The organism is Pseudomonas sp. REST10 (assembly GCF_029542605.1).
Taxonomy (GTDB): Bacteria; Pseudomonadota; Gammaproteobacteria; order Pseudomonadales; family Pseudomonadaceae; genus Aquipseudomonas; species Aquipseudomonas khazarica.
The window spans coordinates 3,985,627-4,038,750 of sequence record NZ_CP035677.1 but is presented as its reverse complement, the minus strand read 5'-3'; the positions used below and the strand labels follow the sequence as shown (position 1 = coordinate 4,038,750).

61 protein-coding genes, 1 tRNA gene and 1 pseudogene are annotated in these 53,124 nt (G+C 65.5%); 37 read left to right on the top strand and 26 right to left on the bottom strand.

All coding sequences use genetic code 11. The annotated features are described in order from the left end of the window. The first annotated feature begins 538 nt into the window (after positions 1-538). Positions 539-1,105, top strand: a complete 567-nt coding sequence (locus tag EWH21_RS19070; protein WP_152489280.1) for an isochorismatase family protein — start codon at positions 539-541, stop codon at positions 1,103-1,105. A 42-nt stretch (positions 1,106-1,147) separates the two neighbouring features. Here EWH21_RS19070 and EWH21_RS19065 read toward each other — a convergent pair whose 3' ends face one another. Both EWH21_RS19065 and EWH21_RS19060 read right to left on the bottom strand, forming a co-directional pair. Further along, positions 1,148-1,339 (bottom strand): DUF1289 domain-containing protein, encoded by a 192-nt coding sequence (locus tag EWH21_RS19065; RefSeq protein WP_277699072.1) that lies wholly within the window; start codon positions 1,337-1,339, stop codon positions 1,148-1,150. Continuing rightward, positions 1,323-1,628, bottom strand: coding sequence for a hypothetical protein (locus EWH21_RS19060; RefSeq protein WP_277699071.1), 306 nt, complete (start codon positions 1,626-1,628; stop codon positions 1,323-1,325). Before EWH21_RS19060 ends, EWH21_RS19065 begins: the two co-directional genes overlap by 17 nt. Positions 1,629-1,843: 215 nt before the next feature. Here EWH21_RS19060 and EWH21_RS19055 point away from each other — a divergent pair, with 215 nt between their 5' ends. Further along, positions 1,844-2,323: an Ig domain-containing protein gene (locus EWH21_RS19055; RefSeq protein ID WP_277699070.1), complete on the top strand. Its 480-nt coding sequence runs from the start codon at positions 1,844-1,846 to the stop codon at positions 2,321-2,323. Positions 2,324-2,566: 243 nt separating this feature from the next. Here EWH21_RS19055 and EWH21_RS19050 read toward each other — a convergent pair whose 3' ends face one another. Beyond that, positions 2,567-2,893 (bottom strand): XRE family transcriptional regulator, encoded by a 327-nt coding sequence (locus EWH21_RS19050; protein ID WP_175254225.1) that lies wholly within the window; start codon positions 2,891-2,893, stop codon positions 2,567-2,569. Beyond that, on the bottom strand, positions 2,886-3,251 hold the full coding sequence (locus tag EWH21_RS19045; RefSeq protein ID WP_037057341.1) for a type II toxin-antitoxin system RelE/ParE family toxin: 366 nt from the start codon (positions 3,249-3,251) through the stop codon (positions 2,886-2,888). The genes EWH21_RS19050 and EWH21_RS19045 overlap by 8 nt, the downstream gene beginning before the upstream one ends. A gap of 348 nt (positions 3,252-3,599) precedes the next feature. Here EWH21_RS19045 and EWH21_RS19040 point away from each other — a divergent pair, with 348 nt between their 5' ends. Beyond that, a complete protein-coding gene (locus EWH21_RS19040) occupies positions 3,600-4,151 on the top strand; it encodes a hypothetical protein (protein ID WP_277699069.1) in 552 nt (183 codons plus the stop codon). A 106-nt stretch (positions 4,152-4,257) separates the two neighbouring features. Further along, on the top strand, positions 4,258-4,953 hold the full coding sequence (locus EWH21_RS19035; RefSeq protein WP_277699068.1) for a GNAT family N-acetyltransferase: 696 nt from the start codon (positions 4,258-4,260) through the stop codon (positions 4,951-4,953). Between the two features lie 61 nt (positions 4,954-5,014). On the opposite strand, the gene EWH21_RS19030 is transcribed toward EWH21_RS19035, so the two are convergent. Then, positions 5,015-5,386 carry a VOC family protein gene (locus EWH21_RS19030; RefSeq protein ID WP_047586862.1) on the bottom strand — a complete coding sequence of 124 codons (372 nt, stop codon included), beginning with the start codon at positions 5,384-5,386 and terminating at the stop codon, positions 5,015-5,017. Between the two features lie 69 nt (positions 5,387-5,455). Between EWH21_RS19030 and EWH21_RS19025 the strand changes: the two genes are divergently transcribed. Further along, the gene (locus tag EWH21_RS19025; RefSeq protein WP_277699067.1) at positions 5,456-6,163 is read left to right on the top strand and encodes a YafY family protein; all 708 of its coding nucleotides are present in this window, start codon (positions 5,456-5,458) and stop codon (positions 6,161-6,163) included. A gap of 194 nt (positions 6,164-6,357) precedes the next feature. Continuing rightward, on the top strand, positions 6,358-7,215 hold the full coding sequence (locus EWH21_RS19020) for a DMT family transporter (protein WP_277699066.1): 858 nt from the start codon (positions 6,358-6,360) through the stop codon (positions 7,213-7,215). Between the two features lie 10 nt (positions 7,216-7,225). On the opposite strand, the gene EWH21_RS19015 is transcribed toward EWH21_RS19020, so the two are convergent. Further along, positions 7,226-8,125: a LysR substrate-binding domain-containing protein gene (locus tag EWH21_RS19015; protein ID WP_037057331.1), complete on the bottom strand. Its 900-nt coding sequence runs from the start codon at positions 8,123-8,125 to the stop codon at positions 7,226-7,228. A 119-nt stretch (positions 8,126-8,244) separates the two neighbouring features. Here EWH21_RS19015 and EWH21_RS19010 point away from each other — a divergent pair, with 119 nt between their 5' ends. The 3 genes from EWH21_RS19010 (at position 8,245) to EWH21_RS19000 (ending at position 9,762) form a co-directional block, all read left to right on the top strand. After that, positions 8,245-8,946, top strand: coding sequence for an NAD(P)H-dependent oxidoreductase (locus EWH21_RS19010; RefSeq protein WP_150605941.1), 702 nt, complete (start codon positions 8,245-8,247; stop codon positions 8,944-8,946). A 158-nt stretch (positions 8,947-9,104) separates the two neighbouring features. Further along, positions 9,105-9,353, top strand: a complete 249-nt coding sequence (locus EWH21_RS19005) for a hypothetical protein (RefSeq protein WP_037057327.1) — start codon at positions 9,105-9,107, stop codon at positions 9,351-9,353. A gap of 58 nt (positions 9,354-9,411) precedes the next feature. Then, complete coding sequence (locus EWH21_RS19000) at positions 9,412-9,762, top strand: hypothetical protein (RefSeq protein WP_150605943.1); 351 nt, start codon at positions 9,412-9,414, stop codon at positions 9,760-9,762. 9 nt (positions 9,763-9,771) lie between these two features. Here EWH21_RS19000 and EWH21_RS18995 read toward each other — a convergent pair whose 3' ends face one another. Continuing rightward, complete coding sequence (locus tag EWH21_RS18995) at positions 9,772-10,515, bottom strand: class I SAM-dependent methyltransferase (protein ID WP_277699065.1); 744 nt, start codon at positions 10,513-10,515, stop codon at positions 9,772-9,774. 251 nt (positions 10,516-10,766) lie between these two features. On the opposite strand from EWH21_RS18995, the gene EWH21_RS18990 reads away from it, so the two are divergent. The 4 genes from EWH21_RS18990 (at position 10,767) to EWH21_RS18975 (ending at position 14,720) form a co-directional block, all read left to right on the top strand. After that, positions 10,767-12,077 carry a methyl-accepting chemotaxis protein gene (locus tag EWH21_RS18990; protein WP_277699064.1) on the top strand — a complete coding sequence of 437 codons (1,311 nt, stop codon included), beginning with the start codon at positions 10,767-10,769 and terminating at the stop codon, positions 12,075-12,077. Between the two features lie 224 nt (positions 12,078-12,301). After that, positions 12,302-13,393, top strand: coding sequence for an SMP-30/gluconolactonase/LRE family protein (locus EWH21_RS18985; protein WP_047586879.1), 1,092 nt, complete (start codon positions 12,302-12,304; stop codon positions 13,391-13,393). A 211-nt stretch (positions 13,394-13,604) separates the two neighbouring features. After that, complete coding sequence (locus tag EWH21_RS18980; protein ID WP_277699063.1) at positions 13,605-14,162, top strand: phage infection protein; 558 nt, start codon at positions 13,605-13,607, stop codon at positions 14,160-14,162. 210 nt (positions 14,163-14,372) lie between these two features. Then, complete coding sequence (locus tag EWH21_RS18975) at positions 14,373-14,720, top strand: cupin domain-containing protein (RefSeq protein ID WP_037056186.1); 348 nt, start codon at positions 14,373-14,375, stop codon at positions 14,718-14,720. Positions 14,721-14,775: 55 nt separating this feature from the next. On the opposite strand, the gene EWH21_RS18970 is transcribed toward EWH21_RS18975, so the two are convergent. Beyond that, on the bottom strand, positions 14,776-15,045 hold the full coding sequence (locus EWH21_RS18970; protein WP_047584742.1) for a DUF2798 domain-containing protein: 270 nt from the start codon (positions 15,043-15,045) through the stop codon (positions 14,776-14,778). Positions 15,046-15,160: 115 nt separating this feature from the next. Between EWH21_RS18970 and EWH21_RS18965 the strand changes: the two genes are divergently transcribed. The 3 genes from EWH21_RS18965 to EWH21_RS18955 all read left to right on the top strand — a co-directional run bounded on the left by EWH21_RS18965 (position 15,161) and on the right by EWH21_RS18955 (position 17,726). Then, positions 15,161-16,114 (top strand): LysR family transcriptional regulator, encoded by a 954-nt coding sequence (locus tag EWH21_RS18965; RefSeq protein ID WP_277699062.1) that lies wholly within the window; start codon positions 15,161-15,163, stop codon positions 16,112-16,114. A 127-nt stretch (positions 16,115-16,241) separates the two neighbouring features. After that, positions 16,242-16,718: a serine protease inhibitor ecotin gene (gene eco / locus EWH21_RS18960; protein ID WP_277699061.1), complete on the top strand. Its 477-nt coding sequence runs from the start codon at positions 16,242-16,244 to the stop codon at positions 16,716-16,718. Positions 16,719-16,904: 186 nt separating this feature from the next. Further along, positions 16,905-17,726 carry an HDOD domain-containing protein gene (locus EWH21_RS18955; RefSeq protein ID WP_150605955.1) on the top strand — a complete coding sequence of 274 codons (822 nt, stop codon included), beginning with the start codon at positions 16,905-16,907 and terminating at the stop codon, positions 17,724-17,726. Positions 17,727-17,778: 52 nt separating this feature from the next. Here EWH21_RS18955 and leuA read toward each other — a convergent pair whose 3' ends face one another. Then, a complete protein-coding gene (leuA, locus tag EWH21_RS18950; RefSeq protein WP_277699060.1) occupies positions 17,779-19,464 on the bottom strand; it encodes a 2-isopropylmalate synthase in 1,686 nt (561 codons plus the stop codon). Positions 19,465-19,770: 306 nt separating this feature from the next. On the opposite strand from leuA, the gene EWH21_RS18945 reads away from it, so the two are divergent. Next, entirely contained in the window at positions 19,771-20,535 is a 765-nt protein-coding gene (locus EWH21_RS18945; protein WP_037056175.1) for a helix-turn-helix transcriptional regulator, read from the top strand. Between the two features lie 13 nt (positions 20,536-20,548). Here EWH21_RS18945 and EWH21_RS18940 read toward each other — a convergent pair whose 3' ends face one another. Continuing rightward, positions 20,549-20,959, bottom strand: coding sequence for a transcriptional regulator (locus EWH21_RS18940; protein ID WP_037056173.1), 411 nt, complete (start codon positions 20,957-20,959; stop codon positions 20,549-20,551). 117 nt (positions 20,960-21,076) lie between these two features. On the opposite strand from EWH21_RS18940, the gene EWH21_RS18935 reads away from it, so the two are divergent. The 3 genes from EWH21_RS18935 to EWH21_RS18925 all read left to right on the top strand — a co-directional run bounded on the left by EWH21_RS18935 (position 21,077) and on the right by EWH21_RS18925 (position 24,923). Then, complete coding sequence (locus EWH21_RS18935) at positions 21,077-21,535, top strand: Bro-N domain-containing protein (protein ID WP_152489292.1); 459 nt, start codon at positions 21,077-21,079, stop codon at positions 21,533-21,535. Positions 21,536-21,616: 81 nt separating this feature from the next. Then, positions 21,617-23,626, top strand: a complete 2,010-nt coding sequence (locus tag EWH21_RS18930) for a U32 family peptidase (protein WP_277699059.1) — start codon at positions 21,617-21,619, stop codon at positions 23,624-23,626. Positions 23,627-23,714: 88 nt separating this feature from the next. Then, positions 23,715-24,923 (top strand): hypothetical protein, encoded by a 1,209-nt coding sequence (locus EWH21_RS18925; RefSeq protein ID WP_277699058.1) that lies wholly within the window; start codon positions 23,715-23,717, stop codon positions 24,921-24,923. A gap of 8 nt (positions 24,924-24,931) precedes the next feature. Here EWH21_RS18925 and EWH21_RS18920 read toward each other — a convergent pair whose 3' ends face one another. Then, positions 24,932-25,411, bottom strand: a complete 480-nt coding sequence (locus EWH21_RS18920) for a DUF2938 domain-containing protein (protein WP_277699057.1) — start codon at positions 25,409-25,411, stop codon at positions 24,932-24,934. A gap of 73 nt (positions 25,412-25,484) precedes the next feature. On the opposite strand from EWH21_RS18920, the gene EWH21_RS18915 reads away from it, so the two are divergent. Then, complete coding sequence (locus tag EWH21_RS18915; protein WP_037056167.1) at positions 25,485-25,904, top strand: helix-turn-helix domain-containing protein; 420 nt, start codon at positions 25,485-25,487, stop codon at positions 25,902-25,904. Here the strand turns inward: EWH21_RS18915 and EWH21_RS18910 are convergent. Then, positions 25,891-26,199, bottom strand: a complete 309-nt coding sequence (locus EWH21_RS18910; RefSeq protein WP_037056165.1) for a putative quinol monooxygenase — start codon at positions 26,197-26,199, stop codon at positions 25,891-25,893. The two genes, EWH21_RS18915 and EWH21_RS18910, sit on opposite strands and share 14 nt — an antisense overlap. 151 nt (positions 26,200-26,350) lie before the next feature. On the opposite strand from EWH21_RS18910, the gene EWH21_RS18905 reads away from it, so the two are divergent. Beyond that, a complete protein-coding gene (locus EWH21_RS18905; protein ID WP_047585125.1) occupies positions 26,351-26,938 on the top strand; it encodes an NAD(P)H-dependent oxidoreductase in 588 nt (195 codons plus the stop codon). Between the two features lie 9 nt (positions 26,939-26,947). Here EWH21_RS18905 and EWH21_RS18900 read toward each other — a convergent pair whose 3' ends face one another. Further along, positions 26,948-27,754 carry a CAP domain-containing protein gene (locus EWH21_RS18900; RefSeq protein WP_277700632.1) on the bottom strand — a complete coding sequence of 269 codons (807 nt, stop codon included), beginning with the start codon at positions 27,752-27,754 and terminating at the stop codon, positions 26,948-26,950. A 241-nt stretch (positions 27,755-27,995) separates the two neighbouring features. On the opposite strand from EWH21_RS18900, the gene EWH21_RS18895 reads away from it, so the two are divergent. Next, the gene (locus EWH21_RS18895) at positions 27,996-29,048 is read left to right on the top strand and encodes a GGDEF domain-containing protein (protein ID WP_179554697.1); all 1,053 of its coding nucleotides are present in this window, start codon (positions 27,996-27,998) and stop codon (positions 29,046-29,048) included. Between the two features lie 10 nt (positions 29,049-29,058). Here the strand turns inward: EWH21_RS18895 and EWH21_RS18890 are convergent, their stop codons facing one another. Further along, positions 29,059-29,508: a hypothetical protein gene (locus tag EWH21_RS18890; protein ID WP_047585119.1), complete on the bottom strand. Its 450-nt coding sequence runs from the start codon at positions 29,506-29,508 to the stop codon at positions 29,059-29,061. A gap of 289 nt (positions 29,509-29,797) precedes the next feature. On the opposite strand from EWH21_RS18890, the gene EWH21_RS18885 reads away from it, so the two are divergent. The 4 genes from EWH21_RS18885 (at position 29,798) to EWH21_RS18870 (ending at position 32,017) form a co-directional block, all read left to right on the top strand. Then, complete coding sequence (locus EWH21_RS18885) at positions 29,798-30,400, top strand: hypothetical protein (RefSeq protein WP_150605969.1); 603 nt, start codon at positions 29,798-29,800, stop codon at positions 30,398-30,400. A gap of 13 nt (positions 30,401-30,413) precedes the next feature. Next, the gene (locus EWH21_RS18880; RefSeq protein ID WP_037056153.1) at positions 30,414-30,992 is read left to right on the top strand and encodes a hypothetical protein; all 579 of its coding nucleotides are present in this window, start codon (positions 30,414-30,416) and stop codon (positions 30,990-30,992) included. A 90-nt stretch (positions 30,993-31,082) separates the two neighbouring features. Next, positions 31,083-31,364: a peptidylprolyl isomerase gene (locus EWH21_RS18875; RefSeq protein ID WP_037056152.1), complete on the top strand. Its 282-nt coding sequence runs from the start codon at positions 31,083-31,085 to the stop codon at positions 31,362-31,364. Between the two features lie 119 nt (positions 31,365-31,483). Next, the gene (locus tag EWH21_RS18870; RefSeq protein ID WP_037056149.1) at positions 31,484-32,017 is read left to right on the top strand and encodes a DUF1003 domain-containing protein; all 534 of its coding nucleotides are present in this window, start codon (positions 31,484-31,486) and stop codon (positions 32,015-32,017) included. Positions 32,018-32,036: 19 nt separating this feature from the next. Here the strand turns inward: EWH21_RS18870 and EWH21_RS18865 are convergent, their stop codons facing one another. After that, complete coding sequence (locus tag EWH21_RS18865; protein ID WP_150605972.1) at positions 32,037-32,930, bottom strand: EamA family transporter; 894 nt, start codon at positions 32,928-32,930, stop codon at positions 32,037-32,039. A 185-nt stretch (positions 32,931-33,115) separates the two neighbouring features. Here EWH21_RS18865 and EWH21_RS18860 point away from each other — a divergent pair, with 185 nt between their 5' ends. Then, positions 33,116-33,850 (top strand): sulfite exporter TauE/SafE family protein, encoded by a 735-nt coding sequence (locus EWH21_RS18860; protein ID WP_037056145.1) that lies wholly within the window; start codon positions 33,116-33,118, stop codon positions 33,848-33,850. On the opposite strand, the gene EWH21_RS18855 is transcribed toward EWH21_RS18860, so the two are convergent. Next, entirely contained in the window at positions 33,847-34,887 is a 1,041-nt protein-coding gene (locus EWH21_RS18855; RefSeq protein ID WP_277699056.1) for a DUF1176 domain-containing protein, read from the bottom strand. The genes EWH21_RS18860 and EWH21_RS18855 overlap by 4 nt on opposite strands. Positions 34,888-35,104: 217 nt before the next feature. Here EWH21_RS18855 and EWH21_RS18850 point away from each other — a divergent pair, with 217 nt between their 5' ends. The 3 genes from EWH21_RS18850 to EWH21_RS18840 all read left to right on the top strand — a co-directional run bounded on the left by EWH21_RS18850 (position 35,105) and on the right by EWH21_RS18840 (position 36,721). Next, positions 35,105-35,806 carry a YebC/PmpR family DNA-binding transcriptional regulator gene (locus tag EWH21_RS18850; protein WP_175252833.1) on the top strand — a complete coding sequence of 234 codons (702 nt, stop codon included), beginning with the start codon at positions 35,105-35,107 and terminating at the stop codon, positions 35,804-35,806. 38 nt (positions 35,807-35,844) lie between these two features. Further along, positions 35,845-36,264, top strand: a complete 420-nt coding sequence (locus tag EWH21_RS18845; protein ID WP_037056140.1) for an NUDIX domain-containing protein — start codon at positions 35,845-35,847, stop codon at positions 36,262-36,264. Between the two features lie 127 nt (positions 36,265-36,391). Then, positions 36,392-36,721 (top strand): DUF2025 family protein, encoded by a 330-nt coding sequence (locus EWH21_RS18840; protein WP_152489303.1) that lies wholly within the window; start codon positions 36,392-36,394, stop codon positions 36,719-36,721. Positions 36,722-36,739: 18 nt separating this feature from the next. Here the strand turns inward: EWH21_RS18840 and EWH21_RS18835 are convergent, their stop codons facing one another. The 3 genes from EWH21_RS18835 to EWH21_RS18825 are packed head-to-tail and all read right to left on the bottom strand — an operon-like array spanning position 36,740 to position 39,929. Next, positions 36,740-37,627 (bottom strand): FHA domain-containing protein, encoded by an 888-nt coding sequence (locus tag EWH21_RS18835; protein WP_277699055.1) that lies wholly within the window; start codon positions 37,625-37,627, stop codon positions 36,740-36,742. A gap of 15 nt (positions 37,628-37,642) precedes the next feature. Continuing rightward, entirely contained in the window at positions 37,643-39,124 is a 1,482-nt protein-coding gene (locus tag EWH21_RS18830; RefSeq protein WP_277699054.1) for a serine/threonine-protein kinase, read from the bottom strand. Between the two features lie 16 nt (positions 39,125-39,140). Further along, positions 39,141-39,929, bottom strand: coding sequence for a protein phosphatase 2C domain-containing protein (locus EWH21_RS18825; protein ID WP_277699053.1), 789 nt, complete (start codon positions 39,927-39,929; stop codon positions 39,141-39,143). Positions 39,930-40,072: 143 nt separating this feature from the next. On the opposite strand from EWH21_RS18825, the gene EWH21_RS18820 reads away from it, so the two are divergent. Both EWH21_RS18820 and EWH21_RS18815 read left to right on the top strand, forming a co-directional pair. Continuing rightward, positions 40,073-40,483, top strand: coding sequence for a GNAT family N-acetyltransferase (locus EWH21_RS18820; RefSeq protein ID WP_277699052.1), 411 nt, complete (start codon positions 40,073-40,075; stop codon positions 40,481-40,483). 108 nt (positions 40,484-40,591) lie between these two features. Next, a complete protein-coding gene (locus tag EWH21_RS18815) occupies positions 40,592-41,638 on the top strand; it encodes a GGDEF domain-containing protein (protein ID WP_037056129.1) in 1,047 nt (348 codons plus the stop codon). A 4-nt stretch (positions 41,639-41,642) separates the two neighbouring features. Here the strand turns inward: EWH21_RS18815 and EWH21_RS18810 are convergent, their stop codons facing one another. The 3 genes from EWH21_RS18810 to EWH21_RS18800 all read right to left on the bottom strand — a co-directional run bounded on the left by EWH21_RS18810 (position 41,643) and on the right by EWH21_RS18800 (position 43,082). Further along, the gene (locus EWH21_RS18810; RefSeq protein ID WP_134677146.1) at positions 41,643-41,969 is read right to left on the bottom strand and encodes a hypothetical protein; all 327 of its coding nucleotides are present in this window, start codon (positions 41,967-41,969) and stop codon (positions 41,643-41,645) included. A 139-nt stretch (positions 41,970-42,108) separates the two neighbouring features. Further along, positions 42,109-42,184, bottom strand: a tRNA-Thr gene (locus tag EWH21_RS18805). Positions 42,185-42,239: 55 nt separating this feature from the next. Further along, positions 42,240-43,082 (bottom strand): S1-like domain-containing RNA-binding protein, encoded by an 843-nt coding sequence (locus tag EWH21_RS18800; RefSeq protein WP_037056125.1) that lies wholly within the window; start codon positions 43,080-43,082, stop codon positions 42,240-42,242. 241 nt (positions 43,083-43,323) lie between these two features. Between EWH21_RS18800 and EWH21_RS18795 the strand changes: the two genes are divergently transcribed. Next, positions 43,324-43,515 carry a hypothetical protein gene (locus tag EWH21_RS18795; protein ID WP_013716575.1) on the top strand — a complete coding sequence of 64 codons (192 nt, stop codon included), beginning with the start codon at positions 43,324-43,326 and terminating at the stop codon, positions 43,513-43,515. A gap of 44 nt (positions 43,516-43,559) precedes the next feature. Here EWH21_RS18795 and EWH21_RS18790 read toward each other — a convergent pair whose 3' ends face one another. After that, positions 43,560-44,702, bottom strand: a complete 1,143-nt coding sequence (locus tag EWH21_RS18790; RefSeq protein ID WP_277699051.1) for a PQQ-dependent sugar dehydrogenase — start codon at positions 44,700-44,702, stop codon at positions 43,560-43,562. A gap of 87 nt (positions 44,703-44,789) precedes the next feature. Next, the gene (locus EWH21_RS18785; RefSeq protein ID WP_152489335.1) at positions 44,790-45,515 is read right to left on the bottom strand and encodes a transporter substrate-binding domain-containing protein; all 726 of its coding nucleotides are present in this window, start codon (positions 45,513-45,515) and stop codon (positions 44,790-44,792) included. 147 nt (positions 45,516-45,662) lie between these two features. Between EWH21_RS18785 and EWH21_RS18780 the strand changes: the two genes are divergently transcribed. Next, the gene (locus EWH21_RS18780) at positions 45,663-46,640 is read left to right on the top strand and encodes a zinc-dependent alcohol dehydrogenase family protein (RefSeq protein ID WP_047586196.1); all 978 of its coding nucleotides are present in this window, start codon (positions 45,663-45,665) and stop codon (positions 46,638-46,640) included. Between the two features lie 75 nt (positions 46,641-46,715). Here EWH21_RS18780 and EWH21_RS18775 read toward each other — a convergent pair whose 3' ends face one another. Continuing rightward, the gene (locus EWH21_RS18775) at positions 46,716-48,044 is read right to left on the bottom strand and encodes an MFS transporter (protein ID WP_277699050.1); all 1,329 of its coding nucleotides are present in this window, start codon (positions 48,042-48,044) and stop codon (positions 46,716-46,718) included. A gap of 276 nt (positions 48,045-48,320) precedes the next feature. On the opposite strand from EWH21_RS18775, the gene EWH21_RS18770 reads away from it, so the two are divergent. Further along, positions 48,321-50,492, top strand: a complete 2,172-nt coding sequence (locus EWH21_RS18770) for a hypothetical protein (RefSeq protein WP_134677130.1) — start codon at positions 48,321-48,323, stop codon at positions 50,490-50,492. A 65-nt stretch (positions 50,493-50,557) separates the two neighbouring features. Further along, positions 50,558-52,738, top strand: a complete 2,181-nt coding sequence (locus tag EWH21_RS18765) for an EAL domain-containing protein (protein ID WP_277699049.1) — start codon at positions 50,558-50,560, stop codon at positions 52,736-52,738. A 247-nt stretch (positions 52,739-52,985) separates the two neighbouring features. Here the strand turns inward: EWH21_RS18765 and EWH21_RS18760 are convergent. Then, positions 52,986-53,124 (bottom strand): annotated as a pseudogene (locus EWH21_RS18760) (hydroxypyruvate isomerase); the annotation flags it as partial.

The window sequence follows — 53,124 nt, the reverse complement described above, 5'->3', positions numbered from 1 at the left end:
CGTGTGGAATCGTTGTGAAACGAAGCGCAGCGGAGTAACAGCCGCAGGCTGGCCCGAAGGGCGAGCGAAGCGAGTCAAGGGGTTGAGCGGCATGGATGCCGCGAGAGCCGCGATGGGCCAGGGATGGCCCTTCGTCGGTGGGCCGCATCCGGTCGTGCCCCTGGAGCAATGATGGAACGAGGAAACGTAGCGAAGCGCAGTAACAGCCGAAGGCTGGCCCGCAGGGTGAGCGAAGCGAATCAACCCGACGAAGTCGGGCCGGATGGTAGGGGCAAGACCTCTTGGTTACTTTTGGCGGGGCCGGCCATCCGGGCGTTTGCCAGAAGAGACCCGCCGTAAGGGCGGAACCGGTATTCAAGTCACCACATCTGCGGCGAGTTCACTCAGTAGCGAGTAGCCGGACAATCGCTGGTGGTGGATGAAAAAAGCGTCATCCACCCTACGCCAGCCGGCAACGCTAAAGCTATCGAGCTGCCATGGTTGTTGATAGAAAAACACTGCAGCACACTGCGCTTTCATCGTAAGGAGACGACACCAAATGCCGGACATGCCCAGCCCAATCCCCTTGATCATTCTCGACGTTCAGGACGCCATCGATCAGCCCGTCTGGAATGACAAAAGTCATCCCGGTTACCTGGCCGTCATCCAACGTCTCCTGCAATTCTGGCGATCAAACGGCTGGCCCGTCCTTCACATAAAACACGATGAAAAGACACCCACTTCCAGCTATTACCTTCACGGCCCCTGGAATGGCATCAAACAGGAAGTCGCGCCGATAGAGGGCGAAGCCGTCATCATCAAGAACGAAAACTGCGCGTTCATAGGCACCCAACTGGATGCCGCACTGAAGGGAATGAATGCAAATCGCCTCGTGCTGACGGGCGTTGTGATTCACAACAGCATGGATGCCACCATCCGCGCAGGCAAAGCGCTCGGGTACAGCATCATCCTCCCTTCTGATGCCACGACTGCCGTGCCTGTAACAGGGCCAGGTGGAACCCGCTGGGAAGCCTCGACCGTATACGAGCTGACCCTGGCCATACTGGGCGCCGAATATGCTGAGGTCATGTCATCAGAAGATGTGATTGCACGGTTTAGTAAGTAGCCCGGACAACCGCTGATGGTGGATGAAAAAGCGTCATCCACCCTACTGACCTTTACCTTTCTTCTTGGCAATCACCTTCATCCGCGCCGCGGCCTTCTGCACGGTGGCCATCTTCTCGGGGCGTTTCATGCCCCGCCACTTGCGGATTTCTTCGCGCGTGCGCCCACAGCTGACGCACAATTCGCCGTTGAGCTGGCACAGCGACACGCAGGGGTTTTCAATGTCCTTGGCCACGTTTGCCCCTTGCCGTTCGCTCGACCGAGAACGCGACGTGATCGTCAATGCGGGATACGCTGATGCCCACCTCGTCGAAAGCCGCCAGCGTCAGCGCCTGCATTCTCGCCCTGTCCGCACTGGCCAGCGCCCGTGCCCGGCTCGCCTCGCTATCGAACACCCAGGTCACCACAAGGCTCTGCGGAAACTGCGCGTAGTCCACATCATGGGTCAGCCACTGGAAGCCGAGGATCTCGCTTTTCGCCGTTTCGCAGGCGTCGGTCAGGGTGCGGATCAGCTCGCGCTCCACAGCTGAGTATTTTCGTTTCGGCGATGGCATAAGGCTCTTCTGCAGACGGGGTCGGTGCGCCGCGATTTTACCCGAGCGGCCTGCCCGCAAAGGGAACGGATTCATGTTCACCCAGGCGCTTTCGACTTATGCTCGCGCCTCGGCGGCTCGATGTCGTAGCGGCAGGCAGCCACACCCCAGGCGAATTGCAGGGTGCGCCGACGATGCAGGTGAGAATGAACAGCCCCCCTTCGGCAGTGTTGCCGTCCATCTGCTCGAGCCGCAGTAGCGACTCGCCGAATCTGGCTGAAAGGACTCCCATGCTGCGAAAGTCATTGCTGATTGCATCCATCCCGCTGCTGCTCACAGGCTGCGAAACGCTGCTGCAAGGCGCCATAAGCATGGGCTGTGTGCTGAATGCCAGGCCGGTGTTGCACCCTGAAAGCCTGCCGGCAGGTCGAATGGGCGAGGCCTACAGCGTCAGGCTCGCGGTCAGCGACGCTCCGGCGCCGGTGCTTGGCATCTACGTGAACGATTCACAGCCCCTGCCGCCGGGCCTGCGCATCGAGCACCAGGAGCGTGACGACCATGGCCGGATCAGCGGTACGCCGACCCGCCCGGGCAGCTACGAGGTTCATCTCGTCGCCCTCACTTATGGCACGCAGTGCGCCGGCCGACGCGCCGAGCGCACCTACAGGCTGCAGATCGCCGAGTAACACCGCTCACCGCCACGTGAGCGGCCGCATGACCGTAGCCGGAGACGATGCCGCAGCCCATCGACCGAACCCGCCTGCACGGCTGGCCTCATACGCCTCGTGCAACAACGCCATGACACGTGCAGCGTTCTCTACAATGCTCTGCGCTTGCTCGCGGTGTGGGGCATACCGAAGGGCTTTCAGCGCAAAAATGAATCGATCCAGAGCTGGCTGGTCTTGCGGCCAAACCGTGAAGCGGTGAGCCTACTGGTGAATGTCGCTTTCGATGTCTGAAAAATTGCTGATCTTCACTGAACCATCGGGAAACCGGGCAACGACATCCAGTTGACCGCCCATGGCTTCGATGTGGCTACGCAATGTGGAAATGTACATGTCGGTGCGCTTTTCCATCTTGGCGATGGCAGGTTGCTGTACATGCAGTACCTCAGCCAGCGCCTTCTGTGACAGCCCGCGGGCCTGGCGCAGCTCATTGAGTGGCATCTCGGCAAGCAGCTCCTGGGCTTTGGCCTCTACCCTGGCCTGAGACTCAGGCGCCATTTTTGCGCGCAGCTCGGCAAATTTCTTAGCCATCTATCAAGCCCTCCTTTCGAAGCTGTTCCAGATGTTCGTCATACAGTCGATCAGACAGCGGAACGTTGATGTCATACCAACGGTCATCGCCCGTCTTGTCACCACCGATCAGCAAAATCGCTGAACGCCTGGGATCGAATGCGTACAGGGTTCTGTATGGTCGGCCCTCGTGCTGCGTCCTCAACTCCCGCATATGGCTGTGTCGAGAGCCGTTGATTCCGCTGCTATGGGGAAAACCAAGTGACGGGCCGCGCTCCTCGAGAAGCCGGACCGACACCGCGACCGACTCCTGCTCCTCAACAGACAGGCTTTCCCACCACTCACCGAACTCGTCGGTGTACTCGATATCCCAGGTCATGTCGAAAATATAACCCTCAAGGAATATTCCATCAATGGAATGCACAGCTCGCACAGACGAGAGCAGGCCAAAGCGTACCGCATCCTGCAGATGATCCAGCGCATGGTCATGGCCAGGCAGGAGTGACCGGGGATTTTCCGCAAGGTGGTGATGCTGCCGCCGTTCTGGATGGAGTCGCTGGCGAAGTTGTCATGACGCAGAGCGTCACAGGATGGATGCCCTGGCGTAGCGGGGAAGCGATCAAGCTCCCCAGTTGAACGGGTAGTTGCCTCGTCGCTGAGGCACAGGGCACCATGCGCCCTCCACGCACATGGCCATTAGCCATACTGCATTCTGTGAAGGGAACTCGTGAAAAAAAAATCGCAAAATGACTTCGACTACATCGCTGAACTGCTGGAAGAGTTCTTCAAACAGCGCAGCCTTCGAAAGTCGTTCCGAATCATCTTCGATGGAGATATCACGGGCTGGGAAATCTGGCTTCAGATTGAGTTCGCCCGTTTTCTGGCCGAGCATCCCTCTACGCCGGAATGGGAACGAGAGCGTGCATTCCAATTCGACTACAGACGGGAAAACGTAAAGTGGTTCCTCAAACCGGACTTCATCCTGCGCAAGAAAGGCTGGGCAATCGAACGTTACGTCGCGCTTGAGATCAAGCAACATGCCAACCTTGGCAATTGTGTGTCGAACATGATCGACGACCTTGCGAAAGTGGCAAAAATACGCAAATCCGAAATAGATCTGCGCTCCTATTGGGCGCTTGGCATTTTTCGAACGGATCCTGATTCGGACGTTGAAGAGATCGTTGCATCGAAATTGCAGGATAGCGGCTTGGGGTATTACCCCAGCGTCTCGTCGGTGAACAAAATCCCTCGCACGCCATACAGCTATGTGCTGTTCTGACGAGCACGCAATTCTCACTCTCTCGGACCGGCCTTATAACCGGCTCACTCTGTAGCCGGGCGGGCGCTACAATAGCGCCTGCCATTTGCCGAGAGCCGATCTGCCGATGTTCACCCTCTCCCACCTCAGCAGCCCGCCGCCCGAGTCCCTGAAGAACCAGGTGCTGCAGATGGTGGTGGACTGCTTCGGCGACGTCAGCGCGGTGCCGCTGCTGCCGAGCAACCCGCTGTATCAGCTGTACCAGTACGTGATCGGCTACGAGGTGCACCTGCACCTGCAGACCATGAACGGCGAGGCCGAAGGCCCGGTGCAGTTGCTCCTGGCCCTGGACGATGAAGACCCGGCCCGCGTGCTGGGTTTTGCCCTGTACCTGCCCAGCCCGGATGATGCTACCGCCTGCACCCTCGCCTACCTGGCGGTGCAGGCCGAGTACCGTCGCCAGGGTATCGGCCGGGCGCTGCTGCAGCGTGTGCTGGCGCACCGTCCGCACCTGGAGCTGGCCTGCGTGGCGGACAAGGTGCCGCTGTTCGAAGCCCTGGGCCTCCAGGTGCTGGCCGCCCAGGGCGCACAGGTGCTGATGAACAGCCGCGACTACCGCTCCGGCGGCATGGTGGCGGTCGCGGACCTGGCGCCGGTGTTCGCCTCCACGGAGGTCAGGCAGATTCACGCCTACCTGCTAAAGCAGCACGGCCAGCGCGCCATGCAGCAGGCGGAAAAACAACGCGATGCGCACCTCGACAGCCTCGCCCTGCAGGCGCAACGACTGGTCGACGAGCGCCTGCCTTCACGCGCGCTGCATTGAGGCGCTGCCCCACGCCGGACGCGGGGCTGCATCAGGCGCCGAACGCCATCGACAGCGGCGCTCAGCTGGCATCGCGCATGCACACGCGCAGCCGGTGGCCGTCCGGGTCGAGCGCGACGAAGGTCGGCCCGAACACCGCACGGGCCAATGGCTGCTCGATCTCCACGCCCAGCGCCCGCCAGCGCGCGTAGAGCCTTTCGACATCCGCCTCCCGCTCGACCAGGTAGCCGAACTCGCTGCGATGGCCGCTGCCGGAGGACTGGAAATTGTCCGCCTGCTCCGACCACAGCCCAAGGTGCAGCTGGTCGTTCAGCGCGAAGGACACGTAACTGGGAAACTCGCTGCTGGGCGCCTGTTGCAGCAGTTGCCGGTAGAAGGCGCTGCTGCGCAGCGGGTCGGCAACGTAGAGGACAAGCAGATTGGGACGGTTCATGGTGGACCTCCTGACAATGGGAGGGTCACGTTAGTCGACCCTACTGACAGTTCCTGTCAGCATGGCGCGATGACACGCACCGAACGATTGTTGAAGCTCCTGCAGATCCTGCGCAGCCACCGCCTGCCCGTCAGCGGCCAGACGCTCGCCGCTGAGCTGGGCGTGAGCCTGCGCACGCTGTACCGGGACATCGCCACCCTGCAGGGCCAGGGCGCCGATATTCACGGCGAGCCGGGCATCGGCTACCTGCTGAAGCCGGGTTATCTGCTGCCAACGCTGATGTTCACCCAGGAAGAGCTGGCGGCGTTGCTGCTCGGCCTGCGCTGGGTCGAGCGCCGGACGGACCCGGCGCTGCGCCAGGCCGCGCAGAACGTGCAGGGCAAGCTGCGTGCGGTGCTTGGCGCCGAGGCGCAGGCGCAGCTGGAGAAAACCCCGCTGTTTGCCGGGCCCGCCCCTTCCCCGAGCGATGACGGCGCCACGGCACGCGCCCTGCGTGAGGCCATTGGCGATGAATGCAAGGTGCTGATCGACTACACGGACGAAGCGGGCACGCTGAGCCGACGTACCTTGCGGCCGATTGCCCTGGGCTATTTCGACGGTTTTCAGATGCTCGCCGCCTGGTGCGAGCTGCGCAACGACTTCCGGCACTTCCGCCTGGAGCGGATCAGCGCCTGCACACATTCGAGCGAGCGCTTCAGCGGTCAGGGCGGCTGGTTGCTGGCGCAGTGGCAGGCGTACAACCGCCAGCGCGGCATCGTCGTCCAGCCCACGCAGTAGCCGAGCGGGCAGCGTGGACGAATGTCCGTCTCCATTGCTTCCGCCAGGTCGCTAAGCGCAGCACCCGAGGCGTTTCTGGACAGGTCCTGACGGCGCACCGAGGCCATCATCGGCGCAGCGTCTGGCGTGCACCTCATCGAGGCCGCGCCAGGCAAGAACGGACTGCCCGCCAGCGACACGTCGAGGACACACGGATGAAGGATTCAGCACGCGGCCTGCTGCTCGTCACCAGCGGCATCGCCCTGCTCAGTTTCGATGGCCTGCTGGTGCGCCTGGCCCAGGCCGATGGCTGGAGCATCGCGTTCTGGCGCGGGCTGCTGATGTGCCTGGCCCTGGGGGTGTTCTCGCTGTCGGCCAGAAAGCGCAGCAGCGTGCTGGCGCAGCCACTGGCGAGCGCCGGCTCGGCCCTGCTGCTGGCGTTGACCTCGATCTTCTTCGTCCTGGCGATCGTCCATACCCAGGTCGCCAACGTGGTGGTCATCCTCTGCACCGCGCCCCTGTTCGCGGCACTGCTCAGCCGTTGCTTTCTGGGTGAACGGGTGGCGCTGCGCACCTGGCTGGCGATCGGCGTGGCGGCACTGGGGATCGTCCTGGTATTTGCCGGCGCCTTCAGCACCAGCGACCTGGCCGGCAATGGCTATGCCCTGCTGTCGTCGGCGGCCGTGGGCGCCAACCTGACGCTGCTGCGCCGCTACCCGGCGCTGGAGCGCATGCCGCTGATCGCCCTGGGCGGGCTGCTGGCCGCGCTGATCGCCTGGCCCAACGCCAGGCCCTTCGAACTGGAAACCCAGAGCTACTGGGCGCTGGCGCTAATGGGACTGCTGCAGATGCCGCTCGCCACAATGCTGATCAACAACGCGACGCGCTATCTGCCTTCCGCCGAGGTGGCGCTGTTCTATCTGCTGGAAAGCGTGCTGGGCACGCTGTGGGTCTGGTACTTCCTGCAGGAAACACCAGCCAGCGCGACGCTCTACGGCGGCGCGCTGGTGCTCGTCACGCTGCTGCTGCATGCCGGCCTGACCTTGCGTGCCCGCCCGCCACTGCCGGCCTGAAGCACCGTCGCTACAGCGAGCACAACCCGCCAGGCACCGCCATGATCCAGTCCCGCACCGCGAGGATGGCCGGGTCGTGGCGGCGGCTTTCCGGGTAGACCAGAAAGAACGGCTTGCCCTCCAGCACCGGGCCGAAGGGCTGCACCAGGCGCCCTTCGCGCAGCTCGTCCTCGATCAGTTGCCGGCTCATCAGCGCCACGCCCTGAGCGCCGACGGCAGCGGAGACGGCGTGAGTCTCGTCGGAGAAGACCAGCCCGGCGCTGACATCCAGGCCGGGAACCTGCGCCTGCTTCTGCCACACCACCCAGTCGACGGGCGATGACACGGCCAGCTGGTTACGAAAGTGGATCAGCGAATGCCGCGGCAACTCGGCGGCATCGTGCAGGTTGAGCAAGGGGCTGCAGGCCGGGACGAAGGTGTTGTCGAACAGCTTCTCGGCCACCAGCCCCGGCCAGCGCCCGTCGCCATAGCGAATGGCGATATCCGCCGTGACGCCGTCCAGCGCCACCGGCTCATGCGATGCATGGATGCGCAGGTCGATGTCCGGGTGGGCGTCACGCAGCATGCACACCCAGGACAACAGCCAGCGCACCGCCACGGCGGGCGTGGTGCTGAGGGTGATGGCCTGGCGGCTCGGCACGGCGCTGAGCCGCTCGACTGCGGCGCCGATGCTGTCGAAGGCGCTTTCCAGCACCTGCTGCAGCTCCCGCCCGGCGGCCGTCAGCTCCAGCTGGCGCGGCTTGCGCAAGAACAGGGCGACGCCAAGGGTCTCCTCCAGCGCCCGAATCTGGTGGCTGATCGCCGTCGCGGTAACGGACAGCTCTTCGGCCGCCTGCTTGGCGCTCTCGTGACGGGCAGCGGCCTCGAACGCCCGCAGGGCAGAGAGCGAAGGCAGTCGGCGTCGACTCATGGCTGAATTTTCCTCATCCGTAGCTCAAAACAATGATCGTTTGTCGCCAACCAGGGCTGAAATTAGCCTGAGTCTGCGGTTAATCACAGATGAATTCAAATTCGTTCAGGAGACTCGACATGACATCCATCCTGCACCTCGATGCCAGTGCCCGCCCCGGCCTTGCCGGCAAGGACGAGCACGGCTCGCACAGCCGTAACCTCAGCCAGCGCTTCGTCAGCCAGTGGCGTGCACGCCGCCCGCAGGACCCGATCACCTACCGTGACATCGGCCAGACCCCGCCGTCGATCATCAGCCACGACTGGATCGCCTCCTCCTTCACCCCGGAGGCCAGGCGCGAGCCCTGGATGCGCGACACCCTGGCCGAAAGCGATCGCCTGGTCGACGAGCTGATCGCGGCGGACGTGCTGGTGATTGGCACGCCGCTGTACAACTTCGGCATGCCGGCAGCGCTCAAGGCCTGGATCGACCAGGTAGTGCGCCCCGGCCGCACCGTGGATATCGACGAGAGCAACCTGCTCGATCCCTACATCCCCAGGCTGGCCGACCGGCCACGCCATCTGGTGATCCTCACCGCCAGGGGTGGCATCGGTTTCGATGCGGGCGGCGAGATGGCGCACATGAACCACCTGGAGCCCAACCTGATCACCGCACTGGGTTTCATCGGCATCACCCGCGTGCACCAGATCGCCATCGAGGGCCAGGAATTCGGCGGTGAACTGCTGGCTGCATCGGTCGCGCAGGCGCTGGACAAGGTCGACGCGCTGGTGAGCGAGCTGCAGCATTCACTGCAGGCCGAACGTGCCGCAGAGCCGGCCTGAACACCCTGCCGGTGGATGATCAGCGCGCCTCCACCCGCGAGGAGACGTTACGACATCAATAGGAAATCCATCACACGGCCCGGACGTCAGCTCGGGTTATCATCCAGCCCCGAAGCGCGAGCCACCGTTTTGCTCGCGCCCCTGCCTGGAACAACGATATGGATATCAACCGCTTCGAACGAACCCGCATGAGCTATGAAAACGTACCGGTGTACCGCAAGCGCTGGTTCGTCTTCCTCTCGCTGCTGTTCTTCATCCCCGCCACCCTCCTCATCGCTCTGACGGGTGACCTGTACGCCCAGAAGGACGGGGTCGTGTACAAGTTCAAGAACAATGCCGTCCATCAGCTGATCGTCACGGCAGTGGTGTTCATGATGGTCGGCCTGTTCCTGGCAGCAGGCCGCTGACACACGCCCGGCACTTGCCAGCAACCGCCCCTTCGGCAATGGATTACCTGGAGCTGCAATGCATAAATGGATGTTCTTTCTCGCCGCCCTGTCGCTGGCCGGCTGTACCAGCCCTGAAGAGCTGCTGATCAGGGTTCAACTGGAGAAGGCCGTCGCCCACGCGGAGCGAGAAGCCGTCGAGGATGCGCTCAGCATGAGCGCCGAGTGCCAGGAGAAGGAGCAGACCTGGCGCGCTCCCATCCACTCCCTGACCCAGGATATCCGCGTGCAGCGCTGTGACATCGTCTACTACTACCTGGCGCGCTACGCTCTGGTCGAAGGCGATGAGTTGCCCATCGACTTCATTCCCTCGATCAGTTTTCTGGGCACCGAGAACCTGCTGACGGGCGAAAAGATCAGCCTGTACTGACCGCCCTCTTCAGCGCTTGCTGCAGGCGAACAGCGCGTTGCCGGCGTGGCCATCCCAGGGCAGCAGCCGCTGGTAGTCATGCTCCAGCACCTGCACGTCGAAGTACGGCGCCAGCAGGGCCTGCAGCTCGGCGAAGCTCACCGCGACCATGGGGTGCTCGTCGTCCCAGACCTCGCTCTGCTCGCCCAGCTGGCGTTCGATGCGCAAGCGCAGCAGTTGCTGTTCGCCTTCGCCGCGGTAATGCCAGCCGGAGCTGAAGCGGAACCGGCCATCGGCCTGGCAGACGCTGTGGGAAACGAACGATGCGTTGTCGATGCGTTGCTTGTCCACGGCGTTGAAACAGAACACCCCGCCCTCGGCCAGGGCCGCATGCACGCTGGCGATGCAGGCTTCGAGACGCGCGAGGCTGGCACTGTAGTGGATGGAGTAGAGAAAGCAGGTGATCAGGTCCTGCGGCTCGTCGACCTGGAACGCGCACATGTCCTGCTGGACGAAGCGCGCCTCGGGGCAGCGCAGGGCCGCACGGTCGAGCATTGGCTGGTTGATGTCCAGGCCGCTGCTGGCGTAGCCGGCATCGAGAAAATGGCGCACGTGCGGGCCGGTGCCGCAGGCCAGGTCGAGATGGCGCCGGCCACCGTTGCCGAACAGTTGCTGCAGGCGCTGCACGCAATGACTCTGCGCCGCGTAATCGATATCCGCGCACATCAGGTCGTAATAACCCGACAGGTCGGTGTAGAGGGCATTGCCGGACATGATGACCTGAAGGGAGCGGGATGTCGGGGGCGCGCATCATATCCCAAGCGTCGCCGCCGCAGCCGTCGCGGCGACGAAAATATCGCCCCGTTCGCGCCAGGGCCGAGCAACGTGCCGGGGCCCGCCAACGGCGGCCTGCAGCCCACGGACAGGGCAACCCCCGTGCTCGCCTTCACACCCGCGCAACTCTGGCTAAACTCCCGTGATTCGCAGCCGAAACAATGGCGTCAACGTTCAGCGGGATGGCTCTCATGTTCAACGGTCGATTGAAGCAAGAGTTGCAGGCACTGCGTGAAGACCTTTCTTCCGTGGAACAGGTATGTACCAGCCTGGAAGAGGAGATGCTGGTACTGATCCTCGACCCTCAGGGACGTATCGAACGTGCCAACGAGAATTTCCTCAAGGAAATGGGCTACACGGCGGATAGGTTGCGCGGCGAGCAGTTGCTGAAGCTGATTCCCGAACACGTGCGCAATCTCGACTTTCACCACCGTGTGCGCCAGGCGCTGGAGCGTGGCGAGCACCTGGCCGGGGTCATCCGCCTGCTGCGCGGCAGTGGCGAGGAAGCCTGGCTGCGCTCCATCCTGCAGCCGGTGCGCGACAGTGCCGGGCGCATTCGTTTCTTTTCCATCCACGCCAGCGACCTGACCCGCACCATCGAGAGCTCGCGCGAGCACGAGAACCTGATCAAGGCCCTGCAGCGCTCCACGGCGGTGATCGAGTTCAACCTCGACGGCGAGGTCCTGACGGCCAACCAGCGCTTCCTCGACGCCATGGGCTACAGCCTGCAGCAGATCCAGGGCAAGCATCACCGCATCTTCTGCGATCCGAGCGAAGTCAATTCGCCTGCGTATGCGCAGTTCTGGGACAAGCTGCGCCGTGGCGACTTCGTCGTCGACCGTTTCAAGCGCCTGGACAGTCACGGGCGTGACGTGTGGCTGGAGGCCTCCTACAACCCCATTACCGACGCCCACGACCGGCTGTACAAGGTGGTCAAGTTCGCCACGGTGATCACCGACCAGGTACAGCGCGAGGAAGCCGTGGCCCAGGCGGCCGGCATCGCCTTCGAGACCTCCAAGGGCACCGACAGCAGCGCACGCAATGGCGCCGAAGTGGTGCAGCAGATGCTCGACGCGATGAACGACCTGGCCGAGCGCATGCAGGAGGCCGTTCAGGGCATCGAGGCGCTGGACAAGCAGTCCCAGCTGATCGGCTCCATCGTCAAGAACATCAGCAGCATCGCCGACCAGACCAACCTGCTGGCCCTGAACGCGGCCATCGAGGCGGCGCGGGCAGGCGACCAGGGGCGTGGTTTCGCCGTGGTGGCCGACGAAGTTCGGCAACTGGCCTCGCGCACCAGCGCCGCCACCGTGGAGATCACCTCGGTGGTCGGGCAGAACCAGCAACTGGCCGAACGCGCCGTGGAGATCATCGACCGCGGCAAGGCTCAGGCCGAGCGCGGCCTCGAACTGTCCAGCCAGGCCGGGCAGGTGATCGAGGAAATCCAGGATGCCGCACAACGTGTGGTCAAGGCGGTGGAAAGCTTCGCCACCCAGTTGTGAGGCAAGGGCACGCGGTGAATGGGCTCGGCACCGGCATCTCGCCCAAGTCATCACACAACCTCATTCGACCGCCCCATTCCCCTGACGGGACAATCCCCTTTCAGCACTTGAATTGCGCGGAATGACCGCGCAAATCGAGTGACAGCATTTTCAAAGTCGTCATACATCGTATAAGTTTGCCGATGTCGCATCCGCGATCAACAAGAACAACAAGGACCCTGACGATGAATGACGAACAACGCCCGGACGGCTCGCGCCGCCACTTTCTCAAGCAGTCCCTCGCCTACTCGGTCGCTGCCGCCGGCGTGGGCACGCTCCTGCCGCAACTGGCCCGTGCGGGGGAACCGCTGAACCCGCGCTATCCCGATCCGGCGGTCGAGATCCTCGACGACAGCTTCCTCGACCTGCGCCTGTTCAATGCCAGCGTGGAAAAGGTCGCCACCGGCCTGCGCTGGGCCGAAGGCCCGGTATGGGTGGGCGATGGCCGCTACCTGCTGGTCAGTGACATTCCCAACAACCGCATCATGCGCTGGGACGAGATCAGCCAGTCCCTGGGCGTCTATCGCGCATCCTCGAACTACTCCAACGGCCTGACCCGCGACAACCAGGGCCGCCTGATCGCCTGCGAGGGCTCGACCAACGAGGGCCTGGGCCGGCGCATCACCCGGACCGAGCACGACGGCAGCATCACCGTGCTGGCCGACAACTTCGAGGGCAAGCGCTTCAACTCGCCCAACGACATCGTGGTCAAGCGCGACGGCTCCGTCTGGTTCAGCGACCCGCCCTTCCAGGCCGGCAACGAATACGAAGGGCACAAGGTGCAGATCGAGCTGCCGCATGGCGTGTACCGCATCGACGGGCAGACGCTGAAGGTCACCCGGGTGATCGACGAGCTCGCCGGCCCCAACGGCCTGTGCTTCTCCCCGGACGAGAAGACCCTCTACGTGGTCGAGGGCCGCGCCAAGCCCAATCGCCTGGTCTGGGCCTATGCGGTGAACGCCGACGGCAGCCTGGGCGCGCGCCGCAAGCACATCGACGGCGGAGCCACGGGCGCGCTGGACGGCATCAAATGCGACGAAGCCGGCAACCTCTGGTGTGGCTGGGGCAGCAACGGCTCACCGAAGGGCAAGCCGGAAGAGCTGGACGGCGTGCGCGTGTTCAATACCGAGGGCAAGGCCATCGGCCACGTCTACCTGCCGGAACGCTGCGCCAACCTGTGCTTCGGCGGCGCCCAGGGCAACCGCCTGTTCATGGCCAGCAGCCATTCCATCTACTCGCTGTACGTGAACACTCGCGGCGCCACCTTCAGCAAATGAGGCATGGGCCACGGCCGCCAGAGCCGTGGCCTGGACCGCCAGCCAAGCTCGCCAGACGGCGCCAGCAGCACCTCCAACCGCTCTGGGACGGGCATTGCGGCAAGCATCAGTGGCATCGATGTTCACCATCATGCCAATGAAGTTCTCTGAAAAATTTCAATGCGTACCATCTGCTCCATACCCAACCACAACACCCCTGGAGCACCACATCATGAAACGCCAACTCATCCTCAGCTTCGCTCTCTCCGTACTGGCCGCCAACGTATTCGCCGCCTCTTCCGTGCAACCCACCGTCGCTGAAGGGGGTTCCGACCGCCTGATCGAAAGCCGCATCGCCGAAGGTGGCTCCGACCGTCTGATCGAGAATCGCGTTGCCGAAGGTGGCTCCGATCGTCTGATCGAAAACCGCGTCGCCGAAGGTGGCTCCGACCGTCTGATCCAGAATCGCGTCGCCGAGGGTGGCTCCGATCGCCTGATCGAGAACCGCGTCGCTGAAGGTGGCTCCGACCGTCTGATCCAGAATCGCGTCGCTGAAGGTGGTTCCGACCGCCTGATCCAGAACCGCGTTGCCGAAGGTGGCTCCGATCGCCTGATCGAAAACCGCGTCGCCGAAGGTGGCTCCGACCGTCTGATCGAGAATCGCGTTGCCGAAGGTGGCTCCGACCGTCTGATCCAGAATCGCGTCGCCGAAGGTGGCTCCGATCGCCTGATCCAGAACCGCGTCGCCGAAGGTGGCTCCGACCGTCTGATCGAGAACCGCGTCGCCTGAACCCCTTCCATGAACGGATCGAGAACCTCGTATGACTCGATGCTATGCGCCACACCGCAAGGCCGGCCCGAAACGCCGGCCTTCGCTTTTTCCGGGCCGCAACGGCATCTGCACTGCGCGAATGAACAGCCCCATGTCGACCCCAGGCAACTGACCGCCGCCCGCGCCCTCTATGGTGAACGCCCCTTTGATCCTTCACCGGAGCGCTCCATGGCCAACCAACCGATCACCGTTCTGCGCGATACCCAGCCGATGCCCGTCGTCGACGCCTGCAAATGGGAGCGCATCGAAGGCGACCCGCATACCGTCAACCTCAACGCCTACACCTCCGAAGACGGCAGCAAGATCATGGGCACCTGGATCTGCACGCCCGGCAAGTGGCGCGTGGAGTACGTGAAGTGGGAGTACTGCCACTTCCAGGAAGGCTACTGCATCATCACCCCGGACGGCATGCAGCCGATCCACCTCAAGGCCGGCGACATCTTCGTGGTCGAACCCGGCATGAAGGGCACCTGGGAAGTGGTCGAAACCGTGCGCAAATATTTCGTCTTTGCCTGATCCTTCGGCATCATCGCTGGGAGCCCGACGTGCCCCAGCGAACCTGCAGCGTTGTTCAGGGCAGCCGCACGGTCAGGCTGACCAGTTTGAGCACGACCGGCCGCACGAGCATGACGCAAACGAACGCCACCGGCATGGCCAGGCTGTAGGCACCCAGTACCGCGTGCAGATACCCCTCACCGATGCCTCGGTTCGCCGCCGTGATCACCAACGACATGAGAAAGGCCATGATGCCTGACATGAAGAAGGCAAAAGCCACCGGCATGGCCCGTGCTGGGAGTTTCCAGTTGCGTGACGCCGGCGACGCAAGCTCCAGGTCGGACATGTTCGTTGCTCCTGATCGATTGAAGTGCCCGGCACTCTAGCGAGGATGGCGATTGCGGCGGTAGAGGGCGAGAGGTAAGTTGAGTATCAACCTTAACTTACGAAAAGGCTGAGCATTGCAAAGCAAAGGTACAGATACCCTGCGAGGCCTGGAGAGCTTCGTCAAAGCCGTGGAGAGTGGCAGCATCGCCGCCGGGGCGCGCCTGCAAGGCATCAGCGCCGCTGCCGCAAGCCAGAATATCGTGCGCCTGGAACAGAGCCTGGGGGTGCGCCTGCTCACCCGCACCACCCGTAGCCTGGCACTGACCGACGCTGGAGCGCTGTATCTCGAGCGCGTGCAGACGGTGCTCCAGGACCTGGAGCTGGCCCGTTCCGATGTCGCCGACCTGCAGGACGAACCGCGTGGCCAACTGCGTATCGCTGCCAGCGCAGCATTCGGGCGCCACGTGCTGGCCCCGCTGATTCCAGGATTCATGGCGCGGCACCCACGTATCCGCTGCGAGCTGCTGACCACTGACGGTATCGTCGATCACGTGCAGGAAGGCGTGGACATCAGCATCCACATCGAGCAGCAGTTGCAGAACGGCCTGGTTGCACGACGTATCGCCACCGCGCAGACCCGTTTCTGCGCAGCACCGGCCTACCTGCAGCGCGCTGGCTGCCCGAGCGAGCCCGAACAGCTGCGTGACCACGACTGCCTGTTGTTTCGCTTCGCCACGGACGGACGCTTCCTGCGCTGGGGCTTCACGCGCGACGGCGTGCATTTCGACGCCGAAGTCGGCGCTGGCATGAGCAGCAACGATATCGACGCGCTTGCCCAGTGCGCGGCGGCAGGCGGCGGGATTACCCGACTGGCCTCGTTCGTCGCCGATCCGTACCTGGCCCGTGGCGAACTGGTCGAGCTGTTCTCCTCGGCCACCCCGACACGCAGCCGAGCCACCAGCGCGCCCTTGCACTACTACTTGTGCGTGCGCCATCGCTACGAACTGACGCCCAAGGTGCGGCTGTTCATGGACTACCTGCAGCAGGCCTTGCCAGCTGAGTTGAAAGCCTCTGCCGAGACAAGCTGACAGAACGCGACCGACTCGGCTTGAAAAGCACGAGAACTTTGCCTATTTCAGATGGTCAGTGTTGCTCCGCCGACCTGGCGGCCCCTCATAACGGACGGCCCACAAGGCCTTTCAGCAAGGAATCATCATGACCCGAAGCAAACTGCCCCTGCTGGCCCTCGCCTGCGCCCTGCCCCTGAGCGCCTGCGCCACCACGCCAGAAGCCCTCAAGCCCTACCCTGCCGCCGCTGACGGCTACAACCGCCACGTGATCGAACTGCCGGCCCAGGCCAACGAGGCCGAGCACAAGGTCGAGATCATCGCCGGCAAGACCCTGGAAGTGGACTGCAACCAGCAGCGCCTGGGCGGCCAGTGGCAGGAGAAGAACGTCGAAGGCTGGGGTTACAGCTATTACGAACTGAGCAAGGTCGGCCCGGCCATGAGCACCCTGATGGCCTGCCCGGACGGCAGTCGCAAGCAGGCGTTCGTGCGTGTCGGCGGCGAGCCGCAACTGGTGCGCTACAACAGCAAGCTGCCGCTGGTGATCTATGCGCCAGCCGATGTCGAGGTGCGTTACCGGGTCTGGTCCGCCGCTGCGCAGACCAGCACCGCGCCGCGCCAGTAAGGCTGTAGGCGGAAGCACCAGCCCCCTTCCCGGCTGGTGCTTCTGCGTGCCTGCTCGACGCCGGCGGCACGACGAAAAGGCTCTAACCAGCGGCTGCGCGACTGGCCGCGAGCGCAGGCGCGGCTATGCTCAAAGAGCACTTTCTCACCGAGCGCCAGCGCCGCGCCCGTATCTATCGGAGCCACCATGGATATAGAAAGCCTCTTCGACCAGCTGCACACCCTGCCCAGCATTCCGAAAGTCGCGCAGGAACTCATCCAACAGTTCGACAACCCCTCCTCCAGCCTGGAGAGCGTGGCCCGCAACATCGAGCGGGACCCGGTGATCGCGGCCAAGGTGCTGCGCCTGGCCAACTCCCCGCGCTTTCGTGGTGCGCGCGAGGCGGTCAGCGTCGAGGACGCCGCCATGCGCCTGGGCTTCAACACCCTGCGCACGCTGGTGCTGGCTTCGGCCATGACGGGTGCGTTCCAGGCCGATACCGGATTCGACCTCAAGGGCTTCTGGATTCGCAGCTTCCGCGTGGCCAGCATCGCCCGCTGCCTGGCCAAGCAGCTCAAGCTGGACACCGATGCCGCCTTCACCTGCGGCATGATGCACAACATCGGCGAACTGCTGATCCAGACCGGCGCACCGGACTTCGCCCGGCGCATGAACCGCCACCCGAAGCGTGAAGCCGCCGCCCATGCCGCCGAGGAAAACCTGCAACTGGGCTTCGGCTACCCGGAGGTCGGCGCCGAGCTGGCGCGCCGCTGGCAACTGCCGGAGCTGATCCAGCACGCCATCGCCTACCAGGCCCGCCCGACTCAGGCCCCCGGCGACAGCCAGTACGCACGGCTGGTCGCGCAGTCGGTGCTCGTCGCCGAAACCATCGAGCTCGATGGCGTCAGCGAGCAGGCGCAGCAGAGCCTGGAAGGTCCGCTGTTCGAGGAAGTGGCGCTGGACACGCTGTTCGCTGCGCTGCCGGAGGTGCTCGAAGCGGACAAGGCCTTTGCCGAACTGCTGGGCTGAGGCCTGACCCGGCGGCGCGCCTGCGCCGCCTTTGCCCGCCCTGCCGGCCTCCTCAGCGGCAGCGCTCGGCGAGCCGCTGCGTGCTCGGGGCGAAGCGCGACACCGCGGCCAGCAACGCCTGCAGCGAGGCACGCAACAGGTTGCCATCGCGGCCGGCGCCGAAGCGCGAACCGGGCTGCCCTGGCCAGCTGACCTCCACCAGCGCCAGCGCACAGGCCTCGCTACCACCACCCAGGCTGTGCTCCTGGTAATCGTCGACACGCAGCGGCAGGTCGAGGGCGGCCACCGCCGCCGCCAGCGGGCCATTGCCTGCACCACGCAGCTGCAGGGGCCGACCGGCCACCTCGACATCCAGTTCGATCCGCTGGCGCTCGCCGTCGTCCTGCAGGCGATGGCCGACATAGACCAGTGCACCGCCCGGCTGTGCGGGGGCCAGGTAGGTTCGCTGGTACAGCTGCCACAGCTCGGCGCTGGACAGTTCGGTCTCGCTGCTATCAGCTTGCTTCTGCACGATGGCGCTGAACTCCACCTGCTGGCGGCGCGGCATCTGCACGCCCTGGTCGCGCTGCAGCAGGTAGGCGATGCCACCCTTGCCGGACTGGCTGTTGACCCGCACGATGCTGTCGTAGGTTCGCCCCAGGTCCTGCGGGTCGATCGGCAGGTACGGCACCTGCCACGGCCCATCCGGCGTCCGAGCGGCGAAGCCCTTGGCGATGGCGTCCTGGTGCGAGCCGGAGAACGCGGTGAACACCAGGTCACCGACGTAGGGATGGCGCGGGTGGATCGGCAGCCCGGTGCAGGCCTCGGACACCCGCGCCACCCCGGCGATGTCGGAAAAATCCAGGCCCGGGTCGATGCCCTGGGTGTAGAGGTTCAGCGCTAGGGTCACCAGATCGAGGTTGCCGCTGCGCTCGCCATTGCCGAACAGGCAGCCCTCGACCCGCTGCGCGCCCGCCAGCAGTGCCTGCTCGGCACAGGCCACGCCGGTGCCGCGGTCATTGTGCGGGTGGACCGAGAGCAGCACATGCTCGCGCCGCGCCAGGCGCCGGTGCATCCACTCGATCTGGTCGGCGAAGACATTGGCGGTGCTGACCTCGACGGTGGTCGGCAGGTTGATGATGATCGGGCGCCCAGGCCCGGCGTCCCAGGCCGCGATGGCGGCGTTGCAGATGCGCAGCGACACCTCCAGCTCGGCCATGCAGAAGGTTTCCGGCGAATACTGCAACACCCACTCGGTCTCGGGATGGGCCTGCGTCAGCGCCTTGAACGACTGGACATGGCGCACCACCAGCGCCTCCACCTCATCCACCGAGAGCTTGAACACCACCTCGCGCCATACCGGGGCGATGGCGTTGTACAGGTGCACGATCACCCGCCGCGCGCCGGCCACGGCCTGCACGGTCCGCTCGATGAGGTCGTCGCGCAGCTGGCTCATTACCATCGGCGTGACGTCGTCCGGAATGCCACCCTCGTCGATCAGCTGGCGGATGATGTCGAAGTCGGTGCGCGAGGCAGCGGGAAAGCCCACTTCGATTTCCTTGAACCCCAGGCGCACCAGCTCGCCGAACAGGCGCAGCTTGCGCTCGCGGTTCATCGGTTCGAACAGCGCCTGGTTACCGTCGCGCAGGTCGGTGGACAGCCAGATCGGCGCCTGGTGCAGGCGCTGCTGCGGCCAGCGCCGGTCAGCCAGGTCGACAGGGGGGAACGCGCGGTACTTGCTATGCGGATTACGCAACATGACAAAGCCTCGATGGGGAACGGAGAACAGCGTGATCTCCCCTGCCTGCGCTGCAGGCTGCCTGAGGCCGGGATCAGGGGGAGATCAGCGGCGCGTGGCGGTCACGCACCGAGTCGGACCCCGGCCGAGGCTCAGGGCGGGTAGCAGCGGGATGAGGACGGTCATGGCGGCGCCTGCATGGATGAGTGCCCAGCGTAGAGCGCACGGTCTCGACCATCTCACGCCAAATGGCCTATCACTGTCGCGAAATGGACAATCTGGCGGCGCAGCGCTAGGCTGGCTCGCCCTCCCACCGCGCAGCCCGCCATGGTCGATCACACCGAACTGCCCTATGAATCACTGGCCATGCCGGTCACCGGCGTGGCCGTCGACTACCCCAGCGGCCACCGGGTGCCGTCGCACAACCACCCGCGCGCGCAGCTGATCTACGCCATCGAGGGCGTGCTGGTGGTCGATACCCCGGCCGGGCGCTGGGTGACGCCACCGAACCGGGGCGTGTGGCTGCAAGCCGGCTGCGAACATGCCCTGCACATGCGCGGCGTCACCCGCGTGCGCAGCCTGTTCGTCAATCCCGATGCCGCCCCGGGGCTGCCGGCTGGCAACCGCGTGATCGACGTCAACCCGCTGCTGCGCGAGTTGATCCAGGCCGCCACCCTGGTGCCGGCGCAATACACCGCCGACAGCCGTGATGGCCGCCTGATGCGCTTTCTGCTGGATGAACTGAGCAGCCTGCCGGTGCTGCCGCTGCACCTGCCCTGGCCGAGTGACCCGCGCATCGCCCGGGTGTGCCAGAGCCTGGCGGATGACCCGGCGCAGAGCGACTCGGCCGAACACTGGGCGGCGCAACTGGCGATGAGCAGCAAGACCTTCCACCGCCATTTCCAGCGCAGCACCGGCGTCACCTTCGGCCGCTGGCGCCAGCAGGCGCGCCTGCTGCTCTCACTGGAAGCCCTGGCGCAGGGCCTGCCCGTGCTGCAGGTGGCGCTGCAGCACGGCTATGACAGCCAGAGCGCCTTCGCCGCCGCGTTCCGCCGTCAGTTCGGCGTGACGCCCTCGGCCTTCTATCGGTGACGCCGCCGCCCCGTCAGCGCTCGCCTTCGCCGTTGGCCTTGGCCGCCAGGGCCAGGGCCATCACCACCTCACGCACCACCTTGCGCTGCTGCGCAGGCAGGCCGAGAAAGGTCTCGATGACTTCGCGTTCCTGATAGAACTTGGGGTCCTCCCAGCGCCCGCGCTGCTCGCGCACCGTCACCCCGGCCCGCTCACCGAAGCGCAGCACCTGCGGCTCGATACGCAGCCACTCGGCCAGGACCTGCAGCTTGTCCTGGGAGGGGATCGACTCGCCACGCAGCCAGCGCGAAACAGCCTGAAACGTCACCGAACGTCCCCAATAGCGCGAGTTGAACTCGCGTTCGAGCACGGCTGGGCGGTCTGGATATCCAGCTGCGAGCATGGCGCTACGCAGCCGCTGGGCGAATTCGGATTTCTCGGTCATGGACGCGGACGTTAAATTCCGCCCCCACGCTAGATTGAACAGTCTGTTGTATTTTATATGAAATTCATGATTTCATCGCATTTCACCGATCGCTGTTTCGTGCACAAGGAGAGCGCCATGATCAGCCCACTCCACCCCAGCTTCGAAGACATCCGTTTCACGGTCCAGCGCACGCCCGACGGACACTTCTGGTTCGCCGCCGGCCCCGTTTGCCAGGCACTGGAGATGGATGACTGGAACGCCTCGCTGCTGCGGCTGTGCCGCCCGGAAGGCATCCTGTTCGGCAACGAGGAAACGCCCCAGGCCATGATCGACCTGGAGAACCTGCTGCGCCTCAGCCTGAACGACGCCAGCCCGCGCGCACGCCGCCTGCGCACCTGGCTGTACCAGACCCTGCTGCCGCACCTGTTCAGCAGCGTGGGGCTGCCCAGCTACCGACAGCTGAACACCGCCGACAAACGCCTGCGCGTGCTGAAATGGCATGACGACTGGTGGATGTCGCTGGGCGACGTCATGCAGGTCTTCGGCACACGCCCGGAGTTGCAGGGCCTGGACGGCAGCACGGAGCGCCGTTGATCACGCCCAGGTGCCGCAGGGTCATCAGGCCGCTACAATGCGCACCTTGCCCGTGTGCCCAGCCTGATAAAAGAAACCACCATGTCCCTGCCCAAGAACCACCTGGAACTGCTCAGCCCTGCGCGTGATGTCGAGATCGCCCGCGAGGCCATCCTGCATGGCGCCGATGCCATCTACATCGGCGGCCCGAGCTTCGGCGCGCGGCACAACGCCTGCAACGAGGTGAGCGAGATCGCCAAGCTGGTGGAGTTCGCGCGCCGCTATCACGCCCGGGTGTTCACTACCCTCAACACCATCCTGCATGACGATGAACTGGAACCGGCCCGTGCGCTGATCCACCAGCTCTACGACGCGGGCGTGGATGCGCTGATCGTGCAGGACATGGGCGTCATGGACCTGGACATCCCCCCCATCGAACTGCACGCCAGCACCCAGACCGATATCCGCACCCTGGAACGCGCCAGGTTCCTCGACCAGGCCGGCTTCTCCCAGCTGGTGCTGGCGCGCGAGCTGAACCTGCAGGAGATCCGCGCGATCAGCGATGCCACCGATGCCGCCATCGAGTTCTTCATCCATGGCGCGCTGTGCGTGGCCTTCTCCGGCCAGTGCAACATCTCCCACGCGCAGACCGGGCGCAGCGCCAACCGTGGCGACTGCTCGCAGGCCTGCCGCCTGCCCTACACCCTCAAGGATGAGAAAGGCGGCGTGATCGCCTACGAGAAACACCTGCTGTCGATGAAGGACAACAACCAGAGCGCCAACCTGCGCGCCCTGGTGGAAGCCGGCGTGCGCTCGTTCAAGATCGAGGGCCGCTACAAGGACGTGGCCTATGTGAAGAACATCACCGCCCACTACCGCCGCGAGCTGGACGCGATTCTCGAGGATCGCCCGGACCTGGCCCGCGCCTCCAGCGGGCGTACCGCGCACTTCTTCGTGCCCGATCCGGACAAGACCTTCCACCGTGGCAGCACCGACTACTTCGTCACCGAACGCAAGGTGGATATCGGCGCCTTCGACTCGCCGACCTTCACCGGGCTCGCCGTCGGCCATGTCGAGAAGGTGAACAAGCGCGACCTGATCGCCGTCACCCACGCGCCGCTGTCCAACGGCGACGGCCTCAACGTGCTGGTCAAGCGCGAGGTGGTGGGCTTTCGCGCCAACATCGCCGAGCTCAAGGGCGAGTTCGAGGAGGACGGCGAGAAGCGCTACCGCTACCGCGTCGAACCCAACGAGATGCCCGATGGCCTGCTGCGCCTGCGCCCCAACCATCCGCTCTCGCGCAACCTCGACCACAACTGGCAGCAAGCGCTGCAGCGCACCAGCGCCGAGCGCCGCATCGGCGTGAACTGGAAGGTCGAGCTGCGTGAAGACGCGCTGAAGCTCACCGCGACCAGCGAAGAAGGCATCAGCGTCGAGGTCGCCCTGCCCGGCCCGTTCGGCGCCGCCAACAAGCCCGAGCAGGCGCTGGATGGCCTGCGCGACCTGCTCACCCAGCTCGGCACCACCATCTACCACGCCCAGGGCGTCAGCCTCGACGCACCACAGGCGTTCTTCGTGCCCAACTCGCAGCTCAAGGCGCTGCGGCGCGAGGCCATCGAGGCGCTGACCGAGGCCCGCGTCGCCGCCCACCCGCGCGGCCGGCGCAAAGCCGAGAGCGATCCGGCGCCGGTCTACCCCGAGTCGCACCTGTCGTTCCTCTACAACGTCTACAACCAGAAGGCCCGCGACTTCTACCACCGCCATGGCGTGCAACTGATCGACGCGGCCTACGAGGCCCACGAAGAAGAAGGCGAAGTGCCGGTGATGATCACCAAGCACTGCCTGCGCTTCTCCTTCAACCTGTGCCCGAAGCAGGCCAAGGGCGTGACTGGCGTGCGCACCAAGGTCGCGCCGATGCAGCTGGTGCACGGCGACGAAGTGCTGACCCTGAAGTTCGACTGCAAGCCGTGCGAGATGCACGTGATCGGCAAGATGAAGGGGCACATCCTCGACCTGCCACAACCCGGCAGTGCCGCCACCCAGGTGGTCGGCCACATCACCCCGGATGACCTGCTCAAGACCATCCGCAAGCCCGAGGGCTATTCGCACTGAGTCACAGCCTGCGCCCGCGCGCTTGAAGCGCCGGGCGCATGGCGCTTGAATAGGCGCCCTCGAATCCCTGACTGCCGGAGGTCCGCGAGTGACCGCGATGATCGTGCTGACGCTGCTGCTGGTGGCCGCCCTGCTGTTCTGGCCGCGCGTCGCCAAGGCACCGATGTGGCGCGCCACCGTGACCCCGCTGGCCTCGATCATCGGCAGTGGCTTCCTCATCCTCGGCCCGGTGATGCTGGTCAACTTCGGCAGCTGGGCGCCGCTGGCCATGCTCGTCCTGTGCGCCCTGGGCTATGCCTTCGGCAGCGCCATGCGCTTCAACATCCGCTACCTGGGCGACTCGCCCCAGGGCCGGGGCACGCCGCTGCAGGACCTTGGCGAACGGCTGTCGTCCTGGGTGCTGGCCTTCGCCTACTTCATCTCCGTGGCCTACTACCTCAACCTCTTCGGCGCATTCGCCGGGCGCATCGTCGACGTGCGGGGCGGCACGCTGCCCAAGGTCATCACCACGCTGATCTACCTGCTCATCCTCGCCGCCGGCTACCTGCGCGGTTTCAGCGTGATGGAGCGCCTGGAGAAGTTCTCCGTGAGCCTGAAGCTGGCGATCATCGCCAGCCTGCTAGCCGGCCTCGCCGTGCATACCGCGCAGCAGGACATGGCGAGCGTGCTGGCCTACAGCCCGGCCAGCACGCAGGGCACGCTGGCGTTGCAGCTGCTGCTGGGGCTGATCGTCACCGTGCAGGGCTTCGAGACCTCGCGTTACCTCGGCCAGCACTACGACGCGGCCACGCGCGTGCGCTCGATGCGCCATGCGCAGTGGCTCGCCAGTGCCATCTACCTGGTCTATGCGGCCCTGCTGACGCTGAGTTTCCACCAGCAGACGATGACCCTGGACGAGACCGCGATCATCGACCTGATGGGCGTGGTCGCCCTGGTGCTGCCGCCCTTGCTGATCGCCGCCGCCCTCAGCGCCCAGTTCAGCGCCGCGGTGGCCGACACCAGCGCCTCGGGCGGGCTGATCAACGAACTCAGCGGCCAGCGCCTGCGCGCGCGCCACGGCTACGTGTTGCTGACCCTCACCGGCCTGCTGCTGACCTGGCTGTTCGATGTCTTCGAGATCATCAGCCACGCCTCGCGGGCCTTCGCCCTGTACTACGCCGTGCAGGCGCTGCTGGCCGCCGTACGCGCCGCGCAGCAGCCGGCCAGCCTGCGGCGTCACCTGCAGATCGCTGGCTTCACCCTGCTCGGCCTGGTCGGCCTGGCGGCGGTGCTGTTCAGCATCCCGGTCGAGGGCTGAACCAGGCGTCAGCCCAGCCAGGCCAGCGCCGCCCCGCTCAGGTACAGGCCCAGGCCGAACACCAGGTGCGTCAGCAACGCGCGCTGCCGCACCAGCCAGGGTTTGGGCGTGCGCCTCGCGGCCATCCCCATGCCGAAGGCCGGCTGCATCACCAGCAGCGGCGCGGCCACCGTGACCACGCCGAAGAGCAGCGCGGGCAGCAGCGCCGGACGCTGCAGCCAGGCCTGACCGCCCCAGGCCAGGAAAGCGGCGGCGAACACCAGCCCGGTCAGGTAATGGAAGCCCCAGCCGAGCAGACGCTCGCCCCGCAACGGCGGCGCCTTGGCGATCGCCGCGTGGCGGAACTGGCCGTGGCGCATGTGCCCCAGCCAGCGCCCGACCCAGCCATAGTCCAGCGACGTCACGCCGAACCAGCGCCGCCGCAGCAACGCCCACAGGTCCATCGACAGCGTCGCACCGACGCCCAGCACCATGATTTCGACTACCATGACCACCTCCATTCAACCTTGCTGAAATGCCTGTGATAGAAGGCTGCCAGTTGAAGTCGACTTGAGGTCAAGCATGAAAGAGCTGGATATCGGCACCGTCGCCCGCTGGTCGGGGCTGCCGGCCTCGACCCTGCGCTACTACGAAGAAAAGGGGCTGATCCGCTCGATTGGCCGCAACGGCCTGAGGCGGGTGTTCGCCGAGTCGGTGCTGCAACGCCTGTCGCTGATCGCGCTGGGGCGTACCGCCGGCTTCTCGCTGGAAGACATCGCCGGGATGCTCGCCAGCGAAGGGGGACCGGCCATCGACCGCGAGCGCCTGGAACGCAAGGCCGAGCAGCTGGACCAGACCATCCGCCGCCTCAGCGCCATTCGCGACGGCCTGCGCCATGCGGCGGCATGCCCGGCCGAGAACCACCTGGCCTGCCCCACCTTCCAGCGCCTGATGACCCTGGCCAGCCGGCAGGCCAGCAGAAGCCGGGCTACTGCGCGATGAGCGCGGCGGGCAGGAGCACCTCGACCCGGCGAACCTCGAGATCGCGACGCAGGTAGTCCATGCGCCGTGCATGGAACGCCTGCATGTGCGGCAGCGCCATGTGCGCGTCCAGGGCGGCCTGCGACGCCCAAACCTCGTAGAAGATGAACAGCGTCGGGTCCTGCGCGTCGCGCAGCATGTGGTACTCGATGCAGCCCGGCTCGGCACGGCTGGGCTCGACGTAGGCACGGAACAGGCGTTCGAAGGCTGTGGCCTGCTCGGGCCGGGTGTGGGCGTGAAGGATGAATGCGTGCATGAGGGCTCCTGGGCAGGTGAGGAAAACCCCAGGTTAGCGCATGCCAAATGCTCAATTTCATGACTTTCAGTCAACAATCATTTGAGCGTGCCTGGGTGTTTCGCACGCGCGGGGCTGGTTAACCTGCCGCCACATTTTCTGGAGACACCCGATGAAAAAGATCCTCCTGCTCAACGGCGGCAAGGCCTTCGCCCATTCCCACGGCCAGTACAACAGCACCCTGCACGACGCGGCGCTGGCCTTCCTCGATCGCGCCGGCTGCGACGTGAAGACCACCTTCATCGACGGCGGCTACGACGTCGACGAGGAAGTCGCGAAAATCCTCTGGGCCGATGTGGTCATCTACCAGATGCCCGGCTGGTGGATGGGCGCGCCCTGGACGGTGAAGCGCTACCTCGACGAGGTGTTCACCGCCGGCCATGGCAGCCTCTACGCCAACGACGGCCGCACCCGCTCCGATGCCTCGCAGAAGTACGGCAGCGGCGGCCTGATTCAGGGCAAGCAGTACATGCTGTCGCTGACCTGGAACGCGCCGGTGCAGGCGTTCGAAGACCCCAGCGACTTCTTCGAGGGCAAGGGCGTGGACGCGGTGTACTTCCCGTTCCACAAGGCCAACGAGTTTCTTGGCATGAGCGCCCTGCCCACCTTCATCTGCAACGACGTGATGAAGGTGCCGGACATCGAGCGTGACGTGGCGCGCTATGAACAGCACCTGGCCACGCTGTTCGCCCGCGACTGAGGCGGCGGCTCACTGCCCGCCGAACAGCGCCGTCCAGTAGATGCCGGCATCGCTCTGCGGGTCGCTGGCGTAGGCGGCGCCCAGTTCGCTGTACTCGGGGTTCATGATGTTGGCGCAATGTCCGGGGCTGGCCAGCCAGCCCTCGACGACCCTGGCCGGCGTATCCAGCGCCGCGGCGATGTTCTCGCCAACGCGTCCCCCGCCATAGCCGGCCAGCTCGGCGCGATCACCCGGAGTGCGTCCGTCGCGCCCCTGGTGGGCGAAGAAGTTGTCGTTGGCCATGGCCCGGCTGTGGCTTTCGGCCGCACTGCCCAGCGGCGCATTCCAGGCCAGCGGATCGGCTGCGCCGAAGGCCTGGGCACCACAATGGCGCGCCTGGGCCCGCGCCCGGTTGATCGCCATCAGCAACTTCTCGCCCTCGGCCTGCCAGGGTTGCAGGCGACCGCTGAGCAATGGCCGCGCCAGAACGATGCGCCAGTCACGCCCCTGCTGGCTGACCCCGACGTCGATGAACTGCGGGTCGAGCAGCACCCGACAGAAACTCTCGCTCAGCGCCTGCATGGCCGAGCGCGCATCACGCGGCCCGGAAAGCGTGATGGCCTTGACGTTGACCAGCGGATAGCCGGCGGCGCCGAGCGCGTCCTGCAGGTCCGCCGTGCCATTGGCCGGCAGCACCAGGCGCGGGTCGTCCGCCAGCGGTGGCAATGGCTCCGAGGCCTGCACGCCGCAGCGCTGTATTTCGCCCCGATAGGCGTTGATCGCGTCGATCAATGCCACATCTTCACTCGCCTGTACCGAGGTGACGGCGGCCACCATCAGCAGCGCCAGCAGCCCTGATCCGCGTCCCCACCTCTTGCCTGCCGTTGTCATACCGCTCTCTCTCCACTAACGTCGTGATTCTGTCGCCATCTCCAGCACAGCATCATGATCAGCGCCGACCTGCGCGAAACCCTCAGTGATTGCGGGTTTGCCGCGCAGACGGCAGGGTTCCTGCATAAGCCCCAGGTGTCATCTCGAACCGCCCAGACGATTGCCCGATCCTGCCAGAGAACAGCCAATGCCCGATCACTTCGCCAAGAACGAACAACATCGACGCCTGGTCCTCAAAGCCCTGCTCTGGATCACTCTGGTCGGCGGCCTGTTCTTCTTCGTGGTCAACCTGCTGCGCGACAACTGGCTGCTGGCCACGCTCGAGATCGGCTACGCCGGCGTGTCGCTGTACATGCTGATGATCATCGATCGAACGCGCAATCTGCAGCTATTGACCACGATTTACCTGTTGCCGTTCTTCAGCATCATGATCGTGGCGCTGTCGCGCCCACATACCACCTTCGCCGTGTTCGCCTGGATTCAGACCATCCCGATCATCTGCTACATGCTACTCGGGCTGCGCCTGGGCCTGTACGGCTCGATCCTGTTCGTCGGCATCGGCCTGTTCACCTTCAACCAGCGCCTGCCGGCGGAGCAGCAACTGGTCAACGCCGTGATACTCGCCAACCTCGGCCTGGCCAGCCTGGCGGTGATGATCTTCGCCCATATCTACGAACGCAGCCGGGTGCTCAACGAGAAGCGCCTGATCGAGCAAGCCACCACGGACGCGCTGACCGGCCTGGCGAACCGCATGAAGCTGAGCGAAGTGTTCGAGCGCGAACGCGCGCATGCCCTGCGCAACGACACGGCGCTGTCACTGGTGTTCGTCGATATCGATCACTTCAAGCAGATCAACGACCGTTTCGGTCACGAGGTCGGCGACCGCGCCCTGGCCCACTTCGCCACGGTGCTGACGCAGCGGTTGCGCATCAATGACCTGTTCTGCCGGATGGGTGGCGAGGAATTCGCCGTGCTGCTGCCCGGCACCCCGCCGGGGCGCGCACGGGAGATCGCGGAAAGCCTGCGCCAGCGCCTGGCGGACAAACCGCTCGAGGTGGCCGGCAGCGCCGTGCCCATGACGCTCAGCGCGGGCGTGGCCAGCCTGGGCAGCGACGGCCAGTCGCTGGATGAACTGATGCGGGCCGCCGACAGGCGCACCTACGCCGCCAAGCGCGCCGGGCGCAATCAGGTGATCGCGGACGAAGACGAGGCCAGCGCGATCGACGCGGTCCCCGGCTGAGCCAGCGGCATCAGGCGTAGACGCTCAGCCCGCCCTTCTCCTGCAGCCACTGGCGGTAGGTTTCCAGCGAGTCGGTCTGCTGCTCGCCGTTGCGGCCGGCGATCAGCACACTGCCGTCCATGCCGCCATCCACCATCTTCTGCACCTGCTCCAGCAGCTTGGCCGCATCGTCGCGGTCGAGGTCCTCGACATCCGGCAACTGGATCGCCGAAGACGATGCCGCCTTGCTCTCGCCAAGGCCCTGCAGGCCAGTGGCCGCCTGCGCCGTGCCACCCTGCATCGCGCGCAGCAAGCCACCCTCGCTGCGCGCCACCACCTGCTTGGCGAAACGGCGAAGATCGGCCAGCGGGTCCTGGCTGCTCGAGGTGTCGCTGTCGCCGCTGGCAGCGCTGGAACGGTTGTTGAGCTGGCTACCGTAGTAGCTGAGCATGGCAGGCATGCTGTTGTTGATACTGGTCATGGGGCCTCCGCGAAAAGCGTTCAGCCTCTGATAAAGCAGATTACGGGCCATCTCTGAAAGCCAGTATTCACAGGGCTTCCAGGCCCGCGTCGGCAGCACGTTGCCGACGCGAGGCAATCCGTTGCCAGGCGAAGCGGAAAGACACTGCAGCTCGCCATTCCAATGATGGCATTTTGACGCTAATATCCCGCCGCGCCGAAGGATGGCAGAGGGACAGCGCTCAGGCGGAAATCCAGATACCACCGACGGATACCTGCCCTTTCAGCAATACGCCAAGGATGCTTCATCGATGTTCAAAGCACGCTTTCTCGCGGCCGGCCTTGCCGGCATGACCCTGACCGGCTGCATGTCGTTCACCCCGGCAGGTCCGATCTACCCTCCCAGCCAGATCATCGAACACTCCCTGCCGGGCAGCGCGATGATCAAGGACGTCAAGGTCACGGACACGCGTATCGATGAAAACACCCGTCGCAACATCGGCAACCAGCTGACCGCCCAGATCAGCCAGCACATCGAGAAGGGCGAGTACTTCAAGCGCGTCATCAGCTTCCCCGCCAAGCTGAATGAACAGGACGTCCAGCTGCAGTTCGACTTCTCCTCGCTGAAAGGCAAACGCACGCCACACCCGGGTTACGTCCCCGGCGCACTGCTGACGCTGACGATCTGGATCTGGGTGAACGGACCGATCTACGTCGACAAGTACGACCTGGCAGCCGAGCTGCAGATCCTCGACAACCAGGGCCGGCAACTGGCGCTGTCGCAGAAGAACCTGGTGGTGGACAAGAACACCGGCCTCTGGGACTACGACTACATGTTCCCGTCTGGCGGACAGCAGCTGACCGAGCTGGTCGAGCAGCTGCTGCAGGACGGCACCCGACAACTGACCCACTGAAAAGGATTTCCCCATGAAGAAACTCTTTGCACTGATCCTGCTGATCGCCTCGGCCAGCCTGCAGGGTTGCATGACTTACTCCCATCACTCGCTGCAGACGGTCGACCAATGGCCGCTCGCCTCGCCCGAACAGGAGAAACCGAGCGTCTACCTCAAGGTCTTCGGCGAATACCAGGTCAATGACAACCCGCGCGTCAGTACGGCCGACGTCGCCAAGCTGGAACAAGTGATCTCGCAGACGCTCTCCGAAAGCGGTCGCTTTTCGCGCGTGACCACCGCCCAGGAGGAGTCCGACCTGTACCTGACCGTCACTCTGCACAACCACGAGACGGGCAACATGGGGCTGGCCGTACTGACCGGGGCGACCTTCTTCCTGATTCCCGGCGCCTTCGACAACACGCTGACGATGAGCATGGCCGTACGCGACGGCAATGGAGAGAAACTCGGCACCGCCCAGCAGCAGGAGTCGCTGACGACCTGGATGCACCTGTTCCTGATCTTTGCCGTGCCCTTCCAGGACCGCAGCGACAACCTGCTCCGGCAGTTGACGCAGAGCACCCTGCAACAGGCCGTCGACAAGGACCTGTTGTAATCGCCCTAGCGCAGCCAAGCGTGAAGCCGACCGTTTGCTTGTCGGGTCGATTGCGCTAGGCTCTGCCGCTCAATTCATAGGAGGTATCCCATGGCCCGCGCCACTGCCCGCCACATCCTGGTTGCCAGCGAAGACAAGTGCAACGAACTGAAAACCGCCATCGAAGGTGGCGCCGACTTTGCCCAACTGGCCAGAGACAACTCCAGCTGCCCGTCCGGCCGCAATGGCGGCGACCTGGGCTCGTTCGGCCCGGGCCAGATGGTCAAGGAATTCGACACCGTGGTATTCAGCGCGCCGGTCGGCGTGGTGCAGGGCCCGGTGAAGACCCAGTTCGGCTACCACCTGCTGGAAGTCACCAGCCGCCAGGACTGACCTGCCGCCAGCGAAGGGCCGTCGACACGGCCCTTCGCGCCCTTCTCCGCGCTGTCCCCGGTGACAGCGGCGCGCATCCGGTTCAGCATCTCGCCATCCCCTCACGCGAGCTGCGCCCGATGAATACCCCGCACCCTCTGCAACAACTCGCCCAGCACCTGCTCGGCAAAGCCCTGCACGAGCTCGAGCCGGAAGAAACCCACGTCCTGGAAACCATTCGCCAGCGCCGCCCGATCAGCCGCGACGTGGCCGATGCCTCGGATGCCGAATCGACCTTCGGCGAACGCCTGTCGGACCGGGTCGCCTCGGTGGGCGGGTCCTGGACCTTCATCATCTGCTTCTCGCTGACCATGCTCGGCTGGATGCTGCTCAACAGCGATGTGCTGGCGCACTTCGGCCTGGCGTTCGATCCGTACCCCTACATCTTTCTCAACCTGATGCTGTCGACCCTGGCCGCGATCCAGGCGCCGATCATCATGATGAGCCAGAACCGCCAGGCGGCGAAGGACCGCGTGGCCGCGCGCCTGGATTTCGAGGTGAACCTGCGGGCCGAGCTGGAGATCATGCGTCTGCACGAGAAGATCGACCAGCGCATCCAGCAACGCCTGGATCAGATCCTCGAGCGCCTGCCAGAGAAGCGCCCGGAGGCCTGATCCACGGCAGCGCGCCGGTTCAGACGGCGCCGGGTGCGCGCTGGCGCCAGCTGTCCAGCAGGCGCCCGCCCCAGACGTTGATCAGCAGCCCGGCCATGACCAGCAACGCGCCGACCATCTGCAGGCTGCCCAGGCGCTCGCCCAGCAGCAGCGCCGAGGAGCTGATCCCCACCACCGGCACCAGCAGCGAGAACGGTGCCACCTGGCTGGCCGGGTAGCGCGACAGCAGGCGACTCCACAGGCCATAGCCGAGGATGGTGGCGCCAAAGGCCAGGTAGGCCAGCACCAGGATCGAGTCGAGGCTGATGCTCTGCAGCGAATGCAGGATCAACTCGGGGCCTTCCAGCCAGAACGACAGGGCCAGGAACGGCAGCGGCGGTATCAGGCTGCCCCATACCACCAGGCCGACCAGGTTGACCTTGCCCAGCCTGCGCGTGACGACGTTGCCCAGCGCCCACATCGACGCTGCCGCGATGGTCAGGGCGAAGCCGGCCAGGGTCATCGCCTGGCCGCCCTGCAGGCCGATCAGTGCCAGGCCGCTGGCCGCCACCAGCAAACCGAACAGGTTGCTGCCACGCAGGCGCTCACCGAGAAACAGTGCGGCGAAGAACAGGGTGAAGAAGGCCTGCGACTGCAGCACCAGCGACGCCAGGCCCGCCGGCATGCCGACGTACATGGCGTAGAACAGAAAGGCGAACTGGCCCAGCGAGATGGTCATGCCGTAGGCCAGCATCCAGCGCAGGGGCACCTGCGGGCGCCGCACGAAGAGGATCGCCGGAAAGGCGGCGAGCATGAAGCGCAGCGCCCCCATCAGCATCGGCGGCATGCCGTGCAGGCCGACCTTGATGACCACGAAATTCAGACCCCAGACGACGATCACCAGCAACGCCAGTAGCAGATCCTTGGGCGACATGGAGACAGTCCTCGAATGAAGGGAGCGGCCATTAGAGCAGCGCAGGCGACAGGCCGGCAGACACAGAACGCAGCGAAAAACACCACACAGTGCGTGGCGCGCCGTCCTCGACCTCGCGCCGGCCACGCAGCCAGCCGCTCGCCAGCCTGCTAACCTGCGCCCTCGTCTCCTGCCCGTGGCCCGCCATGACCCTGCACGATTTCCTGCTGTTCGCCCTGCCGGCGATCTTCCTCACCGGGCTGTCCAAGGGCGGTTTCGGCGGTGCCCTGGGCGGTCTCGCCGTGCCGCTGCTGGCCCTGGCGACGTCGCCGAAGCAGGCCGTCGCCGTCATGCTGCCGATCCTCTGCCTGGCGGACGTGGTCGGCCTCAAGGCCTATTGGCGCAAGTGGGACACGGCCAACCTCAGGGTCATGCTGCCCGGCGCGGCGCTGGGCATCGCCATCGGTTCGCTGACCTTCGGCTTCTTCGACGAACGCGCCATCGGCCTGCTGATCGGGGTGATCGCCATCCTGTTCGTCGGCCTCGGCCTGATCGCCAGCCACCCGGCCCCACGACCGCTGCACAAGGGTCGCGGCACGCTGCTGTCGACGCTGGCCGGCTTCACCAGTTTCGTCGCCCATGCCGGCGGCCCGCCGGTGATGATGCACCTGATGCCGCAGCAGCTGGACAAGGTGCGTTTCGTCGCCACCGTGAACCTGTTCTTCCTGCTGACCAACGCGGCGAAGCTGTTCCCCTACGCCGCGCTGGGCCAGTTCAGCCGGGACAACCTGCTGCTGAGCCTGATGCTCGCGCCCATCGTGCCGCTGGGGGTCTGGAGCGGCCTGTGGCTGCAATCGCGGATCAACCACCTGTGGTTCTACCGCATCGCCCGGCTGGGCATCCTGCTGGCGGGCGTGCAGCTGATCTGGCGTTACCTCTAGTCGGGCTCGGCCACTCGCCACAGCACGGGCCATTCGCCGGGATTGCGCCCGGCGCAGCGTCCCAGATAGCTGAACGAGGCCAGCTGAAAGCGCGCGCCATCGAAGCGCCAACTGCCGGCCTCGCCGCAGTCGGCAATGCCGCGACCCTTGTACAGGTAGGCCAGCTCGCCGCTGTCGCTGTCGTAGCTGACCCACCCGGACAGCCCGTCATGCCCCAGTGGCAGCGGGTCGAGCTGCAGATCGCGCTGCGCATGCGGCGCCTGACGGTCGACGCGGTACACCGCGAAATCGCAGTTGTAGGCCGCGCACCAGGTCTGGATCAGCACCAGGGCTTCGCGCTCGTTGAGCGCGTAAGCCTCGGCCTCGGGCTCGCCGCCCATGTCCTCTTCGGCCCACTGGTCACGGGTTTGCGCCATCACCGCAGCGGCGATGACCTGGCTTTCGTGCTCGCTCAGCGGCGTGACGCCGGGATGGGCGCGCAGCTCAGGTGCCGGCGGCGCAGCTGGCACCTCGCTGTCCGGGCGCGAACCCGGGCGGTACAGGGCACCCTGGGTATCCACCCGCCCCTGCACGGCATCCATCAGCAGCAGGACGGCGGAAAGGCCGCTGAGCGAGACCACCGCCTCGTACTCGCGCTCCCCGTCCATGCGCAACTGACTGGCGTTGCGCAGCTCGGCCAGCACGGCCTGGGCATCGGCGCCCTCGGCCAGCAACGCGGCCCCGTCGTCCTCTTCCGTCAGGCGCAGGCGCCCGGCACTCGCCAGGGGCCGGCCATCGAGTTGCAGCGGCGCGTAACCGCCCGCTTCGGCATAGTGCAAGGACAGCTGCAACGGTGCCCGGGGCCCCGCAGCGCGCTGCAGGTTCAGGCTCAGGGGCCGGTAGTCGAAGCCGTCGGCAGCGCTGATGGCCTCGCAGCCGCGCAGGTTGTCGCAGGCGACCACCCAATCCTTGATCTCACGGTACAGCGGCACCTGTTCGGGCGCGGCCTGCGCCGTGGCGGCGACCCACAAGGCCATGAACGGACTCCAACGCGGCATGAGCAACTCCTTCTGACGATTGCGCGGGGCCGCCATGTTCTGCCGCCATGCCGGCCCAGGCAAGCGTCACGGCGCCGCAACGCGAACGCCGGCACGACAGCCAGGCGAAATTGCAGGTGCCCTGAGGCGCGCAAGGCACTAGAATCCGCAGCCTATCCGATCGTCAGGCCGCGCTTACGTGCCGACGCCTTTTCACCTATCGGCCAGGAGACCCCAGATGGGCGCCCAGTGGAAAGCCAAACCCAAAGAAGCCGCCGCCAATGCCCGAGGCAAGATCTTCGGCAAGCTGGTGAAGGAAATCATGATCGCTGCGCGCAACGGCGCCGACCCGGACATGAACCCCAAGCTGCGCCTTGCCATCCACCAGGCCAAGAAGGCCTCGATGCCCAAGGACACCCTGGACCGCGCCATCAAGAAAGGCGCCGGCCTGTCCGGTGAGGTGGTCAACTACGAGCGCACCCTCTACGAAGGCTTCGCGCCGCACCAGGTGCCGCTGATCGTCGAGTGCCTGACCGACAACGTCAACCGCACCGTCGCCGAGATCCGCGTGCTGTTCCGCAAGGGCCAGCTCGGCGCTTCCGGTTCGGTGAGCTGGGATTTCGAGCATGTCGGCCTGATCGAGGCCAGCAGCGACGACGGCGCGGACCCGGAGCTGGCCGCCATCGAAGCCGGTGCCCAGGACTTCGTGCCCGATGACGAGGGCGCGACCCTGTTCATCACCGACCCGACCGACCTCGACGCGGTGTGCAAGGCGCTGCCGGAGCAAGGTTTCACCGTCAACTCGGCCAAGCTCGGCTACCGTCCGAAGAACCCGGTCACCAGCCTGACGCCGGAGCAGATGGAAGAAGTCGAAGCCTTCCTCGAGGCCATCGACGGTCACGACGACGTGCAGAACGTCTACGTCGGCCTCGCCGGCTGATGCCTGGCGGGCGTCCCCGGACGCCCGCTGCCTGACTCATGACCACCACCCTGCACATCGCCGCCGCCTGCCTGTTCGACGAACGCGGCCACCTGCTGCTGGTACGCAAGCGCAACACGCGCTTCTTCATGCTGCCCGGCGGCAAGCGCGAAGCCGGTGAGGACGCGCTGGCGGCACTCGGCCGCGAGCTGTTCGAGGAGCTGGAACTGCGCCTGGACGCCGATGCGCTGCACGCGCTTGGCCAATTCCAGGCGGCGGCTGCCAACGAAGCCGACACCTGGCTGCAGGCGGACATCTACCGCGCCAGCCTGCCCCACCCCGTGCAACCGGCTGCCGAGTTGGAAGAACTGCGCTGGCTGGCCCTCGATGCGCCCCTGCCCGACGACCTCGCGCCGCTGCTGCGCGAACAGGTGCTGCCGGCCCTGCAACGCCTGCCTGGCAACCCGCACACCCGGTAAGGCCACCCTCGACGCCCGGCAGTTTCTTGATCCATGGCAACGCGGGCATCAGTCCCGGCGGTTAGGCTGCGCCGATAAACAGAACCATTCGCCTTGCCTGCAAACCCCACAGGAAACGAGGTTTGCCATGAGTATCACGTCCACCCAGATCTGCCAGGCCGCCGACCAGTTGCAGGGTTTCGTCGGCTACAACGCCAAGACCGGGCAGTACCTGCTGCGTTTCTCCGAAGACAGCTTCGGCCTCGATGTTCCCGCCGAGACCATCACCCCCACCTGCGAATACGTCTGGCACGAAGCCGAGGGCGAGCTGATGCGCCTGGATCGCCAGCGCCTGGCCTGGCTGCAGGAGCAGCGCATCGATGACCGGGTCAATCTCAGCGAGCCGCTGCGGGTCTATCTGCGCCGCAGCGACCTGCCGGAAATCCATGCCGAACGCCGGCGCCTGGCCTCGGCCTGAATCGTCGCGCCTGGCGGTCTAGCCGAGCAGACGCATCGACAGCGCGCCAAGGACCACGCCGAGCACCAGGATCAGCGTGCCGCCCAGCCACAGCCGAACGCTACCGGGCGCAGCAGGCGTGGCCTCGGCAACGGCCTTTGCCTGGGCGGCGGCGCGCAGGGGATTGGCCGCTGCGGGTGCCGCGCCCGTCTGGCGACGCGCGGCCTGCGTGGCCGTGCCAGCACCCTTGCCCGCCAGTGCCTTGGGCAGGTCGGCGACGCGCATGAACTGGGTGGCGTCCTCGTCGGGCTCCTCGCTGACGTCGACCTTGGGGCCGATCACCAGCAACGTCACCGAGCCCATCTTCAGCTGGTCCCCCGGTTGCAGCATGGCGGTCCTGACCTTCTGCTGGTTGACCAGCACACCGTTGGCCGAGGCCAGGTCCTTGATCTCCAGCACGTCGTCCTTGAGGAAGAACTCGCAGTGCCGGCGTGACAGTTCCAGGTCGCTGAAGCACAACTCGCACTTGCTCGAACGGCCGAAGGTCATCGAGCCGTGGATGTGGAACTTGCGCCCCTGGTGCTCGCCCTGGATGACCTGGAGAAACCAGCGCGGCGCCGGAGCATCCGTCCTGACGTTCGCCTTGGCGGGGTCGACCAGCTGCAGCTCCACGCTGCCCAGGCGCAGGCGATCGCCGTCACGCAGCTGAAAACGGCTGCCGATGCGCTGCTCGTTGACCCAGGTGGCGCCCTGGCTGGCATCGCTCAGGTAGTAGTAGCCCTGGTGCTGGCGAATCTCGGCATGAAAGCTGGTGATGCCCGCATCGCCCAGCACCAGCTGGTTGCGGCTGTCCTGGCCGATGGTCAGGCGCTCGTCGCTCAACCAGACCGGCGCTTGGCGGTTATCCAGGAACTGCAGTCTGAGCATCGTCAATGCCTCGGTTCAGTCGAAAAGGTTGTTCAGCAGGCGCTTGATCGGGTTCTGCGAGGAACGCTGCGCCGGTCGTGCAGCCGGTTGCGTGGCCTGGCGCACACGCTCCTGATGGCCGTCGTACAGCGCCAGCAGCCGCTCGTTGTCGGGTTCTGCCTCGAGCCCCTGCTTGATCTGCTCCAGCGCCAGGTTGTACTCGCGCCGCGCATAGGCCGCCTCGGTCTGATCGATGAAGCGCTGCGCCACGCGGTTGATCCCGGCCAGTGCCAGCAGGTTGTCCGGCTCCCAGCCCAGTACCTGGCGGAAGTAGTGCACCGCGCTGTCGTCCTCGGGCAGGATCAGCAGGCCCTCGGCCAGGCGCTCCTCGGCCAGTTGCAGATAGCCCTGGATGCGCGCCTGCAGCACGCGCTGCAAGCCATCGCTGGCCTGGGCGTTGTCGGCATCCAGCAGCAGCGCCTGGCGGAAGTAGTAATCGGCGTTGTCCTGCGCCGGGGTCAGCAGCTGCCCGCCGGCCAGACGCGCCTCGCCCAGCACGAGCAAGCCGGCGATGCGCTGCTGCAGCTGCCAGTAGTAGCCACCAGCGCCCGCCCCCGCCAGCAGCAGCACGCCCAGTAGCGCCCAGGGCAACCAGCGCCGGCGGGCCTGGCGTGGCGGCGCCTTGACTGCCGGCGTCATGCGCGTCAGCTCCTGTTCAGCATCCTGCAGCTCATCCAGGCTGGCCAGCAGCACGTGGCAGTCGGCGAAGCGCTCATCCGGCGCCTTGGCCAGCATGCGCTCGAGCAGCCACTGCAGCTCGCGCAGCGGCTCGGGCAGTTGCGGCGGTTCCAGCTGCAGCTGGTTCATCAGTGTCTGGGTGTAGTTCTCGCCACGGAAGGGGTTATGCCCGGTGAGCATCTCCAGCAGGATCACGCCCAGGCTGTAGATGTCGCTGCGCGCATCCAGCGCCTGGCACTGCGCCTGCTCCGGGCTGCTGTAGGCCGGGCTGCCGACGGCGATCCCCGACTGGGTCAGGTCGCTGTCGAGTTGCAGCGCCTTGGCCACGCCGAAATCGGTGAGCACCGCCGTGCCGTCGTCGCGGAACAGGATGTTGCCGGGCTTGATGTCGCGGTGCACCAGCCCCTTGTCGTGCACCACGACCAGGGCGCTGGCGATCTGCCGGACGATGCGCAAGGCCCGCGCGGGCTCCAGGCGCTGCCCCTTGTACTGGGCCAGGTCGCCACCGGCCAGGTACTCCATGGCGAGGAAGTGGCGGCCATCGGCCAGCTGGTCGATGCGGTAGATGGTGATGATCGACGGATGCTGCAAGGAGGCGACGATGTGGCCTTCCTTGATGAAACGCTGGGTGAATTCCTCATCCTCGCGATGCAGCAGGACCTTCAGCGCCACCTGGCGCTGCAGGGCCTCTTCGGTGGCCAGGTAGACCTCCGCCATGCCTCCCTTGCCCAGGCGACCATGAATGCTGTAACCGGGTACGTTGATCGAAGGCTGGTTCATACGGCTCGACTGGCACTCAGGATTGACGGAATTTGAACAGTTTGCTCAGCAGGCTGCGCGCCGGCGCCTCGCAGGGCAAGGCAGGCGCAGCGAGGCCGAGGACGATGCAGCTGATATTGTCTCTACCGCCATGGCCATTTGCCAGCCCCAGCAACTGTTCGACCATCGCTTCCAGGGTGGCCGACTCGGCGCAGCAGTGCTGGATGGCCGGGTCATCCAGCTCGCAGGTCAGGCCATCGCTGCACAGCAGCAACAGTTCATCGGCCGCCAGGTGACCATGCAGCAGGCCGACGTCGAGCACCGGCTCCCCCTGGCCGAGGCACTGCAGGATCAGGTTGCGCCGTGGATGCTCGCGCGCCTCCTCGACGCTCAGCTGGCCGGCGTCGATCATCACCTGCACCCAGCTATGATCGTGGCTGAGCTGCTCGATGCGGTCAGCGGCGATGCGATAGGCGCGGCTGTCGCCGATCCAGGCCAGCTCGAAGGCATCGCCCTGCATGCGCACCGCCACCAGGGTGCTGCCCATGTCCGCCGCGCCATCGCTGGACGCGGCGGCGGCCAGTACGGCCTGGTGGGCAGCCTGCACCGCCGCCTCCAGTGTCTGCCCCTGCTCCAAGGCGGCGATCAGCCCATCGAGCGCCCTGGCACTGGCCACCTCGCCACTGGCGTGCCCGCCCATGCCGTCGGCAACGGCCCAGAGGCCGAGTTCAGGCCGACAGGCCAGCGCATCTTCGTTGTGCGTACGCACCCGTCCGGCCGAACTCTGTGCGGCGAACACGATGGTGGGGGGCGACGGTCGGGACACGCGGGAATCCTTGAGCGATGGACGAGCGCGCTCATGATGCGGTGCTGCCGGTGAGCTGTCACGGACCGACAGGGCGCAAATGCGCAGTCGTTAACCAAAATCCGCGGTTAAATGGCAGGCCTTGTCCTCACCCGTGCCGGTCGATGTCCACCCTCCACTACCGTTGCCTGCCCTCCGAGCTGCAGCCGCTGCTCAACAAGTTCTATCGCAGCCATCGCTCGCCCATGCGCGGCCAGGCAGGCGATGAGGTGTGGGTCGCCCAGAGCAGCGGGGACATCGTCGCGGCCCTCAGCCTGCGCCCGGTCAGCGCCGGACAGTGGCTGACCGGCCTGTTCGTCGCGCCCGCGCTGCGGCGCCAGGGCGTGGCCGGCGAACTGCTGCGCGCCTGTCTGGCGCAGCATCCCGAAGCCATCTGGCTGTTCTGCCATCCGCAGCTACGCTGCTTCTATCAGCGCCAGGGATTCGTCGACTGCGACCCGCTGCCGGCCGAACTAGCCGAACGGCTGGCCCGCTATCGACGCAACAAGCCGTTAGTATCGCTGCGCGCTCACTGAGCCTCCTTTCGCCGAGGGCAGGAATACTGGCACTTTGCTCAGGAATGCCCCTTGCCATGAGCGGTCGAAGCTCTGCATGCTTGGTCCACAACAATGAAAAGAAACGCTATGGCTACCCAGACCGCTCGCCTGCTGAAGCGCCTGCGCAATGATTTTCAGCTTTCGATCATCACCCTGATGGGGCTGTTCGGCATCATCGGCATCTCCCCGTATGCCGTCTATCGCCTGCTGCACGGCAACTACCTGGTCGGCATCGCGGACACGGTCATCGTCCTGTCCACCCTCTTCGCCGTGCTCTACGCCTGGGCCACGCGGGACACGGTCAAGCCCGGCATCTACCTGGCGGGCGTGTTCTCCCTCGGCGCCACGCTGATCGCCATCAACCTGGGGGTCAACGGCCTGTTCTGGATCTACCCGCTGATTCTCTTCAACTTCTTCATGGTCACGCCCGGCAAGGCGCTGCTGGCGACCAGCGTGGTGCTGGTCAGCCTGGTCACTTACGCATTGCTGGTGCCTGGCAGCGTGTTCGAGAGTCACTACCAGATGATCTCGTTCCTGGTCACCTGCATGATGGCCAGCGTGCTCAGCTTCATCTTCGCCTTCCGCACCCGCAATCAGCGCGACCGCCTGCAGCTGCTGGCCATCCACGACCCGCTGACCGGCGCGCGCAACCGGCGCGCCATGAACGAAGAGCTGAAGATCGCCATGGCCAGCCATCGCCGCCACAGCGACAGCTACGGCCTGCTGGTGATGGACCTGGACCACTTCAAGCAGATCAACGACCGCTTCGGCCATCACGTGGGCGATCAGGTACTGGTGGCCTTCGTCGAGCTGATCAAGCGCTGCTCGCGCAAGGAGGACCGCCTGTTCCGCTTCGGTGGCGAGGAATTCCTCCTGCTGCTGCCCAACACCGGCCTCGAAGGCCTGCATACGGCCGCGCAGAACCTGCTGCGCAGCGTGCAGCAGGAGCTGGAAAGCCCCGGCGGTGGCGTGACGGTGTCCATCGGCGGGGCCATCCTGCACAGCGGCGAGCATTGGGAAAGCTGGCTACAGCGCGCCGACGAATGCCTGTACCGGGCCAAGAGCGAGGGGCGCAATCGCGCAGTGATCGCCGACGCGCCGGGCCACCCCGACAAGCTCGCCGCCAACCGCTGATGCGTCAGCGGCTGCGCTGCTGCTGATAGCTGCCACTGCCTGGCTGACGCTCGATGATCAGCCCGCCGGGGTACTCGGTGCTCTGCCGAATGCCGCCGCGCGTCTCGCTGGACTGGCTGCCGTAGCGGCTCTCCTGCCTCACGCTGCCCTGCGGCAGGCGCTGCCCGCCATAGAGATTGTGCTGCTCGTAGCGCACCGAGCCGGAAACGCTGCCGCTGGCGCCCGGGCTGATGTAGCTCTTGGGGATGACGCGAATGGTCTGCGGCTCGTCGGCCAGCACAACGCCGGCGCAGGCCGCAGCCAGGATAAGGACGAGCGAACGAGCGAACATGAGCAACTCCCATCAGGGCAGGCCCGGCGCCAGGCCGGCAACCCGCAAGCCATCGTCACAGCTGCTTGGACAGCAACGCCAGGGATTTTGCAGCGCCACAACGAAAAAGGGTTGGCCGAAGCCAACCCTTTGCTGGAAATGGTGCCGGAGATAGGAATCGAACCTACGACCTTCGCGTTACGAGTGCGCTGCTCTACCGACTGAGCTACACCGGCTACAAGACGCCGGCATTATGCGAGTTGCCGCGCCCGCGCTCAAGTCGCCACGCGCTCAATTGTCGAGCAATTCGATACGGTCGTCGTGGATGCGGATCAGACCCTGTTTGTAGAGCCCGCCGATGGCCTTCTTGAAGTTGCCCTTGCTGACGCGAAACTGCTCGGCGATCAGCTCGGGCGGGCTCTTGTCGCCCAGCGCCAGCACACCGCCCTGCTCGCGCAGGCGCGCGACGATCTGCTCGGCGAGGCCACTGGCGGCCTCACGGCCGATCGGTTGCAGGCTCAGGCTGATCTTGCCGTCGGCGCGCAGTTCCTTGATGTAGCCCTTCTCGCGCATGCCGCTGCGGATGAACTTGAACAGTTCGTTCTTGTGGATCAGGCCCCAGTGCTTGCCGTCGATGATGGCCTTGAAGCCCAGGTCGGTGCGCTCGACCACCAGCAGGTCGACCTCCTGGCCCACCTGATAGTCGGCGGGTACCTGGTCCAGATGGCGGTCCAGCCGCGCAGTCGCGGTGAGACGGCGGGTGCGCTTGTCCAGATAGAGGTAGATCACGCAGTAGTCGCCGATCTGCAGCGGGCGCTTCTCTTCCGAGTGCGGCAGCAGCAGGTCCTTGGGCAGGCCCCAGTCGAAGAACAGGCCGACCCGGTTGATGTCCACCACCTTGAGGCTGGCGAACTGGCCGAGCTGGATCTTCGGCTTCAGGGTGGTGGCGATCAGCTTGTCTTCGCTGTCGAGGTAGATGAACACGTTGAGCCAGTCCTCGACTTCGCTCGGCGTGTCCTTGGGGATGTAGCGCTTGGGCAGGAGGATTTCGCCATCCGCACCACCGTCCAGGTACAGCCCGAAGTCGGTGTGCTTGACCACCTGTAGAGAATTCATCCGCCCGATTACGGCCATCGTGTTCCACCTCGCTAAAACAGCCGGCCATTCTACCCGAGTTCGCGGTTCTCCGGGCCTGCCGTGCAGTCATTCGACAGCCGGTCACCGCGAGGCCTAAGTCGCTGGAAAACAAGCCATTAAAGGCGGTGAACAGGGGCCTGCCAGGGCCTTGCACAGGTGACTGATTGGCGATTAACCCAGCAGAATGGGGCTGATTGAGGCATAATGGCCGGCCGCCCATCGAAAAGAGATCAAGGTCATGGCCACCCTTCGCGTCAAGTCGTCCGCCAGCAAAGTCAGCAAGCCGGCTCCAGCAGTGGAAACCCGCGAGTCCATCGAGGCGCAGATTGCCGCCTTCCTGCAGGGCGGTGGCGAGATCCAGCAGATCGCCAAGGGTGTAAGCGGTCAGACCTACGGCGGCACTCGCCAGATCACCATCAGCAAGAAGTGATCATTCGCGGGTGCGCCTCGCGCACCCGACACCCCTCCCCCGCCTTATTCGCTCGCCAGCCCCAGGCGCAGCAAGCGCCCCTGCGGCGCATCCGTCAGCACGTAGAGATAGCCGTCCGGCCCTTGCCGCACGTCGCGTATCCGTGCGTTGAGTGACTCCAGCAAGCGCTCCTCGCGCACGACCCTGGTGCCATCGAGATGCAGGCGAATCAGTGCCTGGCCGGACAGCGCGCCAATGAACAGGCTGTGCTGCCAGGCCGCGAAGCGCTCGCCCGAATAGAACGCCATGCCGCTGATGGCCGGCGACTTCTCCCAGACATGCAGGGGTGGTTCGGTGCCTTCCAGGGTTTTGCCCCTGGCTTCGGGAATCGGCAGCATCGAGTAGTTGATGCCATGCGTCGCCAGTGGCCAGCCATAGTTCTTGCCGGCCTCGGGGATGTTGATCTCGTCGCCGCCGCGCGGGCCGTGCTCGTGGGTCCACACGCGGCCGCTCCAGGGGTTGAGCGCCGCCCCCTGCTGGTTGCGGTGGCCATAGGACCAGATCTCGCCGCGGGCGCCGGCACGCTTGACGAAGGGGTTGTCCTCGGGGATGCGTCCGTCCGGGTAGATGCGCACCAGCTTGCCCTGCAGCTTGTCCAGCGCCTGCGCGGTGGGACGGTCGTTGTTGTCGCCCAGGGCGATGAACAGGTGGCCCTGCTGGTCGAACACCAGGCGCGAGCCGAAGTGCGTGCCAGTGGACAGCTTGGGCTGCTGGCGGAAGATCACCGTGAAGTTCTCCAGCGCGCGGCTGTCGGCGGACAGCCGTCCGCGCCCGACCGCGGTGCCCGCCGCACCGTCACCGGCTTCGGCGTAGGACAGGTAGACGAGGCGATCCTCGACGAAGTCGGGTGACAGCACCACATCGAGCAGCCCGCCCTGGCCCACGGCGAACACGCCGGGCACCCCACGCAGCGGCGGCGACAACTCCCCCGTGGCGCTGACTCGCCGCAGCATCCCCGGCCGCTCGCTGACCAGGAACCCCTGGCCATCCGGCAGCACGGCGACGGCCCAGGGATTGCGCAGGCCCTCGGCAATGGTAACGACGTCCACGGGCCCCAGTTCGGAGGGCAGCTGGCGCTCCTCGGCAAGGCCGGGCTGGCTGCCGAACAGGGCGAGCAAGGCGAAGGTAGCGAGCGACTTGAGCGGCATCCTGGCGTCTCCATGCAGGTGGCGAGCGAGGCGTCATAGTGCAACAGCCCCTGTCCGCCGGCAGCCGCGCAACAGTTTCCTCAGATTTCAGTCCGCCAGGTAGCGCTGCTCGATGCGCTGGTATTCGCCGGACTCGCGCAGTTTGCGCAGGCCCTCGTCGAAGCGCTGGCGCTGTCGATCCAGGCGGAAGCCGACCCGGTACGGCGTGGGTGGGAATATCTCGAACCAGGACAACGCCTGCGTCACGTCGACCTGGTCCGCCACCTCGCGATTGAAGTAGCGGAGGATGCGCTTGTCGCCCACCACCACGTCCACACGGCCGCTGTAGAGCAGGCGGTTGCGGTTGATCTGCAGGGCCTCCTCGCGGTAGCGCGGGTTGTTCAGGGCCATGCGCTCGAACTCGGGACCCAGCAGCAGCCGCGCACGCTGGAAGGCGCTGACCGAGTAGTTGCCGAGGTCGGCGATGTGCTCGATGCGATAGCCGCGCCTGGCCAGGGCCACCGCCACGTTGTGGTAATAGATGTAGGTCTGCGAGTAATAGGCCTTCACGCCACTGCGCTGGTGGGTGGTGGCGATCGCGTCGATCTCGCCACGGCGCAGCATCAGGTGCAGGCGTTCCATCGGCGCATAGTAGACGGTGACCTCGAAGCCGGCGTTCTGCGCCGCGCGCTCGATCAACTCGTACTCCAGCCCACGCCGCTCGCCCTCGTAGATGTAAGGCGGCTTGTGCGTGCCGAAGCCAACGTGCAGCACGTCTGCCGGCGCCGTCAGGCTCAGGCATGCCAGTGCCGCTGCTACCCACCATCTGAACATCACGGTCCCCGTTGTCGGTCCAGCTGAGCATAGACGGCTCGCGGGAGTCATCACCAGAGTGGATGCAGGTCGATTCACTCCGTTGTGCACTATCGCGACTAGACTGGCTCCACGCATTTCTGCGCCTGCCTTCTGGAGACCCTGACCATGCTCAAAGCCGAATACCAACAGCGCGGCCCGGTGCCGCAAGACGTCATCAGCGCGGTTGCCCTGCAACTGCCGGAGCCTGCTGCCGGGCAGGTGCGCGTCAAGGTGCTGGCAGCGCCGATCAACCCCTCCGACGTGCTCACGCTGACCGGTGCCTACGGCATGCTGCCGCCGCTGCCTGCTGTCGGCGGCAACGAAGGGGTCGGCAAGGTCGAGGCGCTCGGTGCCGGCGTCAGCCAGTTCAAGGTTGGCCAGACCGTGCTCCTGCCGGTCGGCAGCGGCACCTGGGTCAGCGCCATGAATGCCCCGGCGGACAAGCTGATCCCTCTGCCGGACGCCGATCCGCTGCAGCTGGCCATGCTCACCGTCAACCCGCCGACCGCCTCGCTGCTGCTCAGCGAGTTCGTCGACCTCAAGCCGGGTGACTGGGTCATCCAGAACGCCGCCAACTCCGGCGTTGGCAGCTACCTGATCCAGCTGGCCAAGCTGCGCGGCTTCAAGACCATCAACGTGGTGCGCCGCGAGTCGGCGGTCGCCGGCGTGGAGGCCGAAGGCGCCGATCTGGTGCTGGTGGACGGGCCGGACCTGGCCAAGCGCGTGCGTGCGGCCACCGGTGGTGCCGAGGTGCGCCTGGGTATCGATGCAGTGGGCGGCGTCAGCACCGACAACCTGGCTGCCGTCCTGGCCAACGGTGGCGTGCTGGTGAACTACGGCATGATGAGCGGCCAGGCCTGCCAGGTGTCGCCGGCCTCGTTCGTGTTCCGTGACGTGACGTTGCGCGGCTTCTGGCTGGCCAAGTGGTTCCAGCAGGCCAGCCCGGCGCAGCAGATGAAGGTGTTCGGCGAACTGGTGCAACTGATCGCCAGCGGCAAGCTGAAGACCCGTGTCGCGGCGACCTACGACCTGGAACACATCAAGGATGCCGTGGCCGCAGCCGCCAGCGGCGAGCGGGACGGCAAGATCCTCCTGGTGCCCTGAGCATCCGGCGACAGCCCTGCATGGCGCATCCACGGATGCGCCAGTCTGCCGGGTGCGCTGCGCGCAGCGTCTGCCTCAGGCCGGCACCGCCCCGCCCAGGCCCTCGCGCATGCGCACGGCGTCCGTCTGGAAGCAGCGCGCAGCCTGCAGCAATGCCAGCAGCGTCAGCAGCAGCGCCACCGGGATCAGCAGCATCGCATCATGCAGGCCGACGGCCTTGAAGGCCTCGGTCATCTCGCTGGCGCCAGCGGCCTGCATCGCCGCCTGCGCGTAGTGATCCGACAGCCAGCCCACCGCCAGTGGCCCCAGCCCCCCGCCCAGCAGGTACAGGCCGGCGAAGAACAGCGCCATGGCCGTGGCACGCAGACGCGGCTCGATCACATCCTGGATCGCCGTGTAGACGCAGGTGTAGAAGTTGTAGGAGAACAGCCAGCCGAGGCTGAACACCGCGACGAACAGCGCCGTATCGATGCGTCCCGCAGTCAGCGCCCACGCGCTGCAGAGGCAAGCCACCAGCATGCTCAGCGCGGCGAACAGCAGACGGCCATTGGCCCAGCGCTGGTGCACCTTGTCCGCCACCCAGCCGCCCAGTGTCAGGCCGACCAGCCCGGTCAGCCCGACGATCACCCCGGTGGCCATCGCCGCCTGCTGCAGGCCCAGGCCGAAATAGCGCTGCAGCATCGGCACCATGAAGGCATTGCAGGCATAGGCGGCGAAATTGAACGCCAGCCCCGCCAGCACCAGCCACCAGAAGGTGCGGATCGCCAGCACCTTGCGCAGCGGTTGCTGCACCGCGGCGCTGCTGACCGGCATGCTTTCCGCCGCGCCCCGCGCCGGCTCGCGGATGAAGAACAGGAACAGCGCGAGAATCAGCCCCGGCAGCGCCGCGATGAGAAACGGCGCCCGCCAGCTGCCGAACGCCTGCACCATCGCGCCGATGCTGAAGAACGCCAGCAGCAGGCCCAGTGGCAGGCCGAGCATGAAGATGCCCATGGCCCGTGCGCGCTTGTGCGCGGGGAACAGATCGCCGATCAGCGAGTTGGCCGCCGGGGCGTAGCTGGCCTCGCCGATGCCGACGCCCATGCGAATCAGCAGGAAGCTCCAGAAGTTCCAGGCCATGCCGTTGAGCGCCGTCAGGCCGCTCCAGGCCGCCAGGCCCCAGCCCATGATCTTGCGCCGGGCGCCGGTGTCGGCCATGCGTCCGAGCGGGACGCCGGCCAGCGCGTAGACGATGGTGAACGCGGTACCGATCAGGCCGAGCTGCAGATCGCTGAGGCCCCACTCCAGGCGGATCGGCTCGATGATGATGGCGGGAATGGTGCGATCGAAGAAGTTGAACAGGTTGGCCAGGAAGAGCAGGAACAGAATGCGCCAGGCATTCGCGGCTTGCTGATTGGGCTGCACGGCAAGGTCTCCATGTTGTTGTCCGCGTGCGGCCTACTGCGGTGGCGCCTACCTTGGCAGCACCGACCGAACGCTGAGTGATGCGCAATCTAGAGGCTTTGCCTGGCTTTGTCTGCGACCATTCGCTTGATTTATGCAGATCGATGGGAGCGACGGCCAACCAGCGCCAATATCCGGCCGAACAACGCAAAGTGTTTTTTTCCGTGCTAGAACCAATGGGACTGGTCATTTCATGGCCAATGGCCAACATCCCACTGACTCGCCGGACTGTCGCTGATGAAAACTAAAAAAGACGCCGTAGCCCCCGCCAAGGAAGCCACCCTGGCCGATCTCGCCGACACCCTGCTGGCGCCATCCGCGCTGGCGGTGCAAAGCGACACTGGCGAGCAGTACCTGTACTTCACCGAACGCGACATCGAGCGCATCCTCGACAACCTCGATGGCCTGCGCAACATGGTGTTCCCCCTGGGCGAGCCACTGGACGACAGCGAGTCGAGTCGCATCCAGCAGTTCCCCTCGGTGTGCCTGATCGGCCTGGGGCGCTGCGGCTCGAACATCGCCCTGGACGTCGCCTCGCTGGTCTACAACGCCCGCCAGTTCTACCTGGAGGAGTTTCACAGCGAAGCCACGGCGGCCATCGAGCAGGCCTCCCGTCCCAGCCGCTGGATTCGCAGCAACCTGCTGCGTGCGCCGAGCAAGAGCAGCAAGCCGGTGTTCCTGATCGAGCCGCTGGTGATGCTCGGCGACCTGGACAAGGACATCGCCGGGCGCATCCGTTTCTCGCGCAAGGGCGAGATGAGCGGCTTTCTCGACGACTACAGCAAGATGAAGATCATGGACCTGTCCGAGGTGCATGCCGGTGGGGCCGGCAACGCGCCGATCCTCGGCCAGTACCTGGCCAAGATCATCCTCAACAAGGACACCCAGCGTTTCTCCAACGAAGACTGGAAGTTCATCCACAGCTACCTGATCGACTCCTGCGGCATCAAGGCCAACCAGTCGCGGCTGTACTTCTATATCTTCAGCGCCGGCGGCGGCACCGGCTCCGGCATGGCCTCGGAGTTCGGCCTGGCGCAGCAGTTCGCCTACATGAGCAAGACCTTCGACAGCAAGGCACCGGAGGACGCCGAGACGGAGCGCGATCGTGGCTTCGTCTTCGAGCCGATCTTCACCAGCGGCATCTGCATCCTGCCGAACATCTCCGACCAGCGCAGCGAGATGTCCGAGGCCCTGCACATCAACGCCGGGCGCCTGCTCTGCAAGTACCTGGCCGAGGAATGGGACTTCTCCTACAACTTCGACAACGAGCAGAACAGCGCCGAGAGCGTGATGCGCCGCATCCGTCCGTGGAACGCCATGATGCTGATCTCCAACGACATCATGCGCTACGCCGAGGAAAGCGGTGACGGCAGCATCCACAACATCGACGTGACCGCCATGGAGCGCCACGCCAACCAGTACATCTCGCAGCAGATCTTCAACATCCTCACCGCCCAGGCGGTGACCAGCGACTACGACCAGAACTACTTCCGCCGCGCCGGCATCGACATCGGCGAGACCATCCGCCTCGATGCCAACGACCTGTTCATGAGCCTGGCAGGCCCCGTGGCCGTGGCCTACGCCGAATCCGTGGTGCCCGAGCAGCACGCCCAGCTATCGGAGAAATTCCGCGTGCTGGACAAGGAGCAGCACCCGCCCCGGCTGAACATCGACGACCTGTTCTTCCGCTCCATCGACCTGCCGCATTTCAACAAGGTCACCCAGGCCATCGAGGGCATCAGCCTGCTGCCGATCGAATCCAAGCGCTACCGCCAGGCCCTCGAGCAGTACAAGGCCAGCGGCTACGACGCGGCGCAGCTGAGCGACCTGCACTTCTTCAAGAACTGCTCGTCGGTGGTGTCCATCGTCTCCCTGCCCAAGGACTACAAGCTGTCCTACATGGACCTGAACCGGCTCAAGACCCACCTCAACAACCTCTTCCCCAACACCACGCTCAAGCGCTATGCGCTGGTGATCGGCGCCTCGGCCAACCTCTCGCTGACCACCCTGATCGTCAAGAGCCCCTGCCTGTCGGACGATTTTCTGACCCTGATCGTCGCCTACATCAAGCGCTGCTTCGCCCGCGACCAGTACCGCTTCGACGACAGCCTGGACGACGCCATGCTCGACTTCATCGTCGCCGAGCGCTTCAACGAGGCGCAGCTCGACGCCATGCTCAACGAACACGAGGACCCGGCGAAGATCCTCGACACCAACTGGTACGCGATCAAGCCGATGTACGAGAAGAAGTACCGCGAGCTGATCCACGATGCCGAGAAGTTCGTCTCGATCAACGACATCCGCCTGTCGCGCGAGAGCGTCAAGCAGGCGATCAAGTACCTGCGCGAGATCTACCGCCATCGCATCGGCAAGACCCGGGTGATCTCGCTCAACGACTACGGCAAGTAGGCCGTAACGGCGAGCCTGTGCTTCACTGAACCGGGCACGCATACCGCAGGCAAGCGGGGATGGTAATGGAAGGACTCTCGATCAGGTTCCTCAGTGACCTGCCCGTTCAGGGGCAGCTCCTGCTGGACTGCAGCCATGACCCCTGGCTGGTGCTGCTGTCGTACGTCATCGCCACCATCGGCAGCCTCAGCACGCTGACCATCACCAAGCACCTGGAGCAGGTTCACAGGCGCAGCATGCGCCTGATCTGGGGCCTGGTCGGCGGGCTGTGCCTGGCGGGCGGCATCTGGTCCATGCACTTCATCGGCATGCTGGCGTTCCAGGCCCCGGTGGTCATTCACTACCACCTGGCCACCACCGCACTGTCGCTGCTGGTGGCGCTGGCCGCCGCCCTGCTCGCGCTCTACTGCATGAGCATGGCGCAGGCCGGCCTGGGCCGGCAGTTGCTGGCGGCCCTGATCATCGGCCTGGGCATCACTGCCATGCACTACAGCGGCATGGCCGCCATCCGCTCGCCGGCGCACGCCTATTACCATGGCGGCCTGTTCAGCCTGTCCATCCTCATCGCCATCAGCGCCAGCTTCGCGGCGCTGCTGATCGACCGCTACGTGCGCGTCGGCTCGCCCAGACAACAGCGCTGGATGCGCTGCTGTGCGGCCCTGGTGATGGGCGCGGCCATCGCCGCCATGCACTACACCGGCATGGCGGCGCTCAACCTCGTGGTACCGGATGGCACGCCCCTGCAGTTGCGCAGTGCCGACAACAGCCTGCAGCTGGGGCTGATCGTCGCCTCGATCACCCTGCTGATCCTGGGCCTGAGCCTGGCGGCCGCGTGGATCGGGCACAAGCTGGATGACAAGGACCGTGACCTGCAACGGGTGAACAGCCTGCTGGTGCAGCTCGACCAGGCCAAGGCTTCGCTGGAACAGGTGGCGCACTACGACCCCCTGACCGAGCTGCTCAACCGCCGAGGCTTCAACCGGGTCTTCGCCGCCGCCCTCGAGGAGCATGCGGTGACCAACCGCAGCCTGGCGGTGATGTTCCTCGACGTCGATCACTTCAAGCGCATCAACGACAGCCTCGGCCACGACGCCGGTGACGAGCTGCTGCGCATGGTCGCGCAGCGCATCCGCCTGGCGCTGCGCGAGCGTGACATCATCGCCCGCTTCGGCGGCGACGAGTTCTGCGTGGTCGCCAGCCTCGACAGCAATGCCGACCCGCGTGCCCTGGCCAATCGCATGCTGGAGCAGATGAAAGAGCCGATCAGCCTGGCCGGGCGCAAGATCGTGATGACCACCAGCGTCGGCATCAGCCTGTTCCCGCAGGACGGCAGCAATGCCGACGAGCTGCTCAAGCATGCCGACCTGGCGCTGTACCAGTCCAAGGGCAGCGGTCGCAACGTGGTGCACTTCTTCAACCCGCGCCTCAAGCAGAAGGCCTCCTTCGAGCTGCAACTGGAGGAAGACCTGCGCCTGGCCCTGCAGCAGGACAGCGGCCTGCTGCTCTACTACCAGCCGATCATCGACCTGCGCAGTGGCGCGCTGAGCAAACTGGAAGCGCTGGTGCGCTGGCACCACCCGCAGCACGGCCTGCTCACACCGGACCGCTTCATCGCCATCGCCGAAGCCAATGGCTTCATCGACCTGCTCGACCACTGGGTGCTGCGCAGCGCCTGCCTGGACCTCAACAACCTCGAGCACATGGGGTATTCCGGCCTGAAGATCGCGGTCAACTGCTCGGCACTCAACCTGGGCACCGACCAGTTGCCTGGCCGCATCGAACAGCTGCTGCGTTCGACTCACTGCCCGGCCCATTGCCTGGAACTGGAGGTCACCGAGAGCGCGCTGCTGAGCAACATCAACCGGGCCATCGGCCTGCTGGAAAGCATCCGGGCGCTGGGCTTGAGCCTGTCCATCGACGACTTCGGCACCGGCTATTCATCCCTTGCCTACCTGCGCCGCCTGCCGCTGGACACGCTGAAGATCGATCGCTCGTTCATCCAGGATGTGGTCAACTCCAGCCCGGACCGCGAGATAGTCCACGCCATCATCGCCATGGCCCATGCCCTGCACCTGAAGGTGGTCGCCGAAGGCGTGGAGACCGTCGAACAACTGGCCTTCCTGCAGGAACGCGGCTGCGATCAGGTGCAGGGCTACCTGTTCAGCAAACCGGTGCCGCTGGCCGAGATCATCTCGCTGTTCCCGCCGCACTATCGACCGCTGGAGCGGGTAGCGAGCGGCTCCTGAGCCCTCACGCCCAGGGCCAACGCTCGCCGCTGCAGCGCCTCCCACAAGCAGCCATGCAAACCCTGTAGGAGCGGCTTCAGCCGCGAAACGTACACCTCACGCCAGCGAACGTAGGGTGGATCACGCTTCACCGATCCACCGTTGCGGTGGACGTGAAAAGCGACGTCCACCCTACATTCCCGGATTTCATCTGGGCTACGGGGCGGGTCGTAGGAGCGGCTTCAGCCGCGATCCAGCCACCTCGCCCTCAAGCCCTGAACGCCGGCAACCAGCCCAGGCTGGCCTGCGTACCCGCTTCTCCCGGCTTGTACTCGGCGCCCAGCCAGCCGTCATAGCCGCTGTCACGCAGCGCGCTCAGCAACGGCGGGAAGGCCAGTTCCCCGGTC

Bases quoted from the DNA above. Each gene is read 5' to 3' on its own strand.
- EWH21_RS18945 (WP_037056175.1), top strand. From the start codon at position 19,771: ATGGTCGATCACACCGAACTGCCCTATGAATCACTGGCCATGCCGGTC.
- EWH21_RS18915 (WP_037056167.1), top strand. From the start codon at position 25,485: ATGAAAGAGCTGGATATCGGCACCGTCGCCCGCTGGTCGGGGCTGCCG.
- EWH21_RS18855 (WP_277699056.1), bottom strand. From the start codon at position 34,887: ATGCCGCGTTGGAGTCCGTTCATGGCCTTGTGGGTCGCCGCCACGGCG.
- EWH21_RS19025 (WP_277699067.1), top strand. From the start codon at position 5,456: ATGACACGCACCGAACGATTGTTGAAGCTCCTGCAGATCCTGCGCAGC.
- EWH21_RS18800 (WP_037056125.1), bottom strand. From the start codon at position 43,082: ATGGCCGTAATCGGGCGGATGAATTCTCTACAGGTGGTCAAGCACACC.
- EWH21_RS18880 (WP_037056153.1), top strand. From the start codon at position 30,414: ATGAAGAAACTCTTTGCACTGATCCTGCTGATCGCCTCGGCCAGCCTG.
- EWH21_RS18985 (WP_047586879.1), top strand. From the start codon at position 12,302: ATGAATGACGAACAACGCCCGGACGGCTCGCGCCGCCACTTTCTCAAG.
- EWH21_RS18860 (WP_037056145.1), top strand. From the start codon at position 33,116: ATGACCCTGCACGATTTCCTGCTGTTCGCCCTGCCGGCGATCTTCCTC.
- EWH21_RS18900 (WP_277700632.1), bottom strand. From the start codon at position 27,754: ATGGTGGCCGCCGTCACCTCGGTACAGGCGAGTGAAGATGTGGCATTG.
- EWH21_RS19035 (WP_277699068.1), top strand. From the start codon at position 4,258: ATGTTCACCCTCTCCCACCTCAGCAGCCCGCCGCCCGAGTCCCTGAAG.
- EWH21_RS19070 (WP_152489280.1), top strand. From the start codon at position 539: ATGCCGGACATGCCCAGCCCAATCCCCTTGATCATTCTCGACGTTCAG.
- EWH21_RS18770 (WP_134677130.1), top strand. From the start codon at position 48,321: ATGAAAACTAAAAAAGACGCCGTAGCCCCCGCCAAGGAAGCCACCCTG.
- EWH21_RS18810 (WP_134677146.1), bottom strand. From the start codon at position 41,969: ATGTTCGCTCGTTCGCTCGTCCTTATCCTGGCTGCGGCCTGCGCCGGC.
- EWH21_RS18975 (WP_037056186.1), top strand. From the start codon at position 14,373: ATGGCCAACCAACCGATCACCGTTCTGCGCGATACCCAGCCGATGCCC.
- EWH21_RS19015 (WP_037057331.1), bottom strand. From the start codon at position 8,125: ATGAGTCGACGCCGACTGCCTTCGCTCTCTGCCCTGCGGGCGTTCGAG.
- EWH21_RS18820 (WP_277699052.1), top strand. From the start codon at position 40,073: ATGTCCACCCTCCACTACCGTTGCCTGCCCTCCGAGCTGCAGCCGCTG.
- EWH21_RS18840 (WP_152489303.1), top strand. From the start codon at position 36,392: ATGAGTATCACGTCCACCCAGATCTGCCAGGCCGCCGACCAGTTGCAG.
- EWH21_RS19010 (WP_150605941.1), top strand. From the start codon at position 8,245: ATGACATCCATCCTGCACCTCGATGCCAGTGCCCGCCCCGGCCTTGCC.
- EWH21_RS18930 (WP_277699059.1), top strand. From the start codon at position 21,617: ATGTCCCTGCCCAAGAACCACCTGGAACTGCTCAGCCCTGCGCGTGAT.
- EWH21_RS18815 (WP_037056129.1), top strand. From the start codon at position 40,592: ATGGCTACCCAGACCGCTCGCCTGCTGAAGCGCCTGCGCAATGATTTT.
- EWH21_RS18790 (WP_277699051.1), bottom strand. From the start codon at position 44,702: ATGCCGCTCAAGTCGCTCGCTACCTTCGCCTTGCTCGCCCTGTTCGGC.
- EWH21_RS18955 (WP_150605955.1), top strand. From the start codon at position 16,905: ATGGATATAGAAAGCCTCTTCGACCAGCTGCACACCCTGCCCAGCATT.
- EWH21_RS19030 (WP_047586862.1), bottom strand. From the start codon at position 5,386: ATGAACCGTCCCAATCTGCTTGTCCTCTACGTTGCCGACCCGCTGCGC.
- EWH21_RS19055 (WP_277699070.1), top strand. From the start codon at position 1,844: ATGAACAGCCCCCCTTCGGCAGTGTTGCCGTCCATCTGCTCGAGCCGC.
- EWH21_RS19020 (WP_277699066.1), top strand. From the start codon at position 6,358: ATGAAGGATTCAGCACGCGGCCTGCTGCTCGTCACCAGCGGCATCGCC.
- EWH21_RS18910 (WP_037056165.1), bottom strand. From the start codon at position 26,199: ATGCACGCATTCATCCTTCACGCCCACACCCGGCCCGAGCAGGCCACA.
- EWH21_RS18845 (WP_037056140.1), top strand. From the start codon at position 35,845: ATGACCACCACCCTGCACATCGCCGCCGCCTGCCTGTTCGACGAACGC.
- EWH21_RS18935 (WP_152489292.1), top strand. From the start codon at position 21,077: ATGATCAGCCCACTCCACCCCAGCTTCGAAGACATCCGTTTCACGGTC.
- EWH21_RS18905 (WP_047585125.1), top strand. From the start codon at position 26,351: ATGAAAAAGATCCTCCTGCTCAACGGCGGCAAGGCCTTCGCCCATTCC.
- eco (WP_277699061.1), top strand. From the start codon at position 16,242: ATGACCCGAAGCAAACTGCCCCTGCTGGCCCTCGCCTGCGCCCTGCCC.
- EWH21_RS18970 (WP_047584742.1), bottom strand. From the start codon at position 15,045: ATGTCCGACCTGGAGCTTGCGTCGCCGGCGTCACGCAACTGGAAACTC.
- EWH21_RS18795 (WP_013716575.1), top strand. From the start codon at position 43,324: ATGGCCACCCTTCGCGTCAAGTCGTCCGCCAGCAAAGTCAGCAAGCCG.
- EWH21_RS18940 (WP_037056173.1), bottom strand. From the start codon at position 20,959: ATGACCGAGAAATCCGAATTCGCCCAGCGGCTGCGTAGCGCCATGCTC.
- EWH21_RS18875 (WP_037056152.1), top strand. From the start codon at position 31,083: ATGGCCCGCGCCACTGCCCGCCACATCCTGGTTGCCAGCGAAGACAAG.
- EWH21_RS18885 (WP_150605969.1), top strand. From the start codon at position 29,798: ATGTTCAAAGCACGCTTTCTCGCGGCCGGCCTTGCCGGCATGACCCTG.
- EWH21_RS19050 (WP_175254225.1), bottom strand. From the start codon at position 2,893: ATGGCTAAGAAATTTGCCGAGCTGCGCGCAAAAATGGCGCCTGAGTCT.
- EWH21_RS18780 (WP_047586196.1), top strand. From the start codon at position 45,663: ATGCTCAAAGCCGAATACCAACAGCGCGGCCCGGTGCCGCAAGACGTC.
- EWH21_RS18995 (WP_277699065.1), bottom strand. From the start codon at position 10,515: ATGTCCGGCAATGCCCTCTACACCGACCTGTCGGGTTATTACGACCTG.
- EWH21_RS18990 (WP_277699064.1), top strand. From the start codon at position 10,767: ATGTTCAACGGTCGATTGAAGCAAGAGTTGCAGGCACTGCGTGAAGAC.
- EWH21_RS19000 (WP_150605943.1), top strand. From the start codon at position 9,412: ATGCATAAATGGATGTTCTTTCTCGCCGCCCTGTCGCTGGCCGGCTGT.
- EWH21_RS19045 (WP_037057341.1), bottom strand. From the start codon at position 3,251: ATGACCTGGGATATCGAGTACACCGACGAGTTCGGTGAGTGGTGGGAA.
- EWH21_RS18830 (WP_277699054.1), bottom strand. From the start codon at position 39,124: ATGAACCAGCCTTCGATCAACGTACCCGGTTACAGCATTCATGGTCGC.
- EWH21_RS18870 (WP_037056149.1), top strand. From the start codon at position 31,484: ATGAATACCCCGCACCCTCTGCAACAACTCGCCCAGCACCTGCTCGGC.
- EWH21_RS18920 (WP_277699057.1), bottom strand. From the start codon at position 25,411: ATGGTAGTCGAAATCATGGTGCTGGGCGTCGGTGCGACGCTGTCGATG.
- EWH21_RS19005 (WP_037057327.1), top strand. From the start codon at position 9,105: ATGGATATCAACCGCTTCGAACGAACCCGCATGAGCTATGAAAACGTA.
- EWH21_RS18850 (WP_175252833.1), top strand. From the start codon at position 35,105: ATGGGCGCCCAGTGGAAAGCCAAACCCAAAGAAGCCGCCGCCAATGCC.
- EWH21_RS18895 (WP_179554697.1), top strand. From the start codon at position 27,996: ATGCCCGATCACTTCGCCAAGAACGAACAACATCGACGCCTGGTCCTC.
- EWH21_RS18835 (WP_277699055.1), bottom strand. From the start codon at position 37,627: ATGCTCAGACTGCAGTTCCTGGATAACCGCCAAGCGCCGGTCTGGTTG.
- EWH21_RS18865 (WP_150605972.1), bottom strand. From the start codon at position 32,930: ATGTCGCCCAAGGATCTGCTACTGGCGTTGCTGGTGATCGTCGTCTGG.
- EWH21_RS18980 (WP_277699063.1), top strand. From the start codon at position 13,605: ATGAAACGCCAACTCATCCTCAGCTTCGCTCTCTCCGTACTGGCCGCC.
- EWH21_RS18785 (WP_152489335.1), bottom strand. From the start codon at position 45,515: ATGTTCAGATGGTGGGTAGCAGCGGCACTGGCATGCCTGAGCCTGACG.
- EWH21_RS18890 (WP_047585119.1), bottom strand. From the start codon at position 29,508: ATGACCAGTATCAACAACAGCATGCCTGCCATGCTCAGCTACTACGGT.
- leuA (WP_277699060.1), bottom strand. From the start codon at position 19,464: ATGTTGCGTAATCCGCATAGCAAGTACCGCGCGTTCCCCCCTGTCGAC.
- EWH21_RS18765 (WP_277699049.1), top strand. From the start codon at position 50,558: ATGGAAGGACTCTCGATCAGGTTCCTCAGTGACCTGCCCGTTCAGGGG.